The following is a 55236-nucleotide window of genomic DNA, read 5'->3' on the forward strand; positions in this document are numbered from 1 at the left end:
CCGCGCGGGCGCTCTACCAACGGCACGGCTTCTCCCCCTGCCCGCCTTTCGGCCCCTACCGCGAAGACCCCGCCAGCTGCTTCTACACGCGCAGCCTCTGATACCCCCCGCACGACATGCTCCAGGTCTCCAAACTCATTCCCCAGGGCCGTGGCCTGGCCAGGCCGCTGGTGCAACGCGCCGCCCAGCTGGTGCTGGACTGGGACATCCGCCAGAAAAGCCGCTTCGACGCCACGGCCTCCGACGAGCGCCACGTGGGCGTGTTCCTGCCCCGCGGCACCGTGGTGCGCGGCGGTGACGTGCTGCTCACGCAGGACGGTTCGCTGCTGCGCGTGGTGGCCGCACCGCAGCCGGTGCTGCGCATCACCGCCTGCCCCGACCATCCCGCGCAAGACCAGGCCTTCGACCTCATGCGCGCGGCGTACCATCTGGGCAACCGGCATGTGCCGATCGAACTGCGGCCCGACCACCTCAAGATCGAGCCCGACCACGTGCTGGCCGACATGCTGCGCGCCATGCACCTCACTGTGGTGGAGGTGCGCGAGCCTTTCGAACCCGAGGCAGGCGCCTACGGCGACCATGGCGCAGGCGCGCACGGCGGCCACAACCACCACCATGGTCATGGGCACCAGGACCACGGCCATGACCACGGATGAGGTGATGGAAGCGCCATCGCGCTCGGCCGCCAGCCTGCTGCAAGTCCTCTGGCTCGCCTCGCCCGCCCTGCCGGTGGGCGGTTTCTCGTATTCCGAAGGGCTCGAATCCGCGGTCGATGCGGGCCTGGTGCACGACGAGGCCAGCGCGGCCGCCTGGCTCACCGACCAGTTGCACCTGGGCCTGGCGCGCAGCGACCTGGCGGTGGTGGCGCAGGCCATTCCCGCCTGGCGCGCGAACGACCTGGCGCGCATCACCGTGCTCAACCAGTGGGTGCTTCAGACGCGCGAGACGCAGGAATTCCGACTGCAGACAGAACAGATGGGGCGCTCGCTGCTCGAATGGGCGCGCCAGCTCGGGGACCTCAGCAACGGCGTGTCCGAGCAGCTGCAGGCCGCGCAACTGACCCCGCCCACCTACCCTGTGGCCTGCGCCTGTGCGGCCGCCAGCGCGCAGGCCAGCGTGCGCGACAGCATGGTCGGCTACGCCTTCGGCTGGGCCGAGAACATGGTGCAGGCGGCCATCAAGTCGGTCCCGCTGGGCCAGAGCGCGGGGCAACGCATGCTCGCGCGCCTGGCGCAGCAGATTCCCGACGCGGTCGACCACGCCCAGGCACTGCCCGATGACGCACGCCAGGCCTTCACCCCGCTGCTGGCCATTCTTTCCGCACGCCACGAAACGCAGTACTCTCGACTTTTTCGATCATGACCGCCCTGCACCACATCCCCCACCGCACCAAGTCCCTGCCCCCGCTGCGCGTGGGCATCGGCGGACCGGTCGGCTCGGGCAAGACCACCTTGCTGGAAATGCTGTGCAAGGCCATGCGCGCGCGCTACGACCTCGTGGCCATCACCAACGACATCTACACCAAGGAAGACCAGCGCATCCTCACCGTCAGCGGCGCGCTGCCGGCCGAACGCATCATGGGCGTGGAAACCGGTGGCTGCCCGCACACGGCGATCCGCGAGGACGCGTCCATCAACCTCGAAGCCATCGACCGCATGCTCGAACAGTTCCCTGACGCGGACGTGGTGTTCATCGAGTCCGGCGGCGACAACCTGGCCGCCACCTTCAGCCCCGAGCTCTCCGACCTCACGATCTACGTCATCGACGTGGCCGCGGGCGAAAAAATTCCGCGCAAGGGTGGACCGGGCATCACCAAGAGCGACCTGTTCGTCATCAACAAGACCGACCTGGCGCCCCATGTGGGCGCCGACCTGGACGTGATGAAAGCCGACACCGCACGCATGCGCCCGGACGCCGCGCGCCGGCCCTGGGTGATGACCAACCTCAAAACCCTGGCGGGCGTGGACGAGGTGGTGCGCTTCATCGAGCAGCGTGGCATGCTGCGCAGCGAGGCGGCGGAGCCCGCACCGGCCTGACACCGGGGCACAAGCTAAAATCGCTCCTTGCAATCGCACCTGGAGACGTGGGTGAGCGGTTTAAACCAGCAGTCTTGAAAACTGCTGGACTTGGGCACGATGGAGCGAGATAAGTGAACAAAATCAATATGATAGGTGAACTCTGAGGCATCGCCTTGAGAGCCGATTAGCAGATGCTTAGCGCATCAATAAGTATGATCAGTCGACCCGTCATTGAAGGTCGGAGTTGGGAAGCGTGGCAGAGTGGTCGATTGCACCGGTCTTGAAAACCGGCAACGGGAAACCGTTCGTGAGTTCGAATCTCACCGCTTCCGCCAGTCAAGATGACTTGGATTCTTTGGTTGGATGGAGATTGCCCTGCTTGCCAGGGCTTTTTTTTTTTTTTGTAGCCCAGCACAGTGACTCGGCACCGACGAGCGAGCGGGCTAACTCGACATATGCGCGGCTACAGGCCGTGAGCTGCGTCACCCGCCACCGTAGTACCGGCCGTAGCGCACTGATCGCGGCCTGTGCCGCGCTACGGGCCCTGCATCGTCGATCCAAAGGGTACTTGCGACCCTACTTCTTCGCCTCTTCCAGCAGTCGCTCAGTTTCAAGGACCAGGGTGGTGGGAGCCACGCCTAACGCACCGCCGAGACTGAACAGTGTGGTGATGGTCGGTTGGCGCAAGCCTCGCTCTAAACGTGAGACGAATGTGCGATCAACTTGTGCACGAAATGCAAGTTCCTCTTGAGAGATGCCCAGCGCGATGCGCTGCTTTTGCAGCACAACGCCAAAAATTCCCGCGATAACTGGACCCTCGTCTTTCATGCGCGACGAATGTCGACTTCTTGTAGCCTATAGTCCACGGCCTATAGGCACGTCTTAAAGGTTTTCGGTGAGGCCGGGCGTGCGAGGAGTCCGCCATGGCATTGGCAACTTGCAAGGAATGTGGAAGGCAAGTGAGCACGCAGGCCAAAGCCTGCCCGGGGTGTGGAGGTCCGCCGCCAAAGACACCGCCTCAAAAAATCACATGGAAGGGCTGGACCGCGCTTTTCTTGGTTGGATGGATCGTCTTCAGCGTGTACTCAAACACGGACGAAACAGCAGCCTCGCAACAGGCGGGAGCAAAGGCGAAGGAAACTCAGAACGCCGCCCGTGAAGAGCAGAGCCGTCAGTGGACTTGGGTTTCAAAAGGGAAGGAGGCAGTGAAGCAGAGGCTCAAAGACCCGGATTCGGCACAGTTTCGCAATGTGTACTTTCATCGCGGGAAATCAGGCGTGCCTGTTGCGTGTGGTCAGGTCAATGCAAAGAACAGCATGGGCGGCTACTCTGGCTTCCAGCGATTCGTTTCGGGCACCACGGTGGAACTCACCTACCTCGAGAAAGAGGTAGTTGGTTTCGCTAAAGTGTGGAATGAGCTTTGTGCAAATTGAGCACCCGCGCTCAGAAGCAACGAACGAGTAACGTGCAGCAGCACACGCGACTACTTCTCTCAGGGACGGGAGATGAAGTCCAACAACGCGGCCTTTGCAGACAGGCTTAGGCATGTTGCCGACCTTCACCGACGCGGTCTCGTCGGTCTCGTCGAGAATGCGCTTCGCAGGTATCCGCTCTAACGGTCAGGGCTGGCATTGTGCAGCCTGCGTACACGTCGCTAGTGGAGCCGGACCGAGCTCGCACTTCGCGCGGACGTGGATCGGAACTACATCTCGTTGATCGAGCTCGGCAAGAACAGTCCGAGCGTGCGGCTCGTGTTCAAGCATCTGCGATGCGCTGGATCTCACACCCTCAGATCTGATGAAGGACGTTGAGAAGCGGATGAAGGTGCAGATTGCCCGGTAGCGCGTGCACACCAGTGGGACCGTCAAGACGACGTTCGTCAGTCGCTACGAGCCGCGCAAACGCAGACCCACTTGAAATGAGTGGGGAAAATGCACAAAAATAGTCAAAATGTCAGCTATTTGCGCTAGACAATTTCGATGCCCTCCAGTCATGATGTGCCGTTTCATCAAAGGAAGTCGGAAGAGTTGTAGATCAATACTCGACCGCTTGCGTAGCCACTTAAACAGCTATCAGAACAAATGTTTCAGACTGACTACAGGAAAACGCTAACGATTGTTGCCACAGGACCTTTCGCTCCTGCGACATTTCACCCTTGGTGGTTTGCATACTTCAAGCTACTGGGCGAGGGCGAAATCCAATCAATTGCGGATAATCCATCCTCCATAGTGACTCCCGAGGCCACTATATTTAAGGTCGCCGGATTCGACATCGACGTGAGAACCAATAGAATCCAAATAGGCACTTCACAAGAGAACTTATTCGAACCTGTCAGAGACCTAATATGCGGCACCCTCGATGTCCTAGAAGGAACATTTATAGAAGAAATTGGGATCAACTGGACGCTACATTACGCAACACCGAGTGAAGCAGCGTGGCATGCGGCTGGAGACAAGCTCTGTCCAAAAACCCTTTGGGGTGAGGTGTGGCCAAAACATGCTGGGATGTTGAACTTGCAGGTGGAACTCGAAAGAAACGATGACTTTCAAGGAAAAGTAAACATTCAATTCCAACCCTCGAAAGTCTTGAAACATGGCGTTTTTTCATCGATAAATGATCATTACCAAATAAAAAGAGGTGATGAGCACGTCTCGGCAGCGGATGCAGCGAGTTTCATCAGAAAACAATGGGGGAACTCGAAAGAAATTGCCGACCGCCTCTTTGGTGATATTTATGAACGCACCAAATAACACATCAACGACAGCGACAGACTCAAGGCAGGCGACAAGTTATTTGTCGAGTGGGATTGCCGATTTTAAACCCAACCTTAAGGGAGTTGATGGTAAAGCTCTGCTTCCAAACTTAGGCAACGAAAACACGGAAGTGAGCACAATTGAAATTGGCGCCACAGAGACAAAATTACACGCCAGAACCAACTCCCTAACAAAACTACAACAAGAACTCGATGCGTTTATACCGTTAGAGTCATGGAGTGGAAAAATTGAGGAAGTTGATCTAAAGTCTCGCACCTACACTGCGACTGTGATTAGCCACGACAACGGGGCTCAAGAGTCTGCAGAGTTTGGATTTGATGAGATCTCTGAAGACGACCTTGAACTCGTCGAGCCAGGGGCCATGTTTTACTGGTCGGTCGGCTATCAAATTGATATATACCGACGCAGGTCAACCGCCTCTGTAATTCGCTTTAAAAGGATTCGGCATTGGACTCGAAAAGAGCTTGAGCAAGCTACAGCGAATGCCAGCGACGACCTCGCTTGGTTTCTCACCAATAGGGCGCAACCAAATGACGCCGCCAAGCCCTGATCAAATAGAAGTAACACTCATAGGCCCGAATGTTGGGGAGTGCGTAATCCTGCACTATGCTGAAGAATGGATTATTGTTGACAGCTGTATCAGCCGAGGGACAAAAATGCCCGCAGCGATCTCCTACCTACAATCAATTGGAATCGATCCACAAAAAATAAAGATTGTTGCCTGCAGCCATTGGCACGATGATCACATAAGAGGAATTGGAGACATTCTGCAGTTTGCTCCAAATGCTAAATTTTGGATGTCTAACGCACTCGCTGCCAAAGAATTTCTCACGCTAATTTCAGCCTACAGGGAGTGGCCAAAGGACGGTTCTGAGTTCACATCTGGGTTGGAAGAACTGGCCAAGTGCCTTGATATTGTAAAGTCGCGGGGTCAAGCTCCACATTTCGCAAACCATGACCAGCGACTTCTGCTTTGGCCTAATTCAAGTGCAGAGCTCTGGGCGCTGAGTCCGTCGGCAGAGACAACTAGAGTCAGCCTTGTAAACATGTCAAGCATGCTGCCCGTTAATTGGGCAAAGAAAACTGCACTACCTTCAGGACCCAACCATGTCGCTGTTGCCATGCATTTTCGAGCTGGCGCACATTCAATTCTACTTGGCTCAGACTTGGAAGAGCATGGAAATACTCAAACTGGTTGGAATGCGGTGCTTTCGAGTCAAGGGCGCCCCAACTCAATTGCCAGCCTATATAAGGTGGCACATCATGGGTCTCAAACAGGCGAACATCCAGGCATTTGGAGCCAATTGCTCACGAGCACTCCAATATCTATTTTGACTCCATTTACACGTAGTGATCTCCCACGCCATGACGACGTAACCAGAATTACGACTAACTCTTCGAGCACGTACATCTCGTCAATGGGGAAGGCAACAGTTGGGAAGCGCTCAGGTGCCCTTGCTAAAGCAGTCAAGCAGAAGAAACTCGCAAGTCTTGAACTACATGCGGGAGCTGTGCAGTGTCGAATTAACGCCGCAGATGCCACCGCTAACTGGAGTGTTACTTTGCTGGGCGGAGCTGGACGCCTTTAGACTGTCAAAGCTGAACTCTACAAGCTCAGTACACCCATAATAAAGCCACCCCGAAGGGTGGCGATTCCTGTCTCCTCTGCCTCTGCGGGGCCCGTTGAGCGTCAGATCAGTGGAATTGCTCTTCTTCGGTCGAACCCGTCAGGGCCTTCACGCTGGAGGAGCCGCCCTGGATCACGGTGGTCACGTCGTCGAAGTAGCCCGCACCCACTTCCTGCTGGTGCGACACGAAGGTGTAGCCCTTGTCGCGTGCGGCGAATTCGGGTTCCTGCACCATTTCCGTGTAGTGCTTCATGCCTTCGCCGCGGGCGTAGGCGTGGGCGAACTGGAAGGTGTTGATTCTGCCGGCCATAGGGAATCGCGAACATAGGTCTGTAGCATCGAGTGGCCAGGGAGTCCGTGGAGTGGAGCACCCATCGACCACCCAACGGGGCCGTCTATGGCGAGGCCCGCATCGGACGGGAGTCGCGCCACCGGCAACATAGGCACGCGGTGGTTTCCCACCTCACACCCAACGCACAGTGACCGGAGGCAGTGAGCAGTGCCTTCGGTGCGGAGAAAATTTTGCCCAGTTTTCAGGCCTCACGCTCGCCCTTTGGTGTGGAGCTACGATAGCGACCAACGGCCACAAGCGGCCGGTGCGGTACTTCTAAAGCGGACGTCCACTTAATGGAAGGCTAGGCCTCAGTCGCTGCAGCCCAGTAGTTGTGCCATTGGGTGAGGAAGTACTCTCGCCACTTCGAGTTAAGACGAGAAAGCAACAAGTGCGGGCGTGACTCGATGGGTTTCCAGTGCTTTGCCGTGTACACCTCGATCTTCAATGTGCCTCGAAAGGACTCTGGGTCCACGATGAAGAAGCCGAGAGCGGGCAGGAAAGGTAGGAGACGGTACTCGAACTGAGACGGGTACCTCTGCTTCCAATCCTTCAGGCGCTTGAGGACTTCGTGCATGGACGTTTGGAATTCGCTGGCAGAGTTGAAGCGCGGGTCGATGAGCGAGAGCATTTCGGATAACGCGTCGGTGGGACTGAGCAAGAGAACATGGAGCCGCACGCCTCGGGCAAGGAGCCGGTCAACCGATGCGGAACAGCTTTCGACCAGGAACTTGCAGTCGTTGCCCGAGACATAGACAGACGCCTTGGCCGCAGCCAATCGAGCCTCCATAGCACCAAGCCTGGCGTCTACTTGCGCCCGATCCAGAAAACGAAGGCCCAAGAAATACTCCTGCAGACCCAGTGTCCCAAGGAATCCCAGCGCAACGATTGCCGGCTCCCAATCTGGCGCACGTGCAAGCCAAGCGACGGCAAGGAGGAGGCAGAGGAAGTTGATTGAGCGGAGCATGTGCGCGGGTTCCTCTGAGGTCTAACGTAGAAATGACCGGGCCACGTCTCCTCCAACTCAGCTCGACCACGATCGCTAATTGCCATAAATCTCACCGACATTTTTTGCACGCACCTCAGTCAGACCTTCACTTTCGCCCCGTAGTGGTAGAAGACATTCCTCGTTTCAAAAGAAACGGTCGAACCAGGGAGTTGCGTCGGGTCATCAAACTCTAACTCGACTTCTCGCAAACCATTCATAGTGACCTTGGTAATGAAAGTGTTCGCTGGTTCGATCTCGTATACGGTCTGGCCGTGGAAAAACCAGCCGGACTTCGTGATTGCGATTTTGAGCACCCCATTTTCGAATGTGTGATGTAGGACGGGCTCTGGTAGCGGCATGTCCCAAGTGTCGATCCACAGTTCCGCTGAAACCGGTTGGCCGGCGTCATCACTTTCAACGAAGGCATAGTCCATGCTCACTGCATTTGCGACTGCGCCGCGTGTGTAGCACTCGGTAGCACGGAACCCGAAGACCGTCTGCATCTCGTGGTTAAGAGTCGCCTCCGAAGGGTAGGAGTAACCGCCGCTCTGGGAGTTTGAGACGAGAAGACGGCCGCCTGCTGACATGGTCGCAATGACTCCGCTTCCGTCGAGGACGCCGTCCCCAAAGCCTTCTCTAAAACCATTGATCATCTTTGGCTTGCTTGGAAAAGCCGCCAAAGAGTGCCCTGTTCCGCCGGGAGTCAATATAGCAGCGACAACTAGGTCATCGTCAGGAAGCACATCAAGCAGTGTTGTCTGTCCATCGCCTGTAACCGCTACTGGGACGTGAAACTGGTGAGTGTGATCGACCGTAATGGGAGCATTCGCGGGAAGTTCGGTCTCATACGAAACTGCCGAAAGATCAAGGGGAATCGCCGCAGAGAACGGTCCGCTGAGATCAGTCGAAGTGGCGATGTGAGATCTCAAAACGCCGTCCACAAGTATCTGGGCGCGCACCAAGCACTTTCCCCCGGTCGCTCCTACATCCGCGCCGCCGAAAGAGTTGGTGAAGGGTAGTTCTTTCTCGTCTCCCACGATCAGCGTACTTGCATCCACTAGCCGGTAATACATGCGCCCGTTAGATCGATCCTTGTACGTGAGGATGCCCGTCGTGGGAACAGCGACCGCTGGGAGACCTATTGGCGGTTGAACAACGGTGAAGAATGGGAAATCGACCTGCTGGTGACCGGTATTGATCTCTCGATCGTCCAGCAACAAGCGGGTAGTGTCACCACTTTTCATCACGCAACAGACGATTGGTCGACCGTCCTGCTTTCTCAATGCGATGTGGGCGCGAATGCCTGTGCCAAGAGCGATCTCACGCCGGTGCGTGATGGCTCCGTTTGCGAACGTGTATTGATAGACGCCATCAGTCTCAATGGCGACGACATGAGTCACTCGACGAACTTCGTCGCGTACCAGCATGACCTGGGTGCCGACGAACTGGTTGGCGTCACGCAACGATTCTGTGACCCTGACTCCGCCATGCACATTTGATTCGAGGGTCCAATTTACAGCCCGAATGGGGCGCGGTAGCGGTGCCGTGTCGAAAATTTCCTCTGAAATTCCGGACGTTCGAGCTAACGAGAAAGTCGTGAATGGTGCGACGTTAGCAGGCTGGACCTGCGCAGAACGAGGACGATATTGCATACACTTTCTCCTTGTGAGTTCGACATCACGAGACTAAGACCGAACTACCGCGAGCAATTTCTTAGTGCGTCAGAACTATTGCAGGCATGCGACTCTTATGCAAGGAGGAGCCTACTCAAATGAGATGATGTTCTCGGCTGACACCATATTCAAATGTGGTGAGCATGTAGATCCGTCGGTTTGGCCCGCTCCGTGCTGGGGAGCATATTGAGGTAGTTGTGGGCTTGCGCTGAGAGTTGAACCACCCCGGATTTTGAGGAGGCTCAAGCTACCTTTATCGGCGACACCTGCCAAGCGTTGCCTGAATTGCCCAGACTCCCCAGAAACTCGTGAGCCGCTGGGAATCGCGTCGGTCGAACTCTACCGCCGATATTTTTTTGGGATGGGATGCGTCCGGCAGTCGAACGGTCCGTCCGCGCCGCTGCCACGTATGCGCGCCTCAAAGAACTGCCGTTTCGAACTGGCCCCTTGAAGGCTTTGCACGGTTGCGGAGTCGATTTCGCAGTAGTGGTAGTAAGTCGTTTTCAGACGGATGACCATGTACCGCTCGGCTCTGTCATAGCAAATCCGAGACACGTCACTGCTCTCGTTGACGTCCACGCAAGTAAACGAGTCCAGGGACACCCCACCGTGGTATTTGACTTGCACTGTTTCCGCTGTGGCGCTCTGGCACATCAGAAAAAGCGCAGCAAAAATGACAAATTTCATCACATGACCTCTATGAGGTTGACTTTGTTCCAGCGGTGGAATCGACATGATTTACGAGGTAAGCCCCTGAATTTCCGACCAAGCATCCCTGAAGGAAAGTCCGTCCCGCAACAGCTCCACTAGCTGTTCCTTTGCATCCAGATCCAGTTTTGGGATACGCCGCGCCACGTATTCCTCATGCACCAATTGCCGCGCTACGTCATCTCGGCGGCGCTTGAGGGGTGTAGCTACTTTGTAGGCAGTCTCCACGTAGAGATCCCACTTTCCTTGCCAATCAGACCAGCCGTACCTCGCCACAGTCTCCATGTCCTCGTCCCATGATCCAAGCACAGTTTTGTAGCTTTCTCCCGGACGTCCGGATTCATTCACGGCGATGCATGTGAGTGGCGGCAGTTCATGTTCACGAGTGAACTGCACTATGACTTCGAGGCGACGACCAATAGATACGGGAATCGCTCCTGCAACACAGGCATCGCCCGGGTGAGCATGGCAAGCGCGGTCCAAGACCTCCTTGTATCGGATCGGTTTACCGGGATGAGTCCGAGCATGATCCAAAAGGATGTCATAGAAGACTCGCGCGAGGTGAATATCGGTTTGAGTGGTTTTCATCGGGCGCACCCCTTTTCAGGAATGAGGTCAGCTAACATCTCGTTTTTTTGAACCACCCGGGTATTCCCACAGCCGCGCGAAACATGGAGCAGCGGAGCCGGAGGCGGCCGTCCGCACCGATATCATTCGTAAAACGCCTAACAACGACATCTCACAAACGCACTTCATAAGTGGATCACTTCTCCGGTTTGCAGAGGGATGGAACTACTCGACAGCGCAATAGGGTAGGAGAACTAGCGAGTGGCGTCACCACAACAATAGCGTCCGCCGGAACCACGCGCACACGAGCATCAGGTTCAACCAGCAATGCAACCGAATCGAAGCGACGTATAAGAGTGACTTCAGCTGTCGAGTTAACTTCGCGAAGGCGCAAATGTGCGGACAAGGTTGGTTGGTGGGAGAGCATTGCTGACGTTCCATCCGAATAACCCTTACCTGCCACTAAGAGGATGGCTACTAGCGCAAGCATCAGGAGCCGTGCAGCGCCAGCGCCCAATTTGGCTTCGATGTTCGCGTGGCCAAGCTGAAACCGAAACCACAGCATTGCCGAGAATGAAGCCACTGTGAGAGCGAGGGCTGTGGCTGTAGACCTCAAACCAATCCCGATCAAAATCGGTAAGGCTGTGCAGAAAAAGAATATGTCCACATAGTCTAGCTTGTGGCTTGCGGTAGCTCCGTTCACCGCCGGACGAGGCTTCTGCGCTAGGCCGAGAATGCCTCCGACGAGCCCGAAAATGCCAATCACAGGTAGCCAAATGATTGCGCTACGTACGTGGTCCGCGATCGTTGTGGGTACTTCGGCGAATGTGAGGCCAAGCGCATGTAGCAGGAAGAAGTCGTAAATAACGGACAAGGCCAAAACAGCGGCCGTGACGACAGTCAAGTTTTTACTCAGCTTTTCAAGCATTGTGTTGTGCAGCCCTGTGACGCCTAACGTTAGACCAAGCAGCCTGCCTTCGACAGGTTCATCTGACCGTGAGATTACAGTATTGGCTTCCACTGAAAAACTGACCTGTTTTGCTCACAATGCGTGTGGGCCAGTTTGATGGAAATCTCGGGTCAGAGATCGCTGAAATTCAACACCAAGCAGACATCGGATTGAGAGGGGCAAAAAGCAGCACACATCTCTCACTGCAACCTGCCCACACCACGAAAAGACGCCCGCCCACCGTGAGGCAGACGGGCCAAGTTCAAGGAGACAACAGCAAGCGGATAATACTGTACATAAATACAGTATTTTGGTACCATAGCAAACATGGACGCCCTCCCCGCACACATTTGGATCGCCGCCTGCGCCCATCAACTGCAGCAGCAGTGGCGCACGGTTGACCCTGTTCAGCTGGAGGATCTGGCGTGGGATCTTTGGAGAGATGAGCGCCTGCGTGCCCTGAGTCCAGACCAGGCTGCGCAGGTGTGGCTGGAGCCGGTGACGGGGAGATGACCTATCGGCTGATCACGCACTCGAATCCCCGCTGTCCGCCCTCTTCCGCTTTCCCCTATCAGGCTCAGGCGTCGATATCAGCATGTGTGCTGGATACTGCCGCATGAACTCCATGGATTGGGCCGCGGGCGCATCGAGCCACCCGTCGTACTGATCGGGGTGGAGGATCACCACCATCCGCTTCTCGTCCTGTGGCTTGTGGAAGTGCTTGAACAACTCATGATCGTCGGCATTGACGGTGAGCATGGTGAAGCTGAACACCTCGGCCCCTGTCGCCTTGTGGTTGCTGGTCCACAGCCCGGCGATACCCATGGGCATCCCGTCCTTGCGCTGAATGCGGGTCGGCACAGCCACACCACTGCGCCAATCGGGCTCGTAGATGTATTCCACGGGAATGATGCAGTGCTTCGCCTCGCGCCAGGCATCGCGGAAGCTGGGTTTCTCGGCCACCGTCTCTGATCGGGCGTTGTAGGTGCGTCGGCCGAAGGTCAACTCTCCGGTCCAGTGCGGAATCATCCCGAATAGCCCCGCCACGGCCTCGCGCGGTGGCACCGCCTCGTCGCCCACATCCTTGTTGGGGTGTCGCCGAATAAAGGGCGCCTCGTAGAGGGGCCACACCTCGGACTTGATGGTGGGAGCGGGGGCATCCACACCAAAGTACATCCGCAGGCGCTCGGTGCTGGTGACCGCGACATAGTTGGAACACATGGGGGAAATTCTGATGGCAAAAGGGATCACAGCCGTATACTGGATGAATGAACAGTATTTGTGCCGGCTCTGAGCCCGCGCCCTTCTCGGCCTCGTCAGTGGTGCTTCCCATGCCCTCTGTGGGTGTGCGCGCGGGGTTCCCGTCGCCCGCCGAGGACTTCGCGGTCAATCGGCTGGATCTGACGCAAATCCTCGTCACGCATCCTCAGGCAACCTTCCTGCTGCGGGTGGCCGGTACTTCCATGCGGGATGCGGGCATAGAGGACGGCGATACGCTGGTGGTGGATCGCGCCATCAAGCCCCGTCACGGCCATGTGGTGGTGGCCGTGGTCGATGGGGATTTCACGGTGAAGTACCTGCACCAACGCGCCGGTCGGGTGCGCCTCAAGGCGGCCAACCCCACGTTCCCCGACATCGTGCCGAAGGACGGTCAGACCATTGAGGTTTGGGGTGTGGTCAGCTCCTGCATCAAGCGCTTCGCTGTTTGAACGATGCGACCATGTATGCCCTCGTCGATGGAAACAACTTCTACGTCTCGTGCGAGCGCGTCTTCCGGCCCAGCCTGATCGGGCGGCCAGTGGTGGTCCTGTCCAACAATGACGGTTGCGCCATCGCTCGGTCTAACGAGGCCAAGGACCTTGGCATCAAGATGGCCGCGCCGTGGTTCAAGATTCGACACCTGGAACAGGAGGCGGGACTGGTGGCACTGTCCGCAAACTTCACGCTCTACGGCGACATGAGTGATCGCATGATGAGCCTCGCTGCGGGCCTCGGACCGACTCAGGAGATCTACTCCATCGATGAGAGCTTCATTGGGCTTGACGGTGTACGCGGCGACATGGTGAAGCGGGCACGAACGATCCGGGAACGCGTCCTGCAGTGGACCGGCATCCCCTGCTGCATCGGCATCGCCCACACCAAGACACTGGCCAAGCTGGCGAACCACATCGCCAAGACCGCCGAGCGCAGGCCGGGCAGCTACTCCAGCGAGTTGTCCCAGGTGTGCAATCTGGCCGGTCTCCCCGCGCAGGACCTAGACGAGGTCCTCGGGGCCACGGAAGTGGGCTCCGTGTGGGGTGTGGGTCCACGGATCGGCAAGCAGCTTCGGGAGGCGGGAATCCTCACCGTGCTCGACCTGGCGCACATGGACCTGGCCACCATTCGCCGCAGATGGAACGTGACGCTGGAGCGCACCGTGCGCGAGATCCAGGGACAGCCGTGCATTGACATAGACGACGCTCCGGCACCCAAGAAGCAGATCGCATGCACCCGGTCATTCGGCAAGCCCATGCACGAGCTGAGGCCCCTCATTGAGGCCGTGAGTGAATTTGCTGCGCGGGCGGCCGAGAAGCTGCGTTCACAACACAGTCTGGCGACCGAGCTGCTGGTGTTCATGCACACCTCACCCTATAGGCCGGGGCGGCAGCTCTCGCGGAGTGTGGTGGTGCCCCTGCGCAGGCCCACGGACGACACGCTCGCAATTGCTCAGGCGGCGGCGGACGGCATGCGGTACATGTACGTGCCGGGGTACCGCTTCATCAAGGCCGGGGTCATTCTGGTGGACCTGCAGCCGGCGAGTGTGCTGCAGCGAGAACTCGATCTGGAGCCCCCTGAGCAATCCGAGGTGAAGCGCGATCGCTCCCGCCTGATGGGTGCCATGGACGCCATCAATGATCGCTACGGCAAGGGAACGGTGCACGCAGCCTCCACGGGGAGGACCGAGCCGCAGCGCGAGTGGGGAATGAAGCAGGAGCGGCGGACGCCTCAGTACACAACGCTGCTTGAGGATGTTCCGATTGCGCGGGCGTGAGATGCATGTCCTCACCAAACTCTCACGAAACCATGATGTTTGTGTGACAGGTTCCGCTGATCTCCTACATACCCCCCGGGCGTATCATCCCGCCGTGAATTTCCCGCCTGGCCACCCCACACTGCTCCGCCATCCCGTTCCGGATGACGTTTCGTTTCCGGCAGAAACGGTGCTCGAACTCGCTGCCACCGCCTACGAGGTTGAGCAGCGCGGCGACTGGTGGATCGTGCAAATCGGGGCCACGGGAGAAGCGGTCTATCAGGGCCCGGGGCCGGTCGAGGTGTTCATCTCCCCTGCGCCCTTTTGATCTTGGGACTGAACGGCTGAACTTGATACGACCCACTCGGCATCGATCTCGATCTAGTTGCCGGACCATGAACATGTGGGCGGCACCCCTGCTGAACTTGCAATCATGGGTAGAGGTGAGAGGCGTGGGACTGAGTTTTGAAGTCAATTTGCCGCAGACCCGAACACGCACACACTTATGGGCGGTGTTGCGTTATGGGCTATGGGCTAAAGGGGGCCGTCGCAGGCCTGCACAAATGGTTGCTGCGCCCTGCAAGGCGGGTTGCTGGTCACCCGAGACTTGTCCTAGGCTTGCCGCCTTTATGTGAAGTGGAGCAATCATGGAAGTCAAGACGTACACCAAGCGCACCAACGCGCGACGAGCCGCCCGCGCTGAGGGCGTGCCCGTCGAAGCCATCGAAATCACCGTCTACAAAAACGCGCAGGGGGTGCGCTTTGGCTGGAAACGGTTGACCGGCGATAGCGGGCGACAGGCGCTGACCAAGGCCGCCCCCAGTACCTTGGTATTGGCACGCTTCAAAAAACCGCCCCTGCCGCCCGCAGCCGCCCCACAACACGCAGTGCGCAACGGGGTCAAGCGACCAGCCCAGGGAGGGCTCTGTGCGCAGGTGTGGGAATGGCTGGACGTCCATCCCACCGCAGCGGTGCGAGAAGTGAAAGTTGAGGCAGACGCACGCGCGTGGAATGTTGGAAACGCAACATGCGAGTATTACGCATGGCGTCGATTTAATGGTCTGTCGGGCAAGACATTCCGCCCGAACACCAGTTGAATGTGAGTTGCTGCTGCAACAAGGGGGTAGAAACCACGCACAACTGCACAACGAGAACAGTAGTGCAGTTGTGCATAAGGGGGGGATATACCCCCACTGCGCAAAAAAATCAGGTCAGACTTTGCGGTCGGTTATAGCGGCGTTCGTTGTGCGGATCGTTTTGCATCTGCACGCCGTGGTGCAGCGCCAGCAACCGATCGACCTCTTGCCAGTGCCGACGGCTTACCTTGTCCCCAATCTGGGTTTCCACCACCTTTCGAGTTGTAGAAGGATGAAACCGAAGGGCCTGCAAAACTCCATCAAGGGCCGCCTGAATTTTTTCACGCCTCTTCTCCAACTTCTTCAGCAGTGGATCGCTATCACTCGCCATCATTTCACGCAACGCCAGCTCGCCCCAAACAATCGAGGTGACCATCCTTGCGCCACATAAAACATCATCCCGACCGTCTGGCCGCTGCCTCAAGGTGTAGACCGGAATCGTTCGATACGTTGCGCCAAAGTGCGTGCCGGTGTTGCTTTTTACCGTACGAACAAAACCCTCATAGCCCTCAGACTCGGTGTCCTTAACAAACATGTACGCGAGTCTCACGGAATTGGTCCATGCGGCAGATCCCATAACTGCGTCCGCAATGTTTTCGTTGCCCGTGTTTTTGTTCAGATGGCCCAGCATGACGAAGCAAATGCCGTAGCGTTCTGCGAGGTCGCAAAGGAACCCGACAAGTCTTTTGACCGCCGCGTCGTCGTTCGCGCTCTCACCTCTAGCCCAGCTGACAAGAGCGACCACGGCATCGAGAACCACGATGCCGAGCGGTCGATCGCGACGCGCTTCTGTGTTCCGCATTAAGTCAATGAGCGCAGGCTCAAGGTGATCATAAATATTGAAAGCGGTACTTGCAGCCTTGCCTGTCTTTGGATCGACAGCAATCGGAATGACGTCAATGACGGCCAACGTTCCGTCTTCACCACTGCATGAAGTGTGTCGCTGAAGAATGTGATCTTTACGCTCTTCACTGCTGATCCACAACGTGGACACTGATGAACTCGCTTCTGCGCATATCTGTGCCGTCCATGATGACTTTCCGGCCTCGCCGCGCCCGTAGCACCCGACAACCGTCGCTCTGGGCAGCCAGGGATCAATCAGGTAGTCGATCTGGAGAACGCTCATACCCGCTCGCGCGAACTGAAAGGTGAAGCCACCATGTGCGGCAGACTTTTCAATCTGCGCCGCGTTGCTAGCCGGGTTGACCCAGCCTTGTCTTTGCGCCTCCGCGAAAACGGCTCGGTAACCCGTGTTGTCAGGCTTGAAGCTTTCCCATGTCCTAGCCGCGATGCTCGGATCGAACTTTGTCGACATTGACGACCAATCTAGCCAAATTCCTCGGCCTACATCGCCCAGCTCGTGAAGCGCCATCCCCATCGAAATCCAAATTTGATAACCGTCAGATGGCATGTGCCGTAGAGCGGATCGGAGTTCGCTCACCAGTCTGGGCGGGACGAATACATCGCGGACGTCCGCGCAATGTTGAGCGCGCATGACGGCATGTCGCGGCAAGAGTGACTGCGTCACGTAGTCAGCAAGACACACCAATGCGGAGTCGCGGATCATTCGCTCGGTGAAAGTGAAGTAGCGCCCAGAGGAGTACGCTTCAATGCCACTTTTGTTGCTTCCCAGCGTGGGAAATGTCCGCCCATACCCAATCGCATGAGCACCGCGCCCACTTGGACTCATCTCGATATACCCCGGTGCAAGCATCACGAGATCGCCGAGGTTGTTGTCGTCTACGTCGTCGAAGTCAACCCCTTGCCAGCAGCAACCTGAGCCATCAGGCCCGAGTGCAAATGCCGCCGATATGAAACGACCGTTGCTCTCCCGCACGGCGGCACAGGCTTCCGCATAGCTTGCTAGCTTGGCCCAGTCTTCTGGAGTGTCTGTTTTTCCACGCGGCGTTCCATCGACGTAGTAGGGAATCTTTTTCGCCTTACCTCCTTCAGAGTCAGGCACAAGAGCCCAACAAAGCCACCGCTGCGCCAACTTCATGTATGCAAGCGTACTCATCGCCACCACTTGCGGCGATGTTTGAGGAGCGCCCACACCGCTCTCGGCTACCGGCAACGCTCCTCCGGGGTGTCGACCTTTTTGTGCTTCGTGCATAGCGCGCACTACTTCGTTTACTGAGTGATTCACAGTTCCACCTATGTGATGCCAAGGTCAGCACTATCCTGGCACGTCAAAACTGGGCTAGGCATTCGCTAAAGCGCGGTGAGTCGCTGACCGCACAACGCGCAGCACCACTAGGTTTCTGCGCGGAGGAACACCAAATACTGTGTTTGGTGGTCCTTAGGCGGACCGGCTTTGGCTGGTGCTTGTTCGAGCACCAGACGCCATCCAAGCGAGAACATCTTTTTCGCTGTACCAAACGCGGCGCGTCCCCGGAGGCTGGAAAAAGCGAGGGCCGGAGCCTTTGTACCGGTGTTGCTCGAGTGTGTTGCGAGCAAATCCAAAAAAGCGCGCGACCTCGTCGGTCGCGAGGGGGCGGCATTTTGGGGAGTAGTTGAACAGGTCGCAAAGCTGCTCGAAAGACTGAGTGTCGAGGTTCATAAATCAATAGGTAGAACGGCCTTGCCATCAAGAAAAAGGGCAAGGCTGGGGACTACCGTCGAGATTCAGAATGGTCACTCGGCCAGACGGAGGCGGCCTATGTTCGGGATGGAGGGCGTACGCCCGTGCTCCCTGTAGTTGTTAGATCACGCCATGGGATTTAGGCAACTGCTGGGCACAGCTTAGCAAGTTTTTTGCGCTCATAGGTTGGATAATTTCCCGTGACAAGGCGTGTTTTGACAATGCAACTCAAGTTGCTCATGCACGAAGCGAGACCACGTTTTGTCCCGTCGCCATGTGCTTTGCAACACGGGCCTTGGCCTCAATCCAATCAGAAATTCGTTGAACGTCAGGACGCAGATACTGCAGATGAGAGGTCTCAAGGTAGTGCTTGGCCGTCACGCCACGGGGAATGTGGTTGGTGAGGAGTTCAATCTTGTGAAGATCGATGCCACAGCTGGCCACGCCGAAGGTAGTGAACGATCTGCGGAGGTCATGCGGCGTGATCTTCGTACCTGCGATCTCACTGACCTTCTTCATCATGTCGCGCGGGTCCTTCAGGTGGCCGCTCGCACCCCAGGAAGCAAAGACGAAGTTACTACCGTCAACCCTTGGACGCGACTTAAGAAGTTCGACCGCCTGCATGGACAAAGGCAGCCAGACCGCGTTTCGATTTTTGGGGTCAGGAAGATGCCACCAAGCGTCGTCGTCGGACAAGGAAACGCGGTCCCACGTCAAAGCGCTCGCCTCACCGATACGAGCACCTGTGAGCATCAGGAACATGATGAGGTCGATGCTTGCCAGCGTGTCACGGTTGTAGGCGACCTCGCGCCACAGTTCAAGCGCATGCCACACCGCACCGATCTTCGATTCAGGAATGCGGCTTTTGCGCTCCGGCAACGTGATCCAGTCGTCCTTGAGGACAGATACGGGGTTGTACGTGATGAGCGGGGAACCATCAACTTTCTTGAAGCGGCGACCCGCGAAATTGATCAAGGCTCGCAACACGCTGAAAGCCTGTACAGCTTGCCCGGGCGCGGGCGCCTTGCCACGTAGCCCCTTGGTCAGCATCTCGTGATATCGCTTACGACAGTCTTCCTCCGTGATGGCTGCGATGGGCTTGTTCTGCCAAGCCTCGAAGGTCGTTTTGACAAGACGGTCGATTGCCGCCTTGCTGCTGTCTTTCAGCTTGCCCGGCCTGCTTACGTACGCATCGGCGACCTGGCGTAGCGTCACCTTGGCGGCGGCACCATGCTTCTTGGCATCGCGTGGGTCCTTGCCTTCGCGCATGCCTTGCAGGACCTTGCGAGCCTTTTCGCGAGCTTCGTGCTCGGTGAATTCTCCGTAGGGGCCGATTGTGAAACACACTGCCTTGTTCATGACCCGCCCTTGGGCGACAAACACACGCTTGCCCGAAGAAGTGACCCTGAGCCCATAGCCCTTGATGCTGTCGTCCCAATGGATTTGATAGCTCTTAGGCGGTACTGCAACTTTGTCGATAAAAGTCTTTGTCAGCTTCGGCATGTGCTTCCTGTCTACCCGTCATTGGGCAATGACTGGGCACCTTACGACAGGTCCTTCTGATCGGCAACGAGCATAAAAACAGGACCATGAAGAACCAAGCATCACGAAGCTACTTCATAGATCGACGCAAATTGATCGCGTGGGCATCGCCTTGCGCTCAAGATGAAGGTCCGGCAAATTACCGAAGCAGATTGCATTTCAGCATGCATACTGCTGCCGTCCGAATACTGAGCATGAGGAAACAACCATTGGCAACGCAAGACATTTCCAAGCTCTCGTACAACGAACTGCGTAAGCTCGCTGACGCAGCTTTGGCGCTCGCTGAAACGAAACGCAGTGAGGAAATCAAGGTGCTCGCAGATGGGTACGCGAAGAAGGCTGCTGCTGGCTTCAATCCACAGGAAGCGTTTGATGTCCTGAAGCCGTACTTGCCTCGGAAGGGGAAGGGCGGCAGTACTGTGAAGTACCGTGACCCTGCCGATCCGTCGAACACGTATGGTGGCAAGGGTAAGCGTCCGACCTGGCTGCGCGAGTACATCGATGCTGGCCGTTCGCTCGACGAGTTCGCAGTCTGACCAACATGGGAGGTGCAGTTGATTGACTTCTTAGAAAGCGCGCTGCCTGGGGCTGTCGCAGGTGGATTGCTGGCTTGGATATTTCGGAACTGGATTTCAGAACGCCTGAAGCAATCAATTTCCCATGAGTATTCGACAAAGCTCGAAAACTTGCGGAGTGAACTTGGCGCAAAGCTGGAAGCGGTGAAGCACGTTCATGAAGTTGATCAACTGCGCACGTCGCTTTTTTTTGATCACCAGAGATCGGCTTTCGGCGAAATACTCGCAAAGATCGTCGAGGTGCAGCAGGAGTGGGACAAGGTGATTGACCCTGAGGAGGGGATGGAAGACCCAGTGCCACCTGTGCCAAGACGAGAGCTAGAAGCCCTTTATTTGAAGCATCAGTTGTTCCTCGACTCTGATCTGATCATGGCGCTGGAATTGCTGTTTGAGATTTACCGAGAGTCGTGGCCATGGAGCGATGGGATGGAGACTCATCGCCGGGATGTCCGTGGTCCATACAGCGATGCTGAGTATCTGCAACCTCGCTTGGCAGCTGTCTTTCGGCTGAAGATCGGTGTGGGGCAGGATGACCTTGCACTGCGGCAGCTGGCGCTCTTGGGTGCGATCCGCATGCTCAACCATTTCCATTTCCCGGATGTGGGAGTTCCCGTTCGCGGCGAACTTCGGTTAAAGAAGGATGACAGGGCTGCGATGGCAATTAATCGGGCTGAGGAGAACGTTGTTGAGCTGCTTGAAAAGATGCACGCGTTTCACCGTCATCTTCAAGCGCAAGGCCATTTTTATGAAGCAGAGGCCAGTTTGAGACGTTACCTTTCTGTCTTGGATGGGGCAAGTCGTCGTCAGGCTTCACAAGAAGGAGTCGCCGCATGACAAGAATGATGTACTGCCCTATCTGCGCTGCAGAGGTGCGCCAAAACAGCATGAACTTCGGCTGCGCCAGCGGTCGTTCTCTTTCTGCACGCTTGGGGTACTCACTTCAACGTGCAGTCCAATTGGTTGCCCCGAGCGCGCAACCGCCGCGCGAGGTGGAACTCTCGCCGTACCTGTCATGCCCAAACTGCACAGTGGAGCTGGAAGAATATGACGAAAGGGTTCGGCGCTTGGAGTGTCCAGCGTGCGGTTTGCGGATGTCCACGGAAGATCAGTTGGAGTTGATGGAGGACAAGCCGCACCATCCTGATCCTAAGGAAGATGCGTGATCATGAACTGTTCGTGGAGCAGTTCGTGAAGCCAATCTGCCCCCGGAAAGCGGCATGACATCTTTTAGGACCACTGCCGCCACCAATGTTCAGCTCTCGCTTGATGCCTTCGCGCATGCTTGGCGGGTGCCGCTGTAACATCAGTGAACAGCAGGAGGTGCAATGACCGACAAATCAGCCGAAACCATCGTTAAGCCGATAAAGGACCCGCAGCCATCGGTTGATCGCATCGATGACTTGGCGAAGCGGATTCTTACCGGGGACATATTTCTCCCGAAGTTTCAGCGGGAGTTTGTCTGGGAGCGGCAGCAAGTACTCGACTTGCTGGACTCCGTGGGTAGAAACTACCCAATCGGCAGCGTCCTGTTATGGCAAAGTCGCCAAGAGCTTCGAAGTGAGAATCGCATCGCGGATTTGACAATCGCGCAGCCTAAGCCGGACTACCCGGTCAACTATTTACTTGATGGGCAGCAGCGCCTCTCCTCCATTTGCGGGGCATTGTATTGGAAGGGCACTAACCCCAACAGCCCGTGGAACATCGTGTACGACGTGAGGGCTAGATCCTTCCATCACCTCGACACGTTGGACGAACCCGCGCCGCATCTTTTCAGGCTCAACAAACTCAGCGATCCGTCTGCGTTCTTTCTTCAAGCTGCGACGTTGCAAGCCACGGGTGACGCGGAGGGTTATCAAAGCGCACTCGAACTATTCAACAGATTCAAGGACTACAAAGTCGCGACGGTCACCTTGGGCGACATGAGCCTGAACGATGTGGCTCCTATTTTCGAGCGGATAAACAGTACTGGGACTCGCCTGACCATCGTTGACCTCATGCGAGCTGCGACGTGGAGCCCGGAGTTTGACCTCGTTGACTCCATTGACGCGATCAGAGAGGGGCTGGTGTCCAAAGCCTTCGACGGCATCGACAGGAAGGCCATCCTCCGCAACGTCTCTGCTGCCGTCGGAGGGTCCTTCACGGCGGAAAGCATTGACGATCTTCGAAAACTCAGCCCCGGCGAGCTGAAGAGCGCCGCGATGGCGACGGCGGACGGCTACAAGCGGGCAGTTGATTTCCTGTCCACGCACATCGGGATTCCTTCGTCCACGATGGTCCCCTATACCAATCAGATTGTGGTGCTCGCTGAGGTGTTGCGGCGACTTCTTGCGCCGAGTGCTGCACAGTGGGCTGCGATAGAACGCTGGTTCTGGCGCACGGGCATCAGCGGATACTTCAGTGGATGGAACTCAGGGATGATGGCATCCGATCTGGCCGCAGTTGCCGCTTTTGTTGACGGGAAAACGCCGGAGATCGAAACTGAAGGGGCCAACGTGCCCAGCAACCCTTGGGGATCACGCGCGTTCCGACTCAATACCGCTCACTCAAAAATTCTCGCATTGGTTCTTGCTTATCAAAAGCCTCGAGACATGCTCACCGGGATTGCAGTGGACGTTGACAAGGCGTTGGCATGGCAGAACGCTAAGGAGTTTCACCACATCTTCCCGCAGGCGTATCTGAAGGCCAAAGGCGTTTCTCTTGCTAAGGCTGGAGCTCTGGCAAATATCGTCTACTTGTCCTCGGCCAGCAATAAGGCCATCAGCGATCAAGCTCCGGCGGACTACTTGTCCACACTCCTCAAGGACCACCCTGATGCCAATGACTGGCTGCAATCGAATCTCATTGACGAAGCCGCATTGGGTGCGGCTCTGGCCAACGACTACGACGGCTTCTTGACGGCGCGTGCTGGTGCCATCGCGGCACACGCAAACAAGCTCGCTGGCTGGAAGTAGGTGGACACCGGATGACGTCAGGCAGATCAGATCGATGAGGGTGTTCGCTAGGAATGCACCTCTATGGCTGAGGAAGCACGAACGCCGTCGCGCGAGCCGCCGAAGTGAGCCAAGCGCCCCATGCTATTTTTATCAAGTCTTGCGGTCTAGCAAATGCTTAGCAAGAAGAAGACAGTTCGAACAAGGGACATCACATACATCTGTATGGCACTTGTCGCCTTTACACAGGTAAATGCAAGTGAACAAAGGCCTGAGAAGCTGAGTGAAAGTAACCCGCGAAAAACTTGAAAACTGCCGACCCGCAAGGGTCCGTGAGTTCGAATCTCACCGTCTCCGCCAGCGCACAACACAAAAAAACGGCCCCGAGGGGCCGTTTTTCGTGGTTGCGCACAGAGCGCAGCGGGTCAGTTGGCCCGGCTGTTGACCGGGGTGCCGGCCAGGTTCTTGCCCTGCACGGCTCGCAGGCCGGCCGAGCGAATCTGCTCAGCCTGAGCCGAAGTGGGGCTCACCAGGAATTCACCGCCGTTGTGCAGACCCAGGCGCAGGGCCTCGGCGGCTTCGGCGCGGACCTGCGCCCGGCTGGTGTTGCTGCCCACGGCGGTGTTTTCGGCAATCACCACGCCTTCGCCCAGGGCGAACACGCCGGCATCGCGGGCCTGGACGGCCTGGGCTTGCACTTCGGCGCGGCTCAGGGTGGACTGGAAAGCCGGCTCGACGTAGATCGGGCCTTCGGCGAAAGCGCCGGCAGCGGTGATGGCAAAGGCGACGGGGACGAGGATGCGGGTGGAGAGTTTCATGATGGTTCCTTGAAAAGACAGGTTGAAGAGGGAAATCGCTTCATGCCGTGTTCTGTTCGGCATGGGATGAACTGTAGAAACCGGGTCTGTCGTTTCACCGACGCGAGAATTACCGATTCGTAATGCAGCAAAGAAGGGGTTTGCGAGACAATTGCATCCACGCACAGCGCCGCTCAGGCGTTGTTCCCTCCACCCTCCACCAAGCCCTGTTCATGCGCGTGCTGGTCATTGAAGACGAATCCAAGCTGGCGGACTACGTCAAGCGTGGTCTCTCCGAGGCCGGCTACACCGTGGACGTCGCTCGCGACGGCATCGAGGGCCGCTACCTCGCCCTGGAAGGCGACTACCAGCTGGTGGTGCTCGACATCATGTTGCCCGGCATCGATGGCTTCGGCGTGCTCGCCGCCTTGCGCGAGAAGCGCAACACGCCGGTGCTGATGCTCACGGCGCGCGACCGCGTCGAGGACAGGGTGCAGGGCCTGCAAGCCGGTGCGGACGACTACCTCGTCAAACCCTTTGCCTTCTCGGAGCTGCTGGCCCGCGTGGCAGCGCTGCTGCGCCGCAGGCCAGGTGCGATTGCCGAAACAGCCAACGCCCGCATGGCCGTGAGCGACCTGGAGATGGATCTGCTCAGCCGCAAGGCCTGGCGCGCCGGCCAGCGCCTGGACCTCACCGCCAAGGAGTTCTCGCTGCTGGCCCTGTTGGCGCGGCGCAAAGGGCAGATCCTCTCTCGGACCACCATCGCCGAGCAGGTCTGGGACATGAACTTCGATTCCGACACCAACGTGGTGGAAGTGGCGGTGCGCCGCCTGCGCTCGAAGATGGACGACCCGTTCAAGCCGAAGCTGCTGCACAACGTGCGCGGCATGGGCTATGTGCTGGAGGAACGCACATGAGCAGCGCCGAGGCACTGAGCACCCTCGTGCCCGAAGGTGCGGTGGAAACACCGTGCGCGTACTCGATCGGCCGTCGGCTGTCGCTGCTGCTGGCGATCCAGACCGTGATCGGCCTGGGCGTGCTGCTGGCCGTGATCTACGGCGCCACCACCATGCTGTTCTCGGCCAAGCACGACGAGGAGCTGCGGAGCTATTCGACCGTGCTGGTGGACGTGGCGCGCGAAGCCGACGCCCACGGTGGCGAAGCCGAGGTCAGGACCAAGATGGCCTGGATCGCAGAGCGCCGTCCCGGCACCTTCGTGCAGCTGTTGCGCGCCGACGGCAGCGAGTTCTACCGCGATGCGGTGACCACCTTCGACGTCACCAAGGCGAGTTCTCGCGGCATGGACTTCACGGTACCCTTGTCGGGCGGCGAGGTGCTGCAGGGCCGGCTGGTGCTGGACTGCTCACAGGACGCCAAAACCGCCCGGCGCATGGCGCTGCTGCTGGTAGGCGCCGTGCTTGCCGGCGCCGCCCTGGTCGGCTGGGGCACCTTCTGGCGCGTGCGCTGCAGCCTGCGCCCGCTGCTGGATCTGGCGGGGCAGACCAAGGCCATCGATGCCCGTCGCATGGGGCAGAGACTGTCGCTGGCCGAACCGGTGGAAGAACTGCAGCCGCTGATCGACCAGTTCAACGGCCTCATGCACCGCGTGGAGCGCACTTACGCGCAGCTCGAGGGTTTCAACGCCGACGTGGCGCACGAGCTGCGCACGCCTCTGGCCAACCTGATCGGGCACACCGAGGTGGCGCTCAGCCGCGAGCGCAGCGTGCCCGAACTGGAGGAAACGCTGCACTCCAACCTGGAAGAGCTGCACCGCATGGCGGCCATCGTGAACGACATGCTGTTCCTCGCGCAGGCGGACCGCGGCGTGAAGGCGCGGCGCGGCGCACCGGCAAGTCTGGCCGAGCTGGTGCGACAAGTGGTGGAGTTCCACGAAGCGCCGATGGAAGAGCGCGGCCTGAGCGTGGCCATCGAAGGCGATGCGCAGTTGTCGGTGGACGAACCGCTGGTCAAGCGCGCGCTATCCAACCTGCTGGGCAACGCCATCCGCTACGCAGACCAGGGCTCTGCGCTGCGCGTGCGCATCGCGAGCGAGCCCGGCAGCGGCGTTCGCCTGTGGGTGGAAAACACCGGGCCATCGATCGAGTCCGAGCACCTGCCGCGCCTGTTTGACCGGTTCTTCCGCGCCGACGCCGCACGCTGCGAGGTGGAGAAACCGCACCATGGGCTGGGCCTGTCCATCGTCGCGGCGATCGCGCGCATGCACGATGGCTTCCCGATGGCCGAGTCCAGCGCTGGCATCACGCGCGTGGGCTTCACGCTGCAAGCCACCGCCTGATCCGCCCCGGGCAGACAGCCCCGCCGTCAGTCGGGCAGGAACAGGCCCTGCAGGTCGCTCAGGAAATCGAAGCCGCGCGCCGTGGGCCACACGCGCGCCGCATCGCGCTCAACCAGTCCTTGCTGCGCGGCCCGAGTCAGTGCCGGCTCAATGCTGGAGAGCGGCAGCCCGCTGCGCTCCATGAATTGCTGCAGCGTGAAGCCATCCCTGAGCCGCAACGCATTGAGCATGAACTCGAACGGCAGCTCCTTGCGCGGCACCTCGTCCGCACTCACTGCGGCGTTGCCCGCGACCGCACGCTCCATGTAAAGGCGGGGTTCACGCACGCGCACCGCCCGCACCACGCGGTGCGCGAAGCTGAGCTTGCTGTGCGCGCCGGCTCCGATGCCCAGATAGTCACCGAACTGCCAGTAGTTCAGGTTGTGCCAGCACCGGTGCCCGTTGCGTGCATAGGCCGACACCTCGTAGCGCTGCAGGCCGGCTCCAGCGGTCAGTTCCGTGATGCGGTCCAGCATGTCCCAGGCCTCGTCCTCCGGTGGCAGAGTGGGCGGGTACTTGGCGAACCAGGTATTGGGCTCGAGCGTGAGGTGGTAGATGGAGATGTGTGGCGGTGCGAACGAGAGCGCGGTGCGCACGTCGGCCTCGCAGTCGGCCAGCGTCTGCCCGGGCAGGGCGTACATGAGGTCGAGGTTGAAGGTGTCGAAGGCCCGCGCGGCCTCTTCCACCGCAGCCTCGGCTTGATCTCGGTCATGCACACGCCCAAGCGCTTTCAGGTGCGTGTCGTTGAAGCTCTGCACACCGATGGACAGGCGCGTCACGCCAGCCTCGCGGAAGGCGTGGAAGCGGTCCTTTTCAAAGGTCCCGGGGTTGGCTTCGAGCGTGACCTCGGCGTCGGCTTCCAGTCGCAGCATCGCGCGCACGTCGCCCAGCAACTGGTCGATCGCGGCGGGTGAGAACAGGCTCGGTGTGCCGCCGCCGATGAACACGCTGTGCACCGTGCGACCCCAGATCAGCGGCAGCGAGGCAGCAAGATCGGCGCGCAGGGCTTCAAGGTACGCGGCTTCGGGCAAGGCCTCGCCGGGTGCGGCGGTGGCGGTCCATTCGTGCGAGTTGAAATCGCAGTAGGGGCACTTCTTCAGGCACCAGGGCAAGTGGATGTAGAGCGCCAGCGGTGGCAGGCTCTGCAGTTGCAGCGTGCCCGGGCGCATCCAGTGGCGCACGTCATTCCATGCGGGCTCCACCCGACCCGCCGACGCCGGCTGGCCGCCAGGCCAGGACATCGGCACGCCCTTGTTCTCGCTCATGGTACGTCCGCGGGTGCAGGCGCAAACCAGCGCTCGCGCATCAGTTCCAGCATCTGGCGCGCGGCGCGGCCGCGGTGGCTGTTCGCGTTCTTCACCTCGGTGGGCAACTGCGCAAAGGTCTTGCCGAACGCGGGCAGGTACATCACCGGGTCGAAACCGAAGCCCTTGTCGCCAACGGGCTCCCGTGTGATCAGGCCAGGTGCCCGGCCCGTGGCCACCAGCGGCTCGGGGTCGTCGGCGCTGCGCAAGGCCACCAGGGTGCTGACCAGCGCGGCACGGCGATCGGCGATCTCGGCCATCTGCTCCAGCAGAGCACGCACATTGTTGGCATCGCCCTTTTCGTAACCGAACTGCGTGGCGTAGTAGGCCGTGTCCACGCCCGGCAGGCCACCGAAGGCCTCCACGCACAACCCGGCATCGTCGGCCAGCGCCGGCAGACCGCTCTCTCGCGCGGCGTGGCGTGCCTTGGCCAGCGCGTTCTCCACGAAGGTGCGGTGCGGCTCGGGCGCTTCGGGAATGCCCAGCTCGGCCTGGCACACCAGCTCCACGCCCAGCGGTGCGAACAAGGCCTGCAGTTCGGCGAGCTTGCCCGCGTTGTTCGAAGCGAGGACGAGTTGCATGACCGGATCAGACCAGTCCCAGCGCCTGCCGCTGCAGGGCCACCAGTTCGCCAATGCCCTTTTCGGCCAGCGCGAGCAGCACATCCATCTCGTGGCGCGTGAAGGCCGCACCCTCGGCCGTGCCCTGCACCTCGACGAAGTGGCCGGCACCCGTCATGACGACGTTCATGTCGGTGTCGCAGGCAGCGTCCTCGACGTATTCGAGGTCGAGCAGCGCCCGGCCATCGAGGATGCCGACCGAGATGGCGGCCACGTGGCCCTTGATCGGTGAGGTCGCGAGCTTGCCGGCAGCGAGCAGTTTCGAGACGGCGTCGTGCGCCGCGACAAACGCGCCTGTGATGCTGGCCGTGCGCGTGCCGCCATCGGCCTGCAGCACGTCGCAGTCGAGGGAAATGGTGCGCTCACCCAGCGCCTTGAGGTCGAACACGGCGCGCAGGGAGCGGCCGATGAGGCGCTGGATCTCCTGCGTGCGGCCGCTCTGCTTTCCCTTGGCGGCCTCGCGGTCGCTGCGGGTGTGGGTGGCACGCGGCAGCATGCCGTATTCGGCCGTCACCCAGCCCTCGCCGCTGCCGCGCTTGTGCGGTGGCACCTTCTCTTCGACGGAGGCGGTGCAGAGTACCTTGGTGTGTCCGAATTCGATCAGCACCGAGCCTTCGGCATGGATGGTGAAGTCGCGGGTGATGCGCACCGCGCGCAGGGCATCGGCGGCCCGTTGGCCGGGTCGGGACAAATCGCTCATGGGAAACCTCGGAGAGTGTTCAGGAATTGCGTTCGGCCGTGCGGCGGATCGCGGCATTGATCTCGGCGATCGATTTCTCGATTGCCGCATCGTCCATGTCTTCAACGGAAGGGTCGGGAATGCCCGACTGGATGGTGGAGGCGAAAACGCCGTCGTCGATGTCCTCGGTGGAGACGCGCGTGGACTGGAATTCGTCCGCGGTCTCCCACTCCATGGCGAGCACGGTGACGTTGTCGCAGCGCGGACCCCCTCGCTTGAGCGCCATTTCGACCAGTTCGGGCACGGCCTGCTCCAGCGGCCGCTTGGACAACTCGGAAGTGATCTCCTCGTCGCTCACTGTGCCCCACAGGCCATCGGAGCACAGCAGCACGCGGTCGCCCTGCAGCAGATGGACCGGGCCAGACAGGTCGAACACCGGCTTGGCGGGTGACCCCAGGCAGGTGAAGAGGATGTTGCGGTTGATGTGGTCGGTGGTACGGCCCAGGTGCTGCTGCTGTTCCATGTAGGAATGGTCGCGCGTGCGCGTCAGCATCTCGCCGTGGCGCACCACGTACAGGCGTGAGTCACCACAGTGCACCCAGTGCACGTGGTTGCGCTCCATCACGGCGGCCACCAGCGTGGTGCGCGGCGTGTCGAGCATGCCTTTCTCGGCGGCATAGCGAATGATCTGGTGGTGGGCGGCCATGAGCGCGCTGGAGAGGAACTCCGGCACCTCGCGCACCGTGGGGTTGGCCGCCTTCTGGAAATAAGCCGAGAAGGTCTGCAGCGCGAGCTGCGCGGCCATCGCGCCTTCGGGATGCCCGCCCATGCCGTCGGCCAGCACGAACAGCCCGGACTCCCGGGTATAGGCATAGCCCATGCGGTCCTCGTTGCGCTCCCGGCCCCCCTGGCGGCTGATCTGGTAGACCGAAAACTTCATCGAAACTTGGTCGCGGCGTTGGTGGATTTGCGCAGGGACTTCTTGTTGTCCGAAACGATGTTGTCGAACTGCAGCCGCATCTTCTCGGCCACCGTGAGTTTGGTGTAGCTGCGCTCGGTCTCCCGGCTCAGCTCCTTCTGCAGCGCAAACACCGACTGCGGGCGCGACAGCGGGTCGAGCGACATGCACCACTCGACCACCTCGATGAGGTTGTCCGAATAGACGCCGCGCAGGCGCGAGAGCGCGAGCGAAAGCCTGTCCTTTTCCAGCCGCTGGGGCGCGTCATTGGGCGGATAGCCCTGCATGCTCGCGTAGATGCAGGCGCCGATGGCGTAGATGTCCGTCCATGGACCCATGGACGAGTCGCGCCGGTACATCTCGGGCGCGGCAAAGCCGGGCGTATACATGGGACGGATGAAGTTGCCTTCCTTGCTCAGTACCTCGCGCGCCGCACCGAAGTCGATCAGCACCGAGCGGTTGTCGTCCGTCACGAAGATGTTGGCCGGCTTGATGTCCAGGTGCAGCATCTTGTGCTGGTGCACGATGCGCAGGCCGCGCAGCACTTCGTCGTAGAGCGAGCGGATGGTGGACTCGCGGAACACCTTCTGCTTCTTGAGTTCGCGCGCGGTGATGATGAATTCCTGCAGGGAAGCACCCTCCAGGAAGTTCATGACCATGTAGACGGTTTCGTTCTCGCGGAAGAAGTTGAGCACGCTCACCACCGACTGGTGGGATATCTGCGCCAGCGCGCGGCCCTCTTCAAAGAAACTCTTGAGGCCCAGGCGGTACAGCGAGAGCTTTTCGGGTTGCACCTGCGGCAGCAACTCGCCAGGGCCGCGCGAAGCCAGTGACGAGGGCAGGTATTCCTTGACCGCAACCTGCTGGCCTTCGGTGTCCACGGCCAGGTACACCACGCCGAAGCCACCCGCCGCCAGCTTGCGAACAATGCGGTAACCACCGATCACGGTGTCCGGCGGCAGCGGTGCGGGTTTGACCTTTGACATAATTCGGATGGATTCCGGAACGCCTTGTTTTGGACCAATCACCCTCATCGGGGCAAAGTTCAATGGCAGTTTACAGCATGACCGGCTACGCCACGGCCCACTCTGGCGGGTCTGCGGCGCCGGTCAGCGGCGAGTCCAGCCGCGAGCCTCAGGCCGGTGTGGGGGTCGAAATCCGCTCCGTCAACAGCCGTTTTCTCGACCTCGTTTTCAAGCTGCCCGACGACCTGCGCGCCGCCGAACCGACATTGCGCGAACTGCTGGGCGCGCGCCTCAAGCGCGGCAAGGTGGAGGTGCGCGCCTGGGTCGAAGGCCGCACCGATACCGTGCCGCGCCAGCCGGGTCCGGCCGATCTGCAGAAGCTTGCGGGCCTTCAGGACACCGTGCGCGCCTGGCTGCCCACGGCGCCAGCACTGTCGGTGGCCGACGTACTGCAGCTCATGGCGCGCCAGCAAGGGCATCCTGGCGAGCTGACCGAATCGCTGGTAGCTACCGCGCAAACCACCCTGGACGGCCTGTTGAGTGCGCGCGAGCGCGAGGGCAAACGCCTGGCCACCATGCTGCTGGACCGCCTGGGCCAGTTGCGCCAGCTCGCGCAGGACGCACAACCCCTAGTACCACAATTGGTTGCACAGCAGCGCCAGCGCTTCATCGACCGCTGGAACGAAGCACTGGGCGCCGGGGCGTCTGTGGCGACACCGGGCAACACAGTGTCCTCGGACATGGCGCAGGACCGCGCACTCACCGAAGCGACCGCCTTTGCCATCCGCATCGATGTGGCGGAGGAACTGACGCGACTGGACTCCCACTTGACCGAAATCGAGCGCCTGCTGAAGAAGGGCGGCGACGTCGGCAAACGCCTGGACTTCCTGATCCAGGAACTGCACCGCGAGGCCAACACACTCGGATCGAAGTCCTCCAACCTCGAGCTGACGCGCATTTCTGTGGACATGAAAGTGCTCATCGAACAGATGCGTGAGCAGGTGCAGAACATAGAGTAAGCATGGAATACCCCGGAAACCTGTTCGTCGTCGCGGCCCCCAGCGGGGCCGGCAAGTCCAGCCTGGTCAAGGCGCTGATGGAACTCGACTCGCGCGTGGTGCCGTCGGTGTCGCACACCACGCGGGCGCCACGGGGCCAGGAGTTTCATGGTCGAGAGTATTACTTTGTCAGTAATGAAACCTTCGACCAAATGGTTGTCCAGGGTGCGTTCCTGGAATGGGCCAAGGTGCATGGCAACCGCTATGGCACCTCCAAGATGGCCATCGAGCAGCGCATGGCCCAGGGCGCGGACGTGGTGCTGGAGATCGATTTCCAGGGTGCGATCCAGGTCAAGCGCATCTTTCCCAATGCCGTGCTGATCTTCATCCTGCCCCCCAGCTGGGAGGAGTTGCGCTCGCGTCTGGAGCGCCGCGCCGAGGACACGGCGGAGGTGATCGAACTGCGACTGCAGAACGCCGCCAGCGAAATGGCCCATGCCCGGGAGTTCGACTTCGTTATAATCAACGAGTTGTTCGAGCGCGCCCTGTTTGACCTCAAGGCCATCGTCCATGCCCAGCGGCTCAAGTTTGCCGCCCAGCGTATCGCCCGCGGCGATACCTTCAAGGCGCTCAACATTCTTTGATCCATCGCCCATTTCCTGAAGGCACGCACATGGCACGCATCACCGTCGAAGATTGTCTGGAAAAGATTCCCAACCGCTTTCAGCTCGTGCTGGCCGCCACCTATCGCGCCCGCATGCTCAGCCAGGGCCATGCGCCCAAGATCGAGAGCAAGAACAAGCCTGGCGTGACCGCCTTGCGCGAGATCGCCGACGGCAAGGTCGGCCTGGAGATGCTCAAGAAGGTGCCGATCTGAAGCCATTCGGCCTCTAGGCATACACAGAAAAACACCGCTTGGCGGTGTTTTTTTTTGCCATGCGCCTTCGAACTCCACCCTTCAGCGCGCGCACGGCTTGTGCATGCTTTCAGCGGGATGCGCGGTCTCGCGCTAAAGTACCAGAATGATGACCGAGGCCTACAACGGCACCCTTCAGCCCACCGCCGAGCAGGCGCACCCGGCCGCCAGTGCCGCTGCGGCCAGCTTTGCCGCGCTGCTGGGCAAGCTGGACTACCTCGGTCCGGCCGACATCGAGAGCATCCGCCTGGCCTACCGCTTCGCGGACGAGGCGCATCTGGGCCAGCTGCGCAAGAACGGCGACCCCTACATCACCCACCCGATCGCGGTCGCTGCCCAGTGTGCCGAATGGAAGCTGGACGCGCAGGCCTTGATGGCGGCGCTGATGCACGACGCCATCGAGGACTGCGGCGTTACCAAGGAGGAGCTGGTGCAGCGTTTCGGCGCGCCGGTGGCAGAACTGGTGGACGGACTGACCAAGCTGGAGAAACTGGAGTTCGACACGCGCGAGCAGAACCAGGCCGAGTCGTTCCGCAAGATGCTGCTGGCCATGGCCAAGGATGTGCGCGTCATCCTGATCAAGCTCGCCGACCGCACCCACAACATGCGCACCATGGGCGACATGCCACGCTCGAAGTGGCAACGCATCAGCAGCGAAACGCTCGAGATCTATGCGCCGATCGCTCACCGCCTGGGCTTGAACTTCACCTACCGCGAGTTGCAGGATCTGGCGTTCCGCTTTCTGCACCCCTGGCGCTATGAGGTGCTGTCCAAGGCCTTGAACAAGTCACGCCACCGCCGCCGCGACCTGATTGCGCGCGTGCAGCGCGAGGTTGAGGCCGAGTTCGTCAGACATGGGATGTCGGTACGCATCATGGGCCGCGAGAAGACGCTCTACTCGGTCTACCGCAAGATGGACAGCAAGCATCTGTCGTTTTCCCAGGTGACCGACATCTACGGATTTCGCATCGTCGTACCCGAACTGCCCGACTGCTACACCGGCATGGGTGTTCTGCACCAGCTCTACAAGCCCCTGCCCGGCAAGTTCCGCGACTATGTCGCCATCCCCAAAGTCAATGGCTACCAATCGCTGCACACCACGCTGATTGGGCCCTTCGGAACCAACATCGAATTCCAGCTGCGCACCCATTCGATGGACGTGGTGGCGGAGTCCGGCGTCGCGGCACACTGGCTATACAAGGCCAGCGAGCCCAACAGTGACATGTCGCAACGCCTTGGGACGCAATGGCTGCAATCCCTGCTCGACATCCAGCAGGAAACGCGCGACGCGGCCGAGTTCTGGGACCACATCAAGATCGATCTCTTCCCTGACGCGGTCTACGTGTTCACGCCCAAGAGCAAGATCATGGCGCTGCCGCGCGGCGCCACCGTCATGGACTTCGCGTATGCCATCCACAGCGATGTCGGCAATCACACGGTGTCGGCCCGCATCAACGGCGAGCAGCGGCCGCTGCGCACCGAGCTGGCCAATGGCGACGTGGTCGAGATCGTCACCGCCGACCAGGCCGAGCCCAACCCGGCCTGGTTGTCCTTCGTCAAGACCGGGCGTGCGCGCTCCAAGATCCGACACCACCTGAAGACCGTGGCGCAGGAGAAGTCGCACGAGCTGGGCGAACGCATGCTCAGCCAGGCGCTGCGCTCCGAAGGGATTTCCACCCTGCCGGCCGAAGAAGGCGCGTACCAGGCACCATGGGAGAAATTGCTGCGGTTTACAGGCAACAAGACCCGTGACGAGCTGTTGTCCGACATCGGCATGGGCAAACGCATTGCCAGCATGGTGGGCAAGAAGCTCGCGGTGCTGCTGGCCGAAACTGGCCTCAAACCGGATGCCTTGTTGATCAGCACCGAGCGCTACGCCAGTGGACGCGACGAGGCGGTGTCACAGGGCGTGGTCACGCTGGACGGCAGCGAGGGCGTGTCGGTGCAGTACGCCCCGTGTTGCAAGCCGATTCCGGGCGACCGCATCGTCGGCTATCTGGGGCGTGGCGAAGGTCTGGTTGTGCACGCCGACGATTGCCCGGTCGGAAAACGCCTGCTGCATCGCGACGGCGAGCGTTTTCTGGAGGTCGAGTGGGCCGACGAACCCGTGCGCTCGTTCGACACCACGGTGGTGGTCACCGTCGCCAACGGCAAAGGGGTGCTTGCCCGCGTGGCGTCTAGCATCGCTGCGGTCGAGGCGGACATCACACACGTCGACATGGGCGACGAGCCCGCCCAGACCGCGACCGACATCCGCTTTCAGGTGGCCGTGCGAGACAGGCAGCACCTGGCCGACGTGCTGCGCAGTCTCAAACGCACAACCTCGGTGATCAAGGCACAGCGTTGCAAGCCCTGAAGGTCCCCTCAGCGGTCAACGCCGCTGGCGGGCGCTGGATACCGCACTTCCAGCACTTCCAGTTCCTGCGTACCGCCGGGAACCACCAGGTGCACCACATCACCTACCCGGGCCTTGAGCAGCGCACGCGCCACGGGCGAGATCCAGCTGATCTGCCCCTGAGCGCTGTCAGCCTCGTCCACACCGCGGATGGTCACCGTAGTCTCCTGTCCAAGCCCATCGGCGTAGGTCACGGTGGCGCCGAAGAACACCTGATCGCCACCGAAGTGCAGTGAAGAGTCCACCACTTCGGCAATTTCGAGTCGCCGCGTCAAAAAACGGATGCGCCGGTCAATTTCGCGCAGGCGCTTCTTGCCATAGAGGTAATCGCCATTTTCCGAACGGTCGCCGTTGCTGGCCGCCCAGTGCACGATCTCGACGATCTTCGGTCGTTCTTCATCCATGAGCGAGAACAGCTCGGCGCGCAGGCGCTCGTAGCCTGCGCGGGTGATGTAGTTCTTGCCACCCGGTGCGGGTGCCGCAGCCGCGACGCCGTCGTCGTCGTCTTCATCGCCCGCGTCGCTCTCGCGGGTGAATGCCTTGCTCATGGGGCAGACCCTCGACAGAAAAGAAAAAACCCGCAGCTTGTGGCTGCGGGTTTTCATATGGTGCGGCTGGCAGGATTCGAACCCACGACCCCTTGGTTCGTAGCCAAGTACTCTATCCAACTGAGCTACAGCCGCGAAGCCTCGCATTGTAGCAGGATTTTTTTGGTAGGCCGTGTTGGACTTGAACCAACGACCAAAGGATTATGAGTCCTCTGCTCTAACCAACTGAGCTAACGGCCCGACCCGAAGGATTGTAGAGGTCGATGGCCGAGTGATGGCCCACCGCTCTACTTGTGGTGGCTCAACGCATTGCCCACCAGTTTGGCGGTGACGTCCACGATCTGGATCATGCGTTCGTAGGACATGCGTTGCGGACCGATCACGCCCAGCGTCCCGACCACATGCCCGTCAACTTCATAGGGCGCCGTCACCACCGAGAGGTCCTCGTAGGGCACGACCTGGCTCTCGCCGCCTATGTAGATGCGCACCCCGTCTGCCTGCGTCGACACGTCAAGCAGGCGGATCAGTTGCGTCTTCTGCTCGAACAGATCAAACATGCGGCGCAGGTTGCCCATGTCGCTCGAGAACTCGCTCACCGACAGCAGGTTGCGCTCCCCTGACACCACCACCTCGTCGCGCGCCTCGCCCTCCTCCGCACCGATGTTCACCGCGGCCTTCATGAGGTCGGCGATTTCACCGCGCAACGCGTCCACCTCAGTTCTGAGGCGTTCGCGCACCGCTTCCATGGTCAGTCCCGAGTAGTGCGCGTTCAGGAAGTTGGCCGCTTCCAGCAGCTGCGGCTGGGTGAAGTTGATCTGGGTGTGGATGATGCGGTTCTGCACATCGCCATCCGGAGAAACGATGATCACCAGCACGCGCCGTTCGGACAGGCTGAGGAACTCGATGTGGCGGAACACCGACGCCCGGCGCGGCGCCATGACCACGCCCACGAACTGGGACAGGTTGGACAGCATCTGCGCGGCATTGCTGATGACGCGGTGCGGCTGCCCCGCCTCGATGCCGGGCGTGGCCATGTCGCTCATTGTGGGCAGGCTCTCGCGCCGCACGGTCAGCATGGTGTCAACGAACAGGCGGTAGCCGCGCGCAGTGGGAATGCGCCCGGCCGAGGTGTGCGGACTGGCGATCAGTCCGAGCTCCTCGAGGTCGCTCATGACGTTGCGGATGGTTGCCGGCGAGAGCTCCATGCCGGCCGCCTTGGCCAGCGTGCGCGATCCCACGGGCTGTCCGTCGGCGATGTAACGCTCGACGAGGGCTTTGAGCAGCAGCTTGGCGCGGTCATCCAACATGGCTTCATTCTACGGAGGTACGGTCCCTCGCAGGCCATTCGTTGCAAGGGTTTTGTGGCAATTCGCCGCGAGGAAGCTGTGTTGTAATTTCCGCATGAGCCTGCCCCCTGACACCCGGTCCGCACCTTCCCGCTGGAGCCGGCCGCTGCGTTTTGCGCATGTCGCCATCGTGGGCAAGTACCACGCACCGGGCGCACGCAGCGCGGTCGACGAGATCGCCCAGTTTCTGCACGGCGAGGGATGCGATGTGTCGCTGGAACAGGAAACCGCGGCCAACACCGGTCTGCAGCAGTACCCGGCGCTGGACGTGCCCGCGATCGGCCAGGCTTGCGACCTCGCGCTGGTGGTCGGCGGCGACGGCACGATGCTGGGCATAGGTCGCCAGCTGGCGCGCTACGGCGTGCCCCTGGTGGGCATCAACCAGGGCCGCCTGGGCTTCATCACCGATATTCCGTTCGACAGCTACGCCGACACGCTGCGACCCATGCTGCGCGGCGAGTTCGCCGAGGATGCCCGTGCCCTGATGGCCGCCACGGTCTGGCGCGACGGCCGCTGCGTGTTCGAGGCCACGGCCCTCAACGACGTGGTCGTCAACCGCGGCGGCGTGGCCAGCATGATCGAGTTGCGGGTGGAGGTGGACGGCCATTTCGTGGCCAACCAGCGCGCCGACGGCCTGATCATCGCCTCGCCCACGGGTTCCACGGCCTATGCCCTCTCGGCCGGCGGGCCGCTGCTGCACCCGGGCATCGGCGGCTGGGTGATGGTGCCGATCGCGCCGCACACGCTGTCCAACCGGCCGGTGGTGATTCCCTCACACAGCGAGATCGCGGTAGAGATCGTCTCGGGCCGCGACGCCAGCGCCAATTTCGACATGCAGTCGCTGACCAGCCTGCTGCACGGCGACCGCATCGTGGTGCGCCGCTCCGAGCACGCGCTGCGGCTGCTGCATCCGGTGGGCTGGAGTTACTTCGATACCTTGCGCAAGAAGCTGCACTGGAACGAAGGTACCTGAGCCACCGTTCAAAATACGGCCTGCCCATTTCTCACCTGCCGCACCGCCCACCTTCATGAGCCTCAGACGCATCGTTTTGCGCGACTTCGTCATCGTGCAGTCCCTGGACCTGGAACTCGGCCGCGGTTTCGGCGTGCTGACCGGAGAAACGGGCGCCGGCAAGTCCATTCTGATCGACGCACTGCAACTGGCACTGGGCGCCCGCGCCGACAGCGGTGTGGTACGCGAAGGCGCGACCCGCTGCGACATCGCAGCGGAGTTCGACGTGCCGGCCTCGCTCTTGCCCTGGCTGGAAGCGCAAGGATTCCCTCTGGAGGAAAGCCTGCTGCTGCGCCGCACCGTCGACACCGATGGCCGCAGCCGGGCCTGGATCAACGGCAGCACGGCCACCGTAAGCCAGCTCAAGTCTCTGGCCGACGGGCTGGTGGACATTCACGGCCAGCATGCCTGGCAGAGCCTCACACGCGCCGACGCAGTGCGCGATCTGCTCGACGCCTATGCCGGCGTCGACACCGGCCCTGCCGCACGGGCCTGGACGCAATGGCGACAGCGACGCAAGGCACTGGACGCAGCCACCGAGAAACAGAACACGCTGCGGCAGGAAAGCGAGCGCCTGTCCTGGCAGATTGCCGAACTCGACAGGCTCGCACCCCAAGCCGGGGAATGGGAAGAGCTCAATGCGCGGCACGGGCGCCTGGCCAACGCCCAGGCCCTGCTTGACGCGGCGCAGACCGCCGCCAGCGCACTGGATGAAGACGATGCCAATGCGGCGGCACTGATCCACCGAGCGCTCGCGGCGCTGCAGGCCCAGGCGCACATCGAACCGCGGTTCGCCAGCGCGATCGAAGCACTGGACGCCGCGCTGGCCCAGGTGCAGGACACCGTGCACGACCTGCACCAGTACGGCCGCCACACTGAACAGGACCCCGGCGGCCTGGAAGCGCTCGACCTGCGTCTGTCGCAGTGGGTGTCGCTCGCGCGGCGCTTCCGCCGCACGCCCGAGGAGCTGGCGGAGACGCTGACGCAATGGAAGACCGAACTCGCCCAGGTCGACCAGGCGCTGGATATCGAGGCCCTGCAGCGCGCCGAGCAGGCGGACTGGAAAAGCTTCACCAGCGCACTGCAGGCGCTCACCAGGGAACGAAAGAAGGCCGCCCCGAAACTCTCCCGGGCCGTCACCGCCACCATGCAGACACTGGGCATGCAGGGTGGTGTGTTCGAAGTGGCCCTGCTCGCGCTGGAGGACCCCCAGGCCCATGGGGCGGAACAGGTCGAGTTCCGTGTCGCCGGGCATGCTGGCGCCACACCCAAGCCGGTGGGCAAGGTGGCATCGGGCGGTGAACTCTCGCGCATCGCACTGGCCATTTCCGTCGTCACCAGCCGTCTGGGGCAGGCGCCCACGCTGATCTTCGACGAGGTGGACGCGGGCATCGGTGGCGCGGTCGCGCACACCGTCGGTCAGCTGCTGCGCCAGCTCGGCCGGGACCGGCAGGTGCTCGCAGTGACCCATCTGCCCCAGGTCGCCGCCTGCGCCGACCATCACTTGCTCGTGAGCAAGCAGGCCACCGGCCACCAGACCCTGAGCACGGTCGAAGCCATCGCCACCGAGGCCCGCGTGCTCGAACTCGCGCGCATGCTGGGCGGTGGCGAGAGCTCCGAGATTTCCCTGGCCCACGCCCGCGAAATGCTGGACGCCTGACCCGGTGCCGCAACCATGACGACGCCACATACCGACCTGCCCCTTCAACTGGTCATCATCACCGGCATGTCCGGCTCCGGCAAATCGGTCGCCATCACGGCACTGGAGGATGTGGGCTTCTATTGCGTCGACAACCTGCCGCCCGAACTGCTCGAATCCTTCGTCGAGCTGGAGCAAAGCCACAACGCCCCAAAAGTGGCTATTGCCATGGATGTGCGCAGCGCTGCCTCCCTGCCCGGCCTGCCCCGCCGGCTCGCGCAACTGCAGCAGCGCGCCAAGCGGCCCATTCAGCTGACCACCGTGTTCCTCGATGCCACCACCGAGACCCTGGTACGCCGCTTCTCCGAAACCCGCCGCCTGCACCCGCTCTCACTCAGGCAGGCGCACGATCAGCACCAGGTCCTGACCGATGCCATCGAGCACGAACGCGAGTTGCTGGCGGAGCTGCGCGAGCAGGCGCTGGTGCTCGACACCAGCCTGATCCGGCCCGCGCGCCTGCGCAGCCAGATCAAGGACCTGCTGGGAGCCACGCAGGCGCCCATGACCCTGGTGTTCGAGTCCTTTGCCTTCAAGCGCGGCATCCCCATGGACGCCGATTTCGTGTTCGACGTGCGCATGCTGCCCAACCCGCACTACGAGCCCGAACTCAAACCCCTCACCGGGCTGGACGCACCGGTGGCTCAATACCTTATGGCGCAGCCCGATGTCGTGCAGATGGCGCAGCAGATCACCACTTTCCTGCGCCACTGGCTGCCCCAGATGCTGCGCGACCACCGCAGCTATGTCACCGTGGCCATTGGTTGCACCGGTGGCCAGCACCGCTCTGTCTATCTGGTGGAGCGGCTCGCGAACGTCTTCGCCCAGGAATGGTCCACGCGGGTGCGTCATCGCGAAGATGAACACTGGCCCGGGCCAGCCAGTCACGCCGCCGATCCGACCTAAACCCGTGTCGAGAGCAGTTGTCGCACGGGCGCGGGGAGGCCGTGCGCGGCCAACGCCGTCGCTTCCACCCACTGCCCGGGCGGCAACCCCACTGTCCTGGCGGCCTCACCCAGATCGAGCAACAGCGGATGCAACCGCAGCTCGCGGTGCGTCAGGCTGTGCGCCACGGGCTCCAGGGCCCGCAACTGTTCGCGCAACGGCGCCTCCAGCGAAGCCAGAAGGGTCGCCTCGTCGGCAAACACCGGCGGGCAGTACAGGCCGGCCCAGATGCCCACCGGTGGGCGGCGTTCCAGCCAGAAGCGGCGTTGCCCCCCTCCCGATGTGTCCTGCGCCACCAGCAACCACCATGTCTCGAAACGGCGCAGCACCCGCCGCGTCCTGACCGGATACCGCTGAGTCTGGCCCGACTCACGGGCGCGGCACACAGCCTGCACCGGACATTGTCCGCACTGGGGGCGGGTGCGCAGGCACACCGTGGCACCCAGGTCCATCAGCCCCTGGGTGTAGGCTGTCATGTCACTGTGGGTGGGTGCGCGGGGCAGCAGCGCCTGGGCCAGCGACCAGAGCTCGCGCTGCGGGCCTGCATGTGCCAGATCGCCGTCGAATGCCAGCAGTCGGGACAGTACCCGCCGTACGTTGCCGTCGAGAATGGAGACGCGTTCGCCGTGGCAGAAGGCCGCGATGGCCGCAGCCGTGGAAGCGCCTATGCCCGGCAGGGCCTGCAGGCGTTCGGCCGTCTCGGGGAACACGCCACCATGCTCGCCCATCACCACCTGCGCGCACCGGTGCAGATTGCGCGCCCGGCTGTAGTAGCCCAGGCCGCTCCACAAGGCCATCACCTCATCGGCCGAGGCGCGGGCGAGGCTGGACACATCGGGAAAGCGCTCCAGGAAGCGGGGGTAGTAGGACAGGACCGTACCAACCTGGGTCTGCTGCAGCATCACCTCGGACAACCACACGCGATAGGGGTCGTGGGTGAGCTGCCAGGGCAAGCCGCTGCGCCCTTCCTGACGTTGCCACTCGATGAGCAGTGGAGCGAATCTTTCCGGCACCGCAAGGCCACCGGTGCGGGAGGGCGCCTCCGCGCGGCTCATGCCACCAGGGCTTCGTCGGCGGGTTCTTCTTCGGGGGCAGCGAGCAGGTGATCGGTCAGCTCGGCCAGCTTGGCGTCGAGCAGATTGAGCTCGGCCTGGTGCGACTGCAGTTCGCGAATGCGCTCATCCAGGCCTCCGGCGGCCTGCTGGATGCGCGAGACCGCCTCGATGCGGCGGCTGAAGTTGCGACGGCGCTCGCGCAGCTGAGCGTCGAGCTGCGCGGCAGCGGACTTGTTCCAGAGTTCCACCTCATTGACCGCCGTGTCGTAAACCACCCGCAGCCGGCTCATGAGTGCACGCGCCAGACGTTCGGCAAATTCAGGCTGCGCGAGTCGCAGCGCGTTGCCAAGACTGAGGTATTGCAGGTGGCTCTTCTCGATGAGGTCGAGGTCCCTGGCGTACTGGCCCAGCCGGGGCGGCGTAGGTGCCTGCAGGGAAAAGCCGTATTCGGCATTGAGGTTCTTGAAGCTGCCCTCCAGCATGGACTGGATGTCGCCCGCCATGCGATCGGCCTTCGCGAGGTCGGCGCGCAGGCGATCAAAGGTATGGTCATAGGCGCGACGCACGCCGAGTTTGATGCCGGGCTGCTTCAGGGCTTTGCTCAGCGTCGCCACCTCGGCCTTGAGGTGCGACGCGCTGAGCATGGCGAACAGGTCCTTGAGCAGGCGCAGATGCACGGAGCGCACAGCCTGGATCTTGGCGCCACTGGCGTCGAAATCGGCTTGCTCCTGCTCGATGCGCAGGCGCATCTGCTTGATCACGCCGGTGTTCTTGCCACGCAGGCCTTCAAGCTCCTGAATCTGCTCGACCAGGTCGCGCGCCCGCGTGTGCACCATGCGACCGGTTTCCGTGCGCAGTGCCTGGATGCCATTGGCCACGGCCGCGCCCAGGATCTTGCGGCGCTGCCCCAGCAGGTCTTCGCCGAGCGCGGTCTCCAGCTCCATCAGGTTGCTCGCGGCGAGCAGTTTCTTGTCGCGGTGCACCTTGGCCAGCAGCCCCTTTTGCGCCGACACCGCCAGCACCTGCCGCGGCGACAGGCCCAGGATCTCGGCCGAATCGGTGCGCTGCGATGCGATCTGCAACTGCACCTGCTCAGGTGAACTCAGCGCGTCCCACATGGTGTCGATCTTGTTGAGCACCACCAGGCGCGACTCGCGCCCCTCGCCCAGCACGGACAAGTGCTGGCGCCAGATCGTCAGGTCTGACTTGGTCACGCCGGTGTCGGCGGCGAGGATGAACACCACCGCATGGGCCTGGGGCAGCAGGCTCACCGTGAGTTCTGGCTCGGCACCGATGGCATTGAGGCCTGGGGTGTCCAGAATCACCAGGCCCTGCTTCAGCAAAGGATGCGCCATGTTGATCAGGGCATGGCGCCACTTCGGCACCTCGATCAAACCATCGGCGCCGGGCAAAGGGTTGTCCTCGGGCACCTCGTCGTGCCAGAAACCCAGGGCCGCGGCCTCGGCCTGCGAGACGCGGCGCACCTCGGCCACTTTCTCGATGGCGCGCGCCAGCTGCTTGGGGTTGTTCACGTCGAGGTCGACACGCTCCCATTTGTCCGGCGCATTGCGCCAGTCCAGCAGCGACTGTGGTTGCAGGCGGGTCTCGATGGGTAGCAAGCGCAGGCAGGGCGGGACTTCCGCGTCGTAGCCGAGCTCGGTCGGGCACATCGTGGTGCGGCCGGCGCTGGCCGGCATGATGCGGCGGCCATAACCAGCAAAGAACACCGCGTTGATCAGTTCGGACTTGCCTCGCGAGAACTCGGCCACGAAGGCCACCATGATCTTGTCGTTCTTGACCTGCGCATGGAGCTGGTCCAGCCGCTCGTGCACGCCGGGCTCCATCAGGTCGTGATCGGTCAGCCACTCCGACAGGAGCTTCAGACGCAAGGCGAACTGCTTGCGCCACACACCGTGCTGGTCAAATTCCTGATTGAAGCTCATGGGCCTGATTCTCTGACAATCGGTCAATATAGCATCGGCATGCGGGAGAAAGCTGACCGGTGTTTGAGCCCGACAGCCGGGCGGCCGCAAGCGTGAACAACCGTTCAGAGCATCATTTCTTCTGACACGAAGGACAGAAAAACGTGGATCGCTGTCCTTGCCGCATCGCCTTGACCGATGAACCGCATACCCTGCACGGCAGGCCCTCGCGCCCGTAAACCATGGCGTCGAGTTGAAAGTAGCCGCTCTGCCCCTCGGCACTCGAGAAATCGCGCAACGTGCTACCCCCGAGCGACACCGCCCGCTGCAGCACGGAGACGATGGCGCCATGTAAGCGCGCGGCGCGGGGCTTGCTCAGCCGGTCGGCCCGCAGCGCGGGATGAATGCCCGCCATGAACAGAGCCTCCGAAGCGTAGATGTTGCCCACGCCCACCACGACGTCGCCCATGAGCAGCACTTGCTTGATGGCCGCGCGTCGCAGCCGCAGCGCGCGGTGAAACTCCAACGGGTCGAAACCGGCCTCCAGGGGCTCCACGCCCAGACCGCCCAGCAGCCGGATCGCGCTGGCGTCGTCCAGCGAACGCGCGTGCACCACGGCGCCAAAGCGCCGCGGGTCGTGCAGGCGCAGCACGCCCTGGTTGGTCTGCAGTTCGAAGTGGTCGTGCTTGCCGCGCGGCGGAAGGCTGGGCGCGAACTGCAGACTTCCCGACATGCCCAGATGCACGAGCAGCAGCCCCTGGTCCAGATGTACCAGAAGATACTTGCCGCGGCGCGCCACCGAGATCACCTGACGCCCTGCCAGCGCGGCGGGTTCGCAGCCCAGCGGCCAGCGCAGCGGTTTGCCCATCGACAGGGCAAGCACCCGTGCGCCCGCGATGCGCTCGGCAAAGCTGCGACGGGTGACTTCGACTTCGGGCAATTCGGGCATGGTGGCGGATTTCGTGCACAGGGCCGGAACGACGGTACGGTCTTCGGATCACACCGCGATGCCCGTCATTTCCACCCATTATCATGAGCCGATGAACACCTTGCACCGCACCGCCACCCTGGTCTTGCTGGGCCTGGCCTTCGGCGCGGCGGCACAGCCCACGTCGCCCAGCGCGCCTGCCACCAGCACAACCGCAGCGGCCTCGCCAGCAGGTGAACCTGCCGTGGAGAACTCCGACCTGAACGCGCCGCTGTTCTACCAGTTGCTGCTGGGCGAGATCAACGTGGTGGGAGGCGAACCGGGCGCGGGCTACTCGCTGCTGCTGGATGCCGCGCGCAAGCGCAAGGACCCTGATCTCTACCGCCGCGCGGTCGACGTGGCCCTGCAGGCCCGCTCGGGCGAAGCGGCGCTGACCGCCGCCCGCGCCTGGGCCCAGGAGTTGCCTTCGAGCCCGCAGGCCAACCGTTTCGTGCTGCAGATCCTGCTGGCGCTCAACCGCGTCGCGGAGACGACCCCCGTGCTGCAGGCCATCCTGCAGGCGAGCCCGGTGATCGAGCGCAACGACACCATCAACGCCATCCCGCAAACCTATGGCCGGGTGACCGACAAGGCCCTCGCTGCCACCGTGGTGCGCGAAGCCCTTGAGCCCTCGCTCAAGCAGCCTTTTCACGCCGCGGCGGCATGGACCACGCTCGGTCGTATGGAGCTCGCGCAAGACCGGTTGCCTCAGGCACTGGCCGCTGCGCGCAAAGGGCACGGCATCGACCCCGCTTCGCCTTTCCCCGCACTGCTGGCACTGGAGTTGATGGAGCGGGGACAAGCCGACGCGGAAGTGCTGGTGCGCGAGCATCTGCAGGCGAACACGACGCAGTCACCCAGCAACTTCGCCGTGCCGCTGGCCTATGCCCGCATCCTGGTCGACCTGCAGCGCAACAGCGACGCGCGCACCCAGCTCGAGTCCCTCACCACGCGCCAGCCCGAGCAGGCCGAGCCCTGGTTGCTGCTGGGTTCGCTGCAGCTCCAGGACAACGCCCTGCCACAGGCAGGCGCCTCACTGCAGAAGTACATGGCGCTGGCGCGCCAGGCTGGCGACGAGCGCTCGGCCCGCAGCCTCACGCAGGCCTATCTGCTGATGGCCCAGATTGCAGAACAGCAACAGGACTTTCCGACCGCCAACGCCTGGCTGGACCGTATCGAGAACGTCGACGACATCCTGGCAGCCCAGATGCGGCGAGCCTCTCTGCTGGCCCGGCAGGGGCAGATGGACAAGGCCCGCGAGCTGCTGCGCAGCCAGCCCGAGCGCCGGCCCGAGGACGCCCGGCTCAAACTCGTGGCCGAGGCCCAGTTGCTGCGGGATTTCAAGAACTGGCAGCAATCCTACGAGGTGTACAGCGAAGCCGCCGCCCGCTTCCCTCAGGACACGGACCTGATCTACGACCAGGCCATGATGGCCGAGAAGGCCGGCAAGCTGGTGGACATGGAGCGCCTGCTGCGCCAGCTGATTGCCGCCAAACCCGACCACCACCATGCTTACAACGCTCTGGGCTATTCGCTGGCCGATCGCAACCTGCGCCTGCCCGAGGCCAGGCAACTGATCGAAAAGGCGATCTCTCTGGCACCGGGCGACGCCTACATCCAGGACAGTCTGGGCTGGGTCGAATTCCGCATGGGCAACACGGTGCAGGCGCTGACCATCCTGCAGGGTGCATATGGCAAGCGGCCCGATCCGGAAATTGCGGCGCATCTCGGCGAGGTGCTCTGGACCACGGGTCAGCGCGAGCAGGCCCTGAAGATCTGGCGCGAAGGCCTGCTGCTCTCCGCCGACAATGAAACGCTGCAGGAAACCTTGAAGCGCCTGCAAGTGCAGCCATGAGCCCGCATGCCTGGCGCGGCCTGCGCAGCTTTGGCTGCGTCCTGGCAATGGCTTCGCTGCTCACGGCTTGCGCCACCCGCCATCCCATGGAGTCCAGTGGCGAGGCGGTCTGGATCGGCCGCCTGTCCCTGCAGGTGGACAGCACACCACCCCAGTCGTTCTCATCCGCCTTCGACCTGCGCGGCGCTCCCTCGGCGGGCGAGCTGCAGTTGAGCTCCCCCTTGGGCAATACCCTGGCCACCGTGGTCTGGACACCCCGCAGCGCCGAGATGCGCCAGGGCGCCCAGATCACCCGCCGCGGCAGCCTGGATGAACTCACCACCGAACTCAGTGGCACGGCGGTTCCGGTGGCCGCGCTGTTCGGCTGGCTGCGCGGCGAGCAGGGTGACGTGCCCGGCTGGCAGGCAGATCTGTCGCGCCAGCCGCAGGGGCGCATCACGGCGCGGCGCTCCTCCCCCTTGCCCACCGCCGAACTGCGCGTGATCTTCCAGCCATGACGCTGGCCATCCCCTTGCGCCGCCTGTCGGACGTGCCGGCACCCGCGAAGCTCAACCTGTTCCTGCACATCACCGGCCGTCGCGGCGATGGCTACCACCTGCTGCAGTCGGTCTTCATGCTGGTGGACTGGAGCGACCGGTTGCATTTCGAGCGCCGCGACGACGGTGACGTCAGCCGTGAAGACCTCACGCCCGGCCTGTTGCCGGCCGAAGACCTCTCGGTGCGCGCGGCGCGCGCGCTGCAACAGGCCACTGGTTGCCAGTTGGGGGTGCACATCGGTCTGGAGAAGCACCTGCCAGCCGAGGCCGGCATGGGCGGCGGCTCGTCGGACGCGGCCAGCACCCTGCTGGCGCTCAACCGCCTCTGGAACCTGGGCCTGAACCGCGCGCAGCTGGCCGCCATTGGCCTGCAACTCGGTGCCGACGTGCCGTTCTTCATCGGCGGGCGCAACGCCTGGGTCGAAGGCGTGGGCGAGCAGCTCACCCCGGTGGAGCTGCCACCAGCGCGTTTCATCGTGGTCAAGCCGCCCGTTGGCGCCTCCACGCAACGCATCTTCAGTGCGCCAGAGCTCAAGCGGGACACAAAAACTGCTACAATCCAAGGCTTTGCTGCAAACGACTCGCGAGAGGGTCCGGTGCTCGATCTCCAGAAAATTCTGGCCTTCGCGCACAACGACCTTCAGCCCGTGGCGCAGGCGCTGTGCCCCGAAATGGGGCGGTGCATTCAATGGCTCGATGGCCAGGGATTGCAGGGGCGCATGACCGGATCGGGCACCGCCGTATTTGCGCATCTGCCGCAGACCACGAACCTGGCGGGCGCCCCCGGCGACTGGACGGTTCGCGAATGCAGCAACATGGATGCCCATCCATTGCTCGACTGGTGCTCCGATTAGAATCGGCAGCGCACAGCCCGGGGCAGTGGTTGTGCAACCTGCGACGTTTTTGGTGGGTCGTCTGGCTTAGCGCCGAACGATCGACCTGCGTAGGGGAGTCGCCAAGTTGGTAAAGGCACTGGATTTTGATTCCAGCATGCGAGGGTTCGAGTCCTTCCTCCCCTGCCACCCGTTCAACCGAAACACGTACCGGAACGGCCATCCCGGATGGCCTTTTTTTGACGGTGATCCCCTGGGGCCGTCGTTCTTACCGCTGGAACCACCATGCAAGTTCAGCCCCCGGATTTCATGATCTTCACCGGCAATGCCAATCCGGTGCTTGCCTCCGAGATTGCCCAACACCTCGGCACCCAGTTGGGTGCCGCCAATGTGGGCCGCTTCTCAGATGGTGAAGTCACGGTGGAGATCACGCAGAACGTGCGTGCGCGCCATGTGTTCGTGCTCCAGTCCACCTGCTCGCCGACCAACGAGAACCTGATGGAACTGCTCATCATGGTCGACGCGCTCAAGCGCGCCTCGGCCGAGCGCATTTCCGCGGTCATCCCCTATTTCGGCTATGCCCGCCAGGACCGCCGTCCGCGCTCGAGCCGCGTGCCGATCAGCGCCAAGGTGGTGGCCAACATGCTGCAGACCGTGGGCGTGAACCGCGTTCTGACCATGGACCTGCACGCCGACCAGATCCAGGGCTTTTTCGATATCCCGGTCGACAACATCTACGCCTCGCCGGTGCTGCTGGGCGATCTGCGCCAGAAGAACTACCCCGACGTGCTCATCGTCTCTCCCGACGTGGGTGGCGTGGTGCGCGCCCGTGCGCTTGCCAAGCAGCTCAACTGCGACATGGCCATCATCGACAAGCGCCGCCCCAAGGCCAACGTGTCGGAAGTGATGCACGTCATCGGCGACATCGAGGGCCGCAACTGCGTGATCATGGATGACATGATCGACACCGCAGGCACACTGGTCAAAGCCGCCGAGGTGCTCAAGGAGCGTGGCGCGAAGAACGTGTATGCGTATTGCACGCACCCCATCTTCTCGGGCCCGGCCATCGAACGCATTGCCAAGGGCAACGCCCTTGACGAGGTGGTGGTGACGAACACCATCCCCCTGTCGCAGGCCGCGCAGGCCTGCTCCAAGATTCGCCAGCTCTCCGTGGCACCGCTGATGGCCGAGACCATCGCGCGCATTGCCTCGGGTGAGTCGGTCATGAGTTTGTTTGCCGATCAGGACAACCTCTTCTGAGAAGAGACTGACGGCAGCAAAAAGCGGGCGGCCTCCATGGTGGGGGCGGCTCTTTTGAAACAGAGGCGTTCTGGTCGCGGAACCCCTCCATCGGAGAATGTCATGCAATTTGTCGCTTTTGAGCGCGCCAAGCAGGGTACGGGTGCGAGCCGCCGTCTGCGCAACACCGGTCGCGCGCCCGGTATCGTTTTCGGCGGTGAGACGCCTGCCGCCACGATCGAACTCGATCACAACGCCCTGTGGCACGCCCTGAAGAAGGAAGCGTTCCACTCGTCCATCCTCGACATGGAACTGGCCGGCAAGGTACAGAAGGTGTTGCTGCGCGACGTGCAGTACCACCCGTACAAGCCGCAAGTGCTGCACGTGGATTTCCAGCGAGTGGACGAAAAGACCCGCCTGCGCAAGAAGGTGCCGCTGCACTTTGTCAACGCCGAGAACTCGCCTGCCGTGAAGATCGACAAGTGTGTGATCAGCCACGTGATGAACGACATCGAAATCGAATGCCTGGCCACGCAGTTGCCCGAGAACATCGAGGTCGACCTGGGTGAAGTCGTCAAGGGCGCCACCGTGCACACTGGCGACATCAAGCTCGCCAAGGGCATCAAGCTGGTCATGCATGGCCGCAAGAACCTCACCGTCGCCACCGTGGTCGAGCCGGTGGAAGAAGTGGTGGCAGCCCCCGTGGTCGCCGCCGTGGACGACAAGAAGGCAGCCAAGGGCAAGGGCAAGAAGTAATCTCGCCGTGTGTTCCTGATTGACGGCCCGCCCTGTGCGGGCCGTTCTGCTTTTGACGCTGCACCGATAATTCCAGCCATGATCAAGCTCATCGCCGGCCTGGGCAACCCGGGGCCAGACTACGAACACACGCGCCACAACGCCGGCTTCTGGTGGGTGGACGAGGCCGCGCGGCTGCTCAAGGTCTCACTGCAGATGGAGCGGGGCCATTTCGGCCTGGTTGCGCGCGCCAGCGTTGTGGGTCAGAGTGTGTGGCTGGTCGAACCGCAGACCTTCATGAACCTCTCGGGCAAGTCGGTAGCCTCGGTTGCCCGGTTCTTCAAGATTGCCCCCGAGGAAGTGCTGGTGGTGCACGACGAACTCGACCTGCCCCCCGGAGAGGTCAAGCTCAAGCGGGGCGGTGGTCACGCGGGGCACAACGGCCTGCGCGACATCCACAGCCAGCTCGGCAGCGCGGACTACTGGCGCCTTCGCGTGGGTATCGGCCACCCCGGGAACAAGAACGACGTGGCGAACTGGGTGCTGAAGAGACCCTCGCCCGATGACCGTATCGCGATCGTGCAAGCGCTGGACCGCTCGCTCAGGGCCTTGCCGCACCTGATCGCGGGCGAAATGGACAAGGCCACGGCGCTGATCCACACCAGCAAGCCCCCGCGGCCGAAACCCCCAAGGCCCGCCGGCGCGGCGACTCAGGCCGAGGCAGGTGGCGGAGCCTCACCGCCCGTGGACAAGGGCTGAACGTCCTTCTGCAGGCGCTGGTACTTCTGCCACAGCGTCTCGCGCGACTCGATGTGCTCAGGGTTGACCGGAATGCAGTTCACCGGGCAGACCTGCACGCACTGGGGCTCGTCGAAATGCCCCACGCACTCGGTGCAGCGCGCCGGGTCGATCTCGTAGATCTCCTCGCCCATGTGGATGGCCTGGTTCGGGCACTCGGGCTCGCACACGTCGCAGTTGATGCATTCGTCGGTGATCAGCAGAGCCATGTGCGTCGCTCCTAGGCTTGCAAGGGTCTGGGCGCCAGCCGCGCCGCCACCGGTGCGCTCACCATCTGCGACACATCACCACCGAGCTGCGATATCTCGCGCACCAGCGTGCTGGAAATGCATTGCAGTTCGGCCTGCGGCAGCAGGAACACCGTCTCCACTGCCGGGTGCAGCTTGCGGTTCATGGCGGCCATCTGGGCTTCGTAGTCGAAGTCGGTGATGTTGCGGATGCCGCGCACCACGGCACAGGCGCCCTGCTGGCGGCAGAAGTCCATGATGAGGCCCTCGAACGGCAGCACGCGCACCCGCCCGGGCATGCGCGCGGCGACCTCGGCCACCATGTCCAGCCGCTCCTGCAGCGTGAAGCGGGTCTTCTTGTGGTGCGCAATCGCCACCGCGATGATGACCTCGTCGAACAGCTGCGCGGCGCGGCGCGTCACGTCCTCGTGGCCCAGGGTGACGGGGTCGAAGGTGCCGCTGTAGACCGCCAGGCGGCCCGCCGCGCCGGATGTGGCAAGGGCTGAACTCATGCGGAAGATTATGCGCGAGGGGCCCGCAGGCCGGCCTCACTGGGGCGGCAATGGCCGCAACAGGTGAAAGGCCACCGCGCCGGCCTTGCCCTGGCGGTGCAACTGCAGTCCGAGCCGGGCCAGTTCGTCGTCGCCCCAGGGCCGGGGCGCTTCGAGGTAGATGAGGCCGTCCTCGCGCACCGCCTGGCGCGCCGCAGCCAGCGCCGCGAAGTACAGGGCCTCGTTCTGGCCCTCCCCAAAAGGCGGGTCGAGGAAGACCACATCCCAGCCCTGCCCGACACGCTGGCGCAGCGCGGCCACGCCGTCGCCGCGCTCGATGCGCACGCCGGCGGCCTTGAGCTGGGTCGTGATGCGGCCGAGGTTCGCCAGCAGCGCGCCGTCCTGTTCGACCAGCACGACCTCGGCGGCGCCGCGCGAGGCCGCCTCAAGGCCCAGCGCGCCCGTGCCCGCAAAAGCGTCAATGCAGCGCCAGCCACCCAGGTCCTGGCCCAGCCAGTTGAACAGCGTCTCACGCACGCGCGAAGGGGTCGGGCGCAGTCCCGGGCGGTCGGCCACGGGCAGTTTGGTGCGCTTCCAGAGGCCGCCGATGATGCGCACCTCGTGCGGGGCACTGGCGGCGGCTCGGGCTGTGGAGGCTGCGGCAGGCTTTTTCATGGCTGCGAGCTTACGCGAGCCGTGTGACCGCGGTGCGCTCAGGGTTGCGCGCCGACCACCACAGTGACCATGCGATCGGGCTGCAGCACCCGCGCGAACGCACGGCGGATATCGGCCGCGCTGACCTGTTCCACCCGCTGCGTCCAGGTGTCGAGGTAGTCCAGCGGCAGACCATTCCAGGCGATGTTGGCGACGTTGTCGAGCAGCTTGCGGTTGCTGTCGATGCGCAGCGCAAAGCCGTTGACCAGGAACTCCCTGGCCGCGCGCACTTCGGTCTCGGTCGGCCCTTGCTCGACGAAGCGGCGCAGCACGCCGCGCGCCACGTCCACCGCCTTCGCCGCCTGGTCGGGTCGGGTGGTCAGGCCGATCTGGAACGCGCCGGCGTGCCGGCCCGGTGAAAAGTAGCTGTACACGCTGTAGCTCAGACCGCGCTTCTCGCGCACTTCGGTGGTCAGGCGCGATACGAATCCGCCCCCACCCAGGATGTAGTTGCCCACGAACAGGGGGAAGAAATCGGGATCGTCGCGCGCAACGCCGGGCTGACCGATCAGCACCTGGGCCTGCGCGGCCGCGAACGGAATGCGCTCGTCCACCGCTTGCGCGAGCGGTTGCACGGCAGGCATATCGGGCAACGGGGCGCAACCATGGGGAGCGACCGCCAACACCAGCTGATCGACGATGCGGGTGGCGCGGGCGCGATCGATCGCGCCGACCAGCACCACCTGCGCGCGACACGCCACCACGTGGCGGCGGAAGAAGGCCTGCATGTCGGCCACCTCGATGGCGTTGAGGCTGGCGGCGTCGGTCTGGTATCCATAGGGATGGTCGCCGTACACCGCGCGGGCAAAGCGCCTGCTCGCGATCGTGCCGGGGCGGTTTTCCGCCTCCTTGAGCGCCGCCAGCATGCGTTCGCGGTCACGTTGCCACACACGCACGGGCCAGGCCGGCGCGGACAGCTGGCGCGCCGCCAGCGCCACGGCGCGCTCCAGCAGATCGGGTTCGGTCAGGCTGCGCAGGCTGACGCTGAAACGGTCGCTGCTCACCTGGGCGCCGAACTGCGCACCCAGATCGAGCCAGGCCTCGCTGAGCTGGTTCTCGTCCAGCGCGGGCAGATCGCCCAGGGCCCGGACCCCGCCCGAGAGAAGCCCCGCCGTGGCACTCGCCAGACCCGCCTGCGCGGCGGGATCGCGGCGGCTGCCACCGTCGAAGTCCATCTGCACATCGAGCATCGGGATGGATGGACTCGCCACGAGGTAAACCCGCGCGCCGCTGGCATGCGTCCAGCGTTCGATGGGTATGGCCGCGCGCGCCGGCACCGCCAGCAACAGCGCGGCCAGCAGCAACAGCCCCCACGCCAGCGACGGTGCGTGGAACCCCCGGAACATGCAACGGCTCATGGCGTGCTCCCGCCACGGCGCGGTGACTCTGGCACCAGCACGCCGGTGTTGAGCTGCCCATCGCCAAAGTAGCGCCTCGCCACCGACTGCACCTGCGCGGGCGTGACCGCGCGCAGCCGTTCCATCAGGCGCTCTCCCGTGTCCAGTCCCATGCCGTTGATCCAGTAGCCGCCGAGCTCGCGCGCCTGGCCGAACACCGAATCGAGCTTGTAGACCTCACTCGCCATCCACTGCGTCTTCACGCGCTGCAGCTCGGCCTCGCTGACGCCGTCGCGGCCGATGCGCTCCACCTCGGACTTGAGCGCGGCCGCGGCCATCTCCGTCGATACACCGCGCGCGGGCACGGCGCTGAGCATGAACAGCTGCGGCCCGCGTCCCATGAGGCCATATGAAGCACTCGCGCTGTCGGCAATGCGCTTGCCGCCACTGCCCGAGCCCTGAACCAGTGCACGCCCCAGCCGCGCGCCGCCATAGCCATCGAGCACAGCCGACAGCACCGCCAGGGCAAGGGCATCGCGGTCGGTGTCGCTGTCGACGTCGGCGCCGCGCCACTTCGGCACCTTGTAGGCCAGCGCCACCAGGGCCTGATCGGTCACCGCGCGGTACTCCAGGCGGCGCGGCCCGCGCTGCGGGGGTTCCTCGCGCGGTTTGCGTGCGGGCACGGCGCGCGCGGGAATGCGGCCGAAATGTCTCTCGGCCAGCACCCTCGCCTGTGCCACGTCCACGTCGCCCGCGATCACGATGGCGGCATTGGCCGGCACATACCAGCGCTGGAAGAACGCGCGCGCATCGTCGGGCTCCATGGCCTCGATGTCGCTCATCCAGCCGATGACCGGGCGCCGGTACGGACTGGCCTGGAAGACCATGGCGTTGAGCGCCTCGAACATGCGCGCGCGCGGCGACTCCTCGGTGCGCTGGCGCCGCTCCTCCTTGATCACCTCGATCTCGCGCCGGAACTCCTGGTCGGCCCACTGGTTGCGCGCGAAGCGGTCGGCTTCCAGCTGCATCACGGCTTCCAGCTGGTGGGCGGGCACCTGCTGGTGATAGGCCGTGGCGTCGCGTGACGTAAAGGCGTTGTCGCGCCCGCCCAGCGCGGCAATGCGGCGCGAGAACTCGCCAGGTTCGAGATCGGGCGTGCCTTTGAACATCATGTGTTCGAGCGCGTGCGCCACGCCCGAGGTGCCGTCCACCTCGTCCATCGAACCCACGCGCACCCATACCATGTGGGCCACCGTGGGCGCGCGGTGGTCGGGCCGCACGATCAGCGTCATGCCATTGGAGAGCGTGAAAGCGCGCGCCTGGTGGCCGTCGGTGGTGTCTTCCGCCCGCGGGGGACTGGTACCGGACTTCGGGGGTGTGAGCCCGGGCGCCGCGCACCCGAGCAAGGCCAGGGCCAGCAACAGGGGCAAGATGGGGCGCATGCTGGCGGGTCGTCTGGAGCGTTTCATAGAATGCAATGGATTCCAGAGATTGAACAATGTTCTCGTTCTTCCGAAAAAAACCCCCAGCACCACCCGCCCCCGCCCAGCCCGCTGGCGCGCCGCTTCCCACGCCCGAGGCCATACCGGCCACCACATTCCCG

58 protein-coding genes, 4 tRNA genes and 1 pseudogene (1 of these 63 only partly in view) are annotated in these 55236 nt (G+C 62.3%); 35 read left to right on the plus strand and 28 right to left on the minus strand.

The annotated features are described in order from the left end of the window. The first annotated feature begins 116 nt into the window (after positions 1-116). The 4 genes from ureE to K5880_RS11730 all read left to right on the plus strand — a co-directional run bounded on the left by ureE (position 117) and on the right by K5880_RS11730 (position 2353). Positions 117-656, plus strand: coding sequence for an urease accessory protein UreE (gene ureE / locus K5880_RS11715; protein WP_297652054.1), 540 nt, complete (start codon positions 117-119; stop codon positions 654-656). Beyond that, the gene (locus K5880_RS11720; protein WP_297652057.1) at positions 643-1362 is read left to right on the plus strand and encodes an urease accessory protein UreF; all 720 of its coding nucleotides are present in this window, start codon (positions 643-645) and stop codon (positions 1360-1362) included. Before ureE ends, K5880_RS11720 begins: the two co-directional genes overlap by 14 nt. Next, positions 1356-2036, plus strand: coding sequence for an urease accessory protein UreG (gene ureG, locus K5880_RS11725; protein ID WP_297652605.1), 681 nt, complete (start codon positions 1356-1358; stop codon positions 2034-2036). The genes K5880_RS11720 and ureG overlap by 7 nt, the downstream gene beginning before the upstream one ends. A gap of 229 nt (positions 2037-2265) precedes the next feature. Further along, positions 2266-2353, plus strand: a tRNA-Ser gene (locus K5880_RS11730). A 241-nt stretch (positions 2354-2594) separates the two neighbouring features. On the opposite strand, the gene K5880_RS11735 is transcribed toward K5880_RS11730, so the two are convergent. Then, positions 2595-2846 carry a helix-turn-helix transcriptional regulator gene (locus K5880_RS11735; RefSeq protein ID WP_297652060.1) on the minus strand — a complete coding sequence of 84 codons (252 nt, stop codon included), beginning with the start codon at positions 2844-2846 and terminating at the stop codon, positions 2595-2597. Between the two features lie 95 nt (positions 2847-2941). Here K5880_RS11735 and K5880_RS11740 point away from each other — a divergent pair, with 95 nt between their 5' ends. The 5 genes from K5880_RS11740 to K5880_RS11755 all read left to right on the plus strand — a co-directional run bounded on the left by K5880_RS11740 (position 2942) and on the right by K5880_RS11755 (position 6381). Continuing rightward, entirely contained in the window at positions 2942-3451 is a 510-nt protein-coding gene (locus tag K5880_RS11740; protein ID WP_297652063.1) for a hypothetical protein, read from the plus strand. A 258-nt stretch (positions 3452-3709) separates the two neighbouring features. Then, complete coding sequence (locus tag K5880_RS23150; protein WP_366882879.1) at positions 3710-3829, plus strand: hypothetical protein; 120 nt, start codon at positions 3710-3712, stop codon at positions 3827-3829. A 270-nt stretch (positions 3830-4099) separates the two neighbouring features. Beyond that, on the plus strand, positions 4100-4768 hold the full coding sequence (locus tag K5880_RS11745; protein ID WP_297652066.1) for a hypothetical protein: 669 nt from the start codon (positions 4100-4102) through the stop codon (positions 4766-4768). Beyond that, complete coding sequence (locus K5880_RS11750; protein ID WP_297652069.1) at positions 4752-5342, plus strand: hypothetical protein; 591 nt, start codon at positions 4752-4754, stop codon at positions 5340-5342. The genes K5880_RS11745 and K5880_RS11750 overlap by 17 nt, the downstream gene beginning before the upstream one ends. Then, positions 5275-6381 carry an MBL fold metallo-hydrolase gene (locus K5880_RS11755; RefSeq protein ID WP_297652072.1) on the plus strand — a complete coding sequence of 369 codons (1107 nt, stop codon included), beginning with the start codon at positions 5275-5277 and terminating at the stop codon, positions 6379-6381. The genes K5880_RS11750 and K5880_RS11755 overlap by 68 nt, the downstream gene beginning before the upstream one ends. A 106-nt stretch (positions 6382-6487) precedes the next feature. Here K5880_RS11755 and K5880_RS11760 read toward each other — a convergent pair. The 6 genes and pseudogenes from K5880_RS11760 to K5880_RS11785 all read right to left on the minus strand — a co-directional run. After that, positions 6488-6715: pseudogene (locus K5880_RS11760) on the minus strand (isocitrate lyase); the annotation flags it as partial. A gap of 340 nt (positions 6716-7055) precedes the next feature. Beyond that, complete coding sequence (locus tag K5880_RS11765) at positions 7056-7718, minus strand: hypothetical protein (RefSeq protein WP_297652076.1); 663 nt, start codon at positions 7716-7718, stop codon at positions 7056-7058. A 119-nt stretch (positions 7719-7837) separates the two neighbouring features. Then, positions 7838-9391 carry a hypothetical protein gene (locus K5880_RS11770; RefSeq protein ID WP_297652080.1) on the minus strand — a complete coding sequence of 518 codons (1554 nt, stop codon included), beginning with the start codon at positions 9389-9391 and terminating at the stop codon, positions 7838-7840. Positions 9392-9751: 360 nt separating this feature from the next. Beyond that, a complete protein-coding gene (locus K5880_RS11775; RefSeq protein WP_366882881.1) occupies positions 9752-10147 on the minus strand; it encodes a KTSC domain-containing protein in 396 nt (131 codons plus the stop codon). Positions 10148-10150: 3 nt separating this feature from the next. Beyond that, on the minus strand, positions 10151-10708 hold the full coding sequence (locus K5880_RS11780) for a hypothetical protein (RefSeq protein ID WP_297652083.1): 558 nt from the start codon (positions 10706-10708) through the stop codon (positions 10151-10153). A gap of 175 nt (positions 10709-10883) precedes the next feature. Then, complete coding sequence (locus tag K5880_RS11785; RefSeq protein WP_297652086.1) at positions 10884-11615, minus strand: hypothetical protein; 732 nt, start codon at positions 11613-11615, stop codon at positions 10884-10886. A 348-nt stretch (positions 11616-11963) separates the two neighbouring features. Here K5880_RS11785 and K5880_RS11790 point away from each other — a divergent pair, with 348 nt between their 5' ends. Further along, complete coding sequence (locus tag K5880_RS11790) at positions 11964-12149, plus strand: hypothetical protein (RefSeq protein ID WP_297652089.1); 186 nt, start codon at positions 11964-11966, stop codon at positions 12147-12149. 12 nt (positions 12150-12161) lie between these two features. Here K5880_RS11790 and K5880_RS11795 read toward each other — a convergent pair whose 3' ends face one another. Then, complete coding sequence (locus tag K5880_RS11795; protein ID WP_297652093.1) at positions 12162-12857, minus strand: SOS response-associated peptidase family protein; 696 nt, start codon at positions 12855-12857, stop codon at positions 12162-12164. 110 nt (positions 12858-12967) lie between these two features. On the opposite strand from K5880_RS11795, the gene umuD reads away from it, so the two are divergent. The 4 genes from umuD to K5880_RS11815 all read left to right on the plus strand — a co-directional run bounded on the left by umuD (position 12968) and on the right by K5880_RS11815 (position 15743). Continuing rightward, positions 12968-13345 (plus strand): translesion error-prone DNA polymerase V autoproteolytic subunit, encoded by a 378-nt coding sequence (gene umuD / locus K5880_RS11800; protein ID WP_297652096.1) that lies wholly within the window; start codon positions 12968-12970, stop codon positions 13343-13345. Positions 13346-13356: 11 nt separating this feature from the next. Further along, complete coding sequence (locus tag K5880_RS11805; RefSeq protein ID WP_297652099.1) at positions 13357-14667, plus strand: Y-family DNA polymerase; 1311 nt, start codon at positions 13357-13359, stop codon at positions 14665-14667. A 94-nt stretch (positions 14668-14761) separates the two neighbouring features. Then, entirely contained in the window at positions 14762-14974 is a 213-nt protein-coding gene (locus K5880_RS11810) for a hypothetical protein (protein WP_297652103.1), read from the plus strand. Between the two features lie 319 nt (positions 14975-15293). Continuing rightward, positions 15294-15743, plus strand: a complete 450-nt coding sequence (locus K5880_RS11815) for a hypothetical protein (RefSeq protein ID WP_297652106.1) — start codon at positions 15294-15296, stop codon at positions 15741-15743. Between the two features lie 109 nt (positions 15744-15852). On the opposite strand, the gene K5880_RS11820 is transcribed toward K5880_RS11815, so the two are convergent. Both K5880_RS11820 and K5880_RS11825 read right to left on the minus strand, forming a co-directional pair. Beyond that, entirely contained in the window at positions 15853-17895 is a 2043-nt protein-coding gene (locus tag K5880_RS11820) for a PriCT-2 domain-containing protein (RefSeq protein WP_297652109.1), read from the minus strand. Between the two features lie 705 nt (positions 17896-18600). Next, positions 18601-19866, minus strand: coding sequence for a site-specific integrase (locus K5880_RS11825; RefSeq protein ID WP_297652112.1), 1266 nt, complete (start codon positions 19864-19866; stop codon positions 18601-18603). Between the two features lie 86 nt (positions 19867-19952). On the opposite strand from K5880_RS11825, the gene K5880_RS11830 reads away from it, so the two are divergent. The 4 genes from K5880_RS11830 to K5880_RS11845 all read left to right on the plus strand — a co-directional run bounded on the left by K5880_RS11830 (position 19953) and on the right by K5880_RS11845 (position 23431). After that, the gene (locus K5880_RS11830; RefSeq protein ID WP_297652115.1) at positions 19953-20441 is read left to right on the plus strand and encodes an H-NS histone family protein; all 489 of its coding nucleotides are present in this window, start codon (positions 19953-19955) and stop codon (positions 20439-20441) included. A 12-nt stretch (positions 20442-20453) separates the two neighbouring features. Continuing rightward, positions 20454-21314 carry a hypothetical protein gene (locus tag K5880_RS11835; RefSeq protein ID WP_297652118.1) on the plus strand — a complete coding sequence of 287 codons (861 nt, stop codon included), beginning with the start codon at positions 20454-20456 and terminating at the stop codon, positions 21312-21314. Next, entirely contained in the window at positions 21311-21643 is a 333-nt protein-coding gene (locus K5880_RS11840) for a hypothetical protein (RefSeq protein ID WP_297652121.1), read from the plus strand. Before K5880_RS11835 ends, K5880_RS11840 begins: the two co-directional genes overlap by 4 nt. A gap of 162 nt (positions 21644-21805) precedes the next feature. Next, positions 21806-23431 (plus strand): DUF262 domain-containing protein, encoded by a 1626-nt coding sequence (locus K5880_RS11845; protein WP_297652124.1) that lies wholly within the window; start codon positions 21806-21808, stop codon positions 23429-23431. Positions 23432-23835: 404 nt separating this feature from the next. Here the strand turns inward: K5880_RS11845 and K5880_RS11850 are convergent, their stop codons facing one another. Beyond that, the gene (locus K5880_RS11850) at positions 23836-24228 is read right to left on the minus strand and encodes a DUF4148 domain-containing protein (protein WP_297652127.1); all 393 of its coding nucleotides are present in this window, start codon (positions 24226-24228) and stop codon (positions 23836-23838) included. A gap of 212 nt (positions 24229-24440) precedes the next feature. Between K5880_RS11850 and K5880_RS11855 the strand changes: the two genes are divergently transcribed. Together K5880_RS11855 and K5880_RS11860 are read left to right on the plus strand one after the other, a co-directional pair. After that, positions 24441-25124 carry a heavy metal response regulator transcription factor gene (locus tag K5880_RS11855; RefSeq protein WP_297652130.1) on the plus strand — a complete coding sequence of 228 codons (684 nt, stop codon included), beginning with the start codon at positions 24441-24443 and terminating at the stop codon, positions 25122-25124. Beyond that, complete coding sequence (locus K5880_RS11860) at positions 25121-26503, plus strand: heavy metal sensor histidine kinase (protein ID WP_297652132.1); 1383 nt, start codon at positions 25121-25123, stop codon at positions 26501-26503. The genes K5880_RS11855 and K5880_RS11860 overlap by 4 nt, the downstream gene beginning before the upstream one ends. A 26-nt stretch (positions 26504-26529) precedes the next feature. Here K5880_RS11860 and hemW read toward each other — a convergent pair whose 3' ends face one another. Genes hemW through K5880_RS11885 form a run of 5 tightly spaced genes read right to left on the minus strand, consistent with a single transcriptional unit; the run spans position 26530 to position 31089 of the window. Further along, positions 26530-27783 (minus strand): radical SAM family heme chaperone HemW, encoded by a 1254-nt coding sequence (gene hemW / locus K5880_RS11865; protein ID WP_297652612.1) that lies wholly within the window; start codon positions 27781-27783, stop codon positions 26530-26532. Between the two features lie 20 nt (positions 27784-27803). Next, positions 27804-28427 carry an RdgB/HAM1 family non-canonical purine NTP pyrophosphatase gene (gene rdgB, locus K5880_RS11870; protein WP_297652135.1) on the minus strand — a complete coding sequence of 208 codons (624 nt, stop codon included), beginning with the start codon at positions 28425-28427 and terminating at the stop codon, positions 27804-27806. Positions 28428-28434: 7 nt separating this feature from the next. Beyond that, complete coding sequence (gene rph / locus K5880_RS11875; RefSeq protein ID WP_297652137.1) at positions 28435-29166, minus strand: ribonuclease PH; 732 nt, start codon at positions 29164-29166, stop codon at positions 28435-28437. A gap of 19 nt (positions 29167-29185) precedes the next feature. After that, positions 29186-30085 carry a protein phosphatase 2C domain-containing protein gene (locus tag K5880_RS11880; RefSeq protein WP_297652140.1) on the minus strand — a complete coding sequence of 300 codons (900 nt, stop codon included), beginning with the start codon at positions 30083-30085 and terminating at the stop codon, positions 29186-29188. Beyond that, positions 30082-31089 (minus strand): serine/threonine-protein kinase, encoded by a 1008-nt coding sequence (locus K5880_RS11885; protein WP_066268004.1) that lies wholly within the window; start codon positions 31087-31089, stop codon positions 30082-30084. Before K5880_RS11885 ends, K5880_RS11880 begins: the two co-directional genes overlap by 4 nt. Positions 31090-31151: 62 nt before the next feature. On the opposite strand from K5880_RS11885, the gene K5880_RS11890 reads away from it, so the two are divergent. The 4 genes from K5880_RS11890 (at position 31152) to K5880_RS11905 (ending at position 35338) form a co-directional block, all read left to right on the plus strand. Further along, a complete protein-coding gene (locus K5880_RS11890) occupies positions 31152-32087 on the plus strand; it encodes a YicC/YloC family endoribonuclease (RefSeq protein WP_297652143.1) in 936 nt (311 codons plus the stop codon). Positions 32088-32089: 2 nt separating this feature from the next. After that, on the plus strand, positions 32090-32710 hold the full coding sequence (gmk, locus tag K5880_RS11895; protein ID WP_297652146.1) for a guanylate kinase: 621 nt from the start codon (positions 32090-32092) through the stop codon (positions 32708-32710). A gap of 29 nt (positions 32711-32739) precedes the next feature. Continuing rightward, the gene (rpoZ, locus tag K5880_RS11900) at positions 32740-32943 is read left to right on the plus strand and encodes a DNA-directed RNA polymerase subunit omega (RefSeq protein ID WP_297652149.1); all 204 of its coding nucleotides are present in this window, start codon (positions 32740-32742) and stop codon (positions 32941-32943) included. 145 nt (positions 32944-33088) lie between these two features. Beyond that, positions 33089-35338: a bifunctional (p)ppGpp synthetase/guanosine-3',5'-bis(diphosphate) 3'-pyrophosphohydrolase gene (locus K5880_RS11905; RefSeq protein WP_297652153.1), complete on the plus strand. Its 2250-nt coding sequence runs from the start codon at positions 33089-33091 to the stop codon at positions 35336-35338. Positions 35339-35346: 8 nt separating this feature from the next. Here the strand turns inward: K5880_RS11905 and greB are convergent, their stop codons facing one another. From greB to hrcA, 4 genes are all read right to left on the minus strand, one after another. Beyond that, positions 35347-35925 carry a transcription elongation factor GreB gene (gene greB, locus K5880_RS11910; RefSeq protein ID WP_297652156.1) on the minus strand — a complete coding sequence of 193 codons (579 nt, stop codon included), beginning with the start codon at positions 35923-35925 and terminating at the stop codon, positions 35347-35349. 58 nt (positions 35926-35983) lie between these two features. Then, positions 35984-36060 (minus strand) — tRNA-Arg (locus K5880_RS11915). A 28-nt stretch (positions 36061-36088) separates the two neighbouring features. Beyond that, a tRNA-Ile gene (locus K5880_RS11920) sits at positions 36089-36165 on the minus strand. A 47-nt stretch (positions 36166-36212) separates the two neighbouring features. Then, on the minus strand, positions 36213-37232 hold the full coding sequence (gene hrcA / locus K5880_RS11925; protein ID WP_297652159.1) for a heat-inducible transcriptional repressor HrcA: 1020 nt from the start codon (positions 37230-37232) through the stop codon (positions 36213-36215). Between the two features lie 94 nt (positions 37233-37326). Between hrcA and K5880_RS11930 the strand changes: the two genes are divergently transcribed. The 3 genes from K5880_RS11930 to rapZ are packed head-to-tail and all read left to right on the plus strand — an operon-like array spanning position 37327 to position 40885. Beyond that, the gene (locus tag K5880_RS11930; RefSeq protein WP_297652162.1) at positions 37327-38244 is read left to right on the plus strand and encodes an NAD kinase; all 918 of its coding nucleotides are present in this window, start codon (positions 37327-37329) and stop codon (positions 38242-38244) included. Between the two features lie 55 nt (positions 38245-38299). Continuing rightward, positions 38300-39943, plus strand: a complete 1644-nt coding sequence (gene recN / locus K5880_RS11935) for a DNA repair protein RecN (RefSeq protein ID WP_297652166.1) — start codon at positions 38300-38302, stop codon at positions 39941-39943. A gap of 15 nt (positions 39944-39958) precedes the next feature. Then, complete coding sequence (gene rapZ, locus K5880_RS11940) at positions 39959-40885, plus strand: RNase adapter RapZ (protein ID WP_297652169.1); 927 nt, start codon at positions 39959-39961, stop codon at positions 40883-40885. On the opposite strand, the gene mutY is transcribed toward rapZ, so the two are convergent. The 3 genes from mutY to mutM form a co-directional block, all read right to left on the minus strand. Beyond that, positions 40882-41979, minus strand: coding sequence for an A/G-specific adenine glycosylase (gene mutY / locus K5880_RS11945; protein ID WP_297652172.1), 1098 nt, complete (start codon positions 41977-41979; stop codon positions 40882-40884). The genes rapZ and mutY overlap by 4 nt on opposite strands. After that, positions 41976-43922: a dynamin family protein gene (locus K5880_RS11950; protein ID WP_297652175.1), complete on the minus strand. Its 1947-nt coding sequence runs from the start codon at positions 43920-43922 to the stop codon at positions 41976-41978. Before K5880_RS11950 ends, mutY begins: the two co-directional genes overlap by 4 nt. A gap of 112 nt (positions 43923-44034) precedes the next feature. Beyond that, positions 44035-44850 (minus strand): bifunctional DNA-formamidopyrimidine glycosylase/DNA-(apurinic or apyrimidinic site) lyase, encoded by an 816-nt coding sequence (gene mutM / locus K5880_RS11955; RefSeq protein WP_297652176.1) that lies wholly within the window; start codon positions 44848-44850, stop codon positions 44035-44037. 91 nt (positions 44851-44941) lie between these two features. Here mutM and K5880_RS11960 point away from each other — a divergent pair, with 91 nt between their 5' ends. The 7 genes from K5880_RS11960 to pth all read left to right on the plus strand — a co-directional run bounded on the left by K5880_RS11960 (position 44942) and on the right by pth (position 50825). Continuing rightward, on the plus strand, positions 44942-46723 hold the full coding sequence (locus K5880_RS11960) for a tetratricopeptide repeat protein (protein WP_297652180.1): 1782 nt from the start codon (positions 44942-44944) through the stop codon (positions 46721-46723). Then, positions 46720-47220 (plus strand): lipoprotein insertase outer membrane protein LolB, encoded by a 501-nt coding sequence (locus K5880_RS11965; protein WP_297652184.1) that lies wholly within the window; start codon positions 46720-46722, stop codon positions 47218-47220. The genes K5880_RS11960 and K5880_RS11965 overlap by 4 nt, the downstream gene beginning before the upstream one ends. 14 nt (positions 47221-47234) lie before the next feature. Then, the gene (gene ispE / locus K5880_RS11970; RefSeq protein ID WP_297652615.1) at positions 47235-48113 is read left to right on the plus strand and encodes a 4-(cytidine 5'-diphospho)-2-C-methyl-D-erythritol kinase; all 879 of its coding nucleotides are present in this window, start codon (positions 47235-47237) and stop codon (positions 48111-48113) included. Between the two features lie 91 nt (positions 48114-48204). Then, positions 48205-48281: transfer RNA gene (locus K5880_RS11975), tRNA-Gln, on the plus strand. 96 nt (positions 48282-48377) lie between these two features. Beyond that, the gene (locus K5880_RS11980) at positions 48378-49352 is read left to right on the plus strand and encodes a ribose-phosphate pyrophosphokinase (RefSeq protein ID WP_297652186.1); all 975 of its coding nucleotides are present in this window, start codon (positions 48378-48380) and stop codon (positions 49350-49352) included. A gap of 102 nt (positions 49353-49454) precedes the next feature. Then, on the plus strand, positions 49455-50087 hold the full coding sequence (locus K5880_RS11985) for a 50S ribosomal protein L25/general stress protein Ctc (protein ID WP_297652189.1): 633 nt from the start codon (positions 49455-49457) through the stop codon (positions 50085-50087). 78 nt (positions 50088-50165) lie between these two features. Further along, on the plus strand, positions 50166-50825 hold the full coding sequence (pth, locus tag K5880_RS11990; protein ID WP_297652192.1) for an aminoacyl-tRNA hydrolase: 660 nt from the start codon (positions 50166-50168) through the stop codon (positions 50823-50825). Here pth and K5880_RS11995 read toward each other — a convergent pair. The 5 genes from K5880_RS11995 to K5880_RS12015 are packed head-to-tail and all read right to left on the minus strand — an operon-like array spanning position 50777 to position 55075. Then, positions 50777-51073: a YfhL family 4Fe-4S dicluster ferredoxin gene (locus tag K5880_RS11995; protein ID WP_297652195.1), complete on the minus strand. Its 297-nt coding sequence runs from the start codon at positions 51071-51073 to the stop codon at positions 50777-50779. The genes pth and K5880_RS11995 overlap by 49 nt on opposite strands. 11 nt (positions 51074-51084) lie before the next feature. Beyond that, a complete protein-coding gene (gene coaD, locus K5880_RS12000; protein WP_297652198.1) occupies positions 51085-51603 on the minus strand; it encodes a pantetheine-phosphate adenylyltransferase in 519 nt (172 codons plus the stop codon). Between the two features lie 36 nt (positions 51604-51639). Then, positions 51640-52257: a 16S rRNA (guanine(966)-N(2))-methyltransferase RsmD gene (gene rsmD / locus K5880_RS12005; RefSeq protein ID WP_297652201.1), complete on the minus strand. Its 618-nt coding sequence runs from the start codon at positions 52255-52257 to the stop codon at positions 51640-51642. A 38-nt stretch (positions 52258-52295) separates the two neighbouring features. After that, entirely contained in the window at positions 52296-53654 is a 1359-nt protein-coding gene (locus K5880_RS12010; RefSeq protein WP_297652204.1) for a pitrilysin family protein, read from the minus strand. After that, complete coding sequence (locus K5880_RS12015) at positions 53651-55075, minus strand: pitrilysin family protein (protein WP_297652207.1); 1425 nt, start codon at positions 55073-55075, stop codon at positions 53651-53653. The genes K5880_RS12010 and K5880_RS12015 overlap by 4 nt, the downstream gene beginning before the upstream one ends. 56 nt (positions 55076-55131) lie before the next feature. On the opposite strand from K5880_RS12015, the gene ftsY reads away from it, so the two are divergent. After that, positions 55132-55236: the 5' portion of a signal recognition particle-docking protein FtsY gene (gene ftsY / locus K5880_RS12020; RefSeq protein WP_297652210.1), read on the plus strand. The gene runs 930 nt beyond the window's last position; only the first 105 of its 1035 coding nucleotides appear in the window; its start codon is at positions 55132-55134; the stop codon falls past the right edge of the window.

This window comes from Hydrogenophaga sp., from assembly GCF_025699295.1.
Classification (GTDB): Bacteria; Pseudomonadota; Gammaproteobacteria; order Burkholderiales; family Burkholderiaceae_C; genus Hydrogenophaga.

Excerpts from the sequence above, each read along its gene's own strand:
- ureE (WP_297652054.1), top strand. The coding sequence starts at position 117 with ATGCTCCAGGTCTCCAAACTCATTCCCCAGGGCCGTGGCCTGGCCAGG.
- K5880_RS11720 (WP_297652057.1), top strand. The coding sequence starts at position 643 with ATGACCACGGATGAGGTGATGGAAGCGCCATCGCGCTCGGCCGCCAGC.
- K5880_RS11735 (WP_297652060.1), bottom strand. The coding sequence starts at position 2,846 with ATGAAAGACGAGGGTCCAGTTATCGCGGGAATTTTTGGCGTTGTGCTG.
- K5880_RS11740 (WP_297652063.1), top strand. The coding sequence starts at position 2,942 with ATGGCATTGGCAACTTGCAAGGAATGTGGAAGGCAAGTGAGCACGCAG.
- K5880_RS11745 (WP_297652066.1), top strand. The coding sequence starts at position 4,100 with ATGTTTCAGACTGACTACAGGAAAACGCTAACGATTGTTGCCACAGGA.
- K5880_RS11750 (WP_297652069.1), top strand. The coding sequence starts at position 4,752 with ATGAACGCACCAAATAACACATCAACGACAGCGACAGACTCAAGGCAG.
- K5880_RS11755 (WP_297652072.1), top strand. The coding sequence starts at position 5,275 with ATGCCAGCGACGACCTCGCTTGGTTTCTCACCAATAGGGCGCAACCAA.
- K5880_RS11765 (WP_297652076.1), bottom strand. The coding sequence starts at position 7,718 with ATGCTCCGCTCAATCAACTTCCTCTGCCTCCTCCTTGCCGTCGCTTGG.
- K5880_RS11770 (WP_297652080.1), bottom strand. The coding sequence starts at position 9,391 with ATGCAATATCGTCCTCGTTCTGCGCAGGTCCAGCCTGCTAACGTCGCA.
- K5880_RS11775 (WP_366882881.1), bottom strand. The coding sequence starts at position 10,147 with ATGTCGATTCCACCGCTGGAACAAAGTCAACCTCATAGAGGTCATGTG.
- K5880_RS11780 (WP_297652083.1), bottom strand. The coding sequence starts at position 10,708 with ATGAAAACCACTCAAACCGATATTCACCTCGCGCGAGTCTTCTATGAC.
- K5880_RS11785 (WP_297652086.1), bottom strand. The coding sequence starts at position 11,615 with ATGCTTGAAAAGCTGAGTAAAAACTTGACTGTCGTCACGGCCGCTGTT.
- K5880_RS11790 (WP_297652089.1), top strand. The coding sequence starts at position 11,964 with ATGGACGCCCTCCCCGCACACATTTGGATCGCCGCCTGCGCCCATCAA.
- K5880_RS11795 (WP_297652093.1), bottom strand. The coding sequence starts at position 12,857 with ATGTGTTCCAACTATGTCGCGGTCACCAGCACCGAGCGCCTGCGGATG.
- umuD (WP_297652096.1), top strand. The coding sequence starts at position 12,968 with ATGCCCTCTGTGGGTGTGCGCGCGGGGTTCCCGTCGCCCGCCGAGGAC.
- K5880_RS11805 (WP_297652099.1), top strand. The coding sequence starts at position 13,357 with ATGTATGCCCTCGTCGATGGAAACAACTTCTACGTCTCGTGCGAGCGC.
- K5880_RS11815 (WP_297652106.1), top strand. The coding sequence starts at position 15,294 with ATGGAAGTCAAGACGTACACCAAGCGCACCAACGCGCGACGAGCCGCC.
- K5880_RS11820 (WP_297652109.1), bottom strand. The coding sequence starts at position 17,895 with ATGCACGAAGCACAAAAAGGTCGACACCCCGGAGGAGCGTTGCCGGTA.
- K5880_RS11825 (WP_297652112.1), bottom strand. The coding sequence starts at position 19,866 with ATGCCGAAGCTGACAAAGACTTTTATCGACAAAGTTGCAGTACCGCCT.
- K5880_RS11830 (WP_297652115.1), top strand. The coding sequence starts at position 19,953 with ATGAAGAACCAAGCATCACGAAGCTACTTCATAGATCGACGCAAATTG.
- K5880_RS11840 (WP_297652121.1), top strand. The coding sequence starts at position 21,311 with ATGACAAGAATGATGTACTGCCCTATCTGCGCTGCAGAGGTGCGCCAA.
- K5880_RS11845 (WP_297652124.1), top strand. The coding sequence starts at position 21,806 with ATGACCGACAAATCAGCCGAAACCATCGTTAAGCCGATAAAGGACCCG.
- K5880_RS11850 (WP_297652127.1), bottom strand. The coding sequence starts at position 24,228 with ATGAAACTCTCCACCCGCATCCTCGTCCCCGTCGCCTTTGCCATCACC.
- K5880_RS11855 (WP_297652130.1), top strand. The coding sequence starts at position 24,441 with ATGCGCGTGCTGGTCATTGAAGACGAATCCAAGCTGGCGGACTACGTC.
- K5880_RS11860 (WP_297652132.1), top strand. The coding sequence starts at position 25,121 with ATGAGCAGCGCCGAGGCACTGAGCACCCTCGTGCCCGAAGGTGCGGTG.
- hemW (WP_297652612.1), bottom strand. The coding sequence starts at position 27,783 with ATGTCCTGGCCTGGCGGCCAGCCGGCGTCGGCGGGTCGGGTGGAGCCC.
- rdgB (WP_297652135.1), bottom strand. The coding sequence starts at position 28,427 with ATGCAACTCGTCCTCGCTTCGAACAACGCGGGCAAGCTCGCCGAACTG.
- rph (WP_297652137.1), bottom strand. The coding sequence starts at position 29,166 with ATGAGCGATTTGTCCCGACCCGGCCAACGGGCCGCCGATGCCCTGCGC.
- K5880_RS11880 (WP_297652140.1), bottom strand. The coding sequence starts at position 30,085 with ATGAAGTTTTCGGTCTACCAGATCAGCCGCCAGGGGGGCCGGGAGCGC.
- K5880_RS11885 (WP_066268004.1), bottom strand. The coding sequence starts at position 31,089 with ATGTCAAAGGTCAAACCCGCACCGCTGCCGCCGGACACCGTGATCGGT.
- K5880_RS11890 (WP_297652143.1), top strand. The coding sequence starts at position 31,152 with ATGGCAGTTTACAGCATGACCGGCTACGCCACGGCCCACTCTGGCGGG.
- gmk (WP_297652146.1), top strand. The coding sequence starts at position 32,090 with ATGGAATACCCCGGAAACCTGTTCGTCGTCGCGGCCCCCAGCGGGGCC.
- rpoZ (WP_297652149.1), top strand. The coding sequence starts at position 32,740 with ATGGCACGCATCACCGTCGAAGATTGTCTGGAAAAGATTCCCAACCGC.
- K5880_RS11905 (WP_297652153.1), top strand. The coding sequence starts at position 33,089 with ATGATGACCGAGGCCTACAACGGCACCCTTCAGCCCACCGCCGAGCAG.
- greB (WP_297652156.1), bottom strand. The coding sequence starts at position 35,925 with ATGAGCAAGGCATTCACCCGCGAGAGCGACGCGGGCGATGAAGACGAC.
- hrcA (WP_297652159.1), bottom strand. The coding sequence starts at position 37,232 with ATGTTGGATGACCGCGCCAAGCTGCTGCTCAAAGCCCTCGTCGAGCGT.
- K5880_RS11930 (WP_297652162.1), top strand. The coding sequence starts at position 37,327 with ATGAGCCTGCCCCCTGACACCCGGTCCGCACCTTCCCGCTGGAGCCGG.
- recN (WP_297652166.1), top strand. The coding sequence starts at position 38,300 with ATGAGCCTCAGACGCATCGTTTTGCGCGACTTCGTCATCGTGCAGTCC.
- rapZ (WP_297652169.1), top strand. The coding sequence starts at position 39,959 with ATGACGACGCCACATACCGACCTGCCCCTTCAACTGGTCATCATCACC.
- mutY (WP_297652172.1), bottom strand. The coding sequence starts at position 41,979 with ATGAGCCGCGCGGAGGCGCCCTCCCGCACCGGTGGCCTTGCGGTGCCG.
- K5880_RS11950 (WP_297652175.1), bottom strand. The coding sequence starts at position 43,922 with ATGAGCTTCAATCAGGAATTTGACCAGCACGGTGTGTGGCGCAAGCAG.
- mutM (WP_297652176.1), bottom strand. The coding sequence starts at position 44,850 with ATGCCCGAATTGCCCGAAGTCGAAGTCACCCGTCGCAGCTTTGCCGAG.
- K5880_RS11960 (WP_297652180.1), top strand. The coding sequence starts at position 44,942 with ATGAACACCTTGCACCGCACCGCCACCCTGGTCTTGCTGGGCCTGGCC.
- K5880_RS11965 (WP_297652184.1), top strand. The coding sequence starts at position 46,720 with ATGAGCCCGCATGCCTGGCGCGGCCTGCGCAGCTTTGGCTGCGTCCTG.
- K5880_RS11980 (WP_297652186.1), top strand. The coding sequence starts at position 48,378 with ATGCAAGTTCAGCCCCCGGATTTCATGATCTTCACCGGCAATGCCAAT.
- K5880_RS11985 (WP_297652189.1), top strand. The coding sequence starts at position 49,455 with ATGCAATTTGTCGCTTTTGAGCGCGCCAAGCAGGGTACGGGTGCGAGC.
- pth (WP_297652192.1), top strand. The coding sequence starts at position 50,166 with ATGATCAAGCTCATCGCCGGCCTGGGCAACCCGGGGCCAGACTACGAA.
- K5880_RS11995 (WP_297652195.1), bottom strand. The coding sequence starts at position 51,073 with ATGGCTCTGCTGATCACCGACGAATGCATCAACTGCGACGTGTGCGAG.
- coaD (WP_297652198.1), bottom strand. The coding sequence starts at position 51,603 with ATGAGTTCAGCCCTTGCCACATCCGGCGCGGCGGGCCGCCTGGCGGTC.
- rsmD (WP_297652201.1), bottom strand. The coding sequence starts at position 52,257 with ATGAAAAAGCCTGCCGCAGCCTCCACAGCCCGAGCCGCCGCCAGTGCC.
- K5880_RS12010 (WP_297652204.1), bottom strand. The coding sequence starts at position 53,654 with ATGAGCCGTTGCATGTTCCGGGGGTTCCACGCACCGTCGCTGGCGTGG.
- K5880_RS12015 (WP_297652207.1), bottom strand. The coding sequence starts at position 55,075 with ATGCGCCCCATCTTGCCCCTGTTGCTGGCCCTGGCCTTGCTCGGGTGC.